General features: G+C 51.9%; 75 protein-coding genes (1 of these 75 only partly in view). 11 read left to right on the forward strand and 64 right to left on the reverse strand.

The features are described 5' to 3' along the window. Positions 1 to 159: 159 nt before the first annotated feature. The 13 genes from FE783_RS12425 to FE783_RS12485 all read right to left on the reverse strand — a co-directional run bounded on the left by FE783_RS12425 (position 160) and on the right by FE783_RS12485 (position 11,966). Positions 160 to 1,875 carry a stalk domain-containing protein gene (locus FE783_RS12425; protein WP_138879690.1) on the reverse strand — a complete coding sequence of 572 codons (1,716 nt, stop codon included), beginning with the start codon at positions 1,873 to 1,875 and terminating at the stop codon, positions 160 to 162. A gap of 150 nt (positions 1,876 to 2,025) precedes the next feature. Continuing rightward, the gene (gene gatB / locus FE783_RS12430) at positions 2,026 to 3,468 is read right to left on the reverse strand and encodes an Asp-tRNA(Asn)/Glu-tRNA(Gln) amidotransferase subunit GatB (protein ID WP_138879691.1); all 1,443 of its coding nucleotides are present in this window, start codon (positions 3,466 to 3,468) and stop codon (positions 2,026 to 2,028) included. A 19-nt stretch (positions 3,469 to 3,487) separates the two neighbouring features. Continuing rightward, positions 3,488 to 4,945, reverse strand: coding sequence for an Asp-tRNA(Asn)/Glu-tRNA(Gln) amidotransferase subunit GatA (gene gatA / locus FE783_RS12435; protein WP_138879692.1), 1,458 nt, complete (start codon positions 4,943 to 4,945; stop codon positions 3,488 to 3,490). 24 nt (positions 4,946 to 4,969) lie between these two features. Beyond that, positions 4,970 to 5,257: an Asp-tRNA(Asn)/Glu-tRNA(Gln) amidotransferase subunit GatC gene (gatC, locus tag FE783_RS12440; protein WP_138879693.1), complete on the reverse strand. Its 288-nt coding sequence runs from the start codon at positions 5,255 to 5,257 to the stop codon at positions 4,970 to 4,972. Positions 5,258 to 5,473: 216 nt separating this feature from the next. Then, on the reverse strand, positions 5,474 to 6,439 hold the full coding sequence (locus FE783_RS12445; RefSeq protein WP_138879694.1) for an aldolase catalytic domain-containing protein: 966 nt from the start codon (positions 6,437 to 6,439) through the stop codon (positions 5,474 to 5,476). A 213-nt stretch (positions 6,440 to 6,652) separates the two neighbouring features. Beyond that, positions 6,653 to 7,033, reverse strand: a complete 381-nt coding sequence (locus tag FE783_RS12450; RefSeq protein WP_138879695.1) for an ATPase — start codon at positions 7,031 to 7,033, stop codon at positions 6,653 to 6,655. A gap of 395 nt (positions 7,034 to 7,428) precedes the next feature. Then, positions 7,429 to 8,211 carry an ABC transporter permease gene (locus FE783_RS12455; protein WP_138879696.1) on the reverse strand — a complete coding sequence of 261 codons (783 nt, stop codon included), beginning with the start codon at positions 8,209 to 8,211 and terminating at the stop codon, positions 7,429 to 7,431. Beyond that, a complete protein-coding gene (locus tag FE783_RS12460) occupies positions 8,208 to 9,146 on the reverse strand; it encodes an ABC transporter ATP-binding protein (protein ID WP_138879697.1) in 939 nt (312 codons plus the stop codon). Before FE783_RS12460 ends, FE783_RS12455 begins: the two co-directional genes overlap by 4 nt. Continuing rightward, the gene (locus FE783_RS12465; RefSeq protein ID WP_138879698.1) at positions 9,143 to 9,358 is read right to left on the reverse strand and encodes a PLD nuclease N-terminal domain-containing protein; all 216 of its coding nucleotides are present in this window, start codon (positions 9,356 to 9,358) and stop codon (positions 9,143 to 9,145) included. The genes FE783_RS12460 and FE783_RS12465 overlap by 4 nt, the downstream gene beginning before the upstream one ends. Before the next feature lie 13 nt (positions 9,359 to 9,371). Continuing rightward, positions 9,372 to 9,584, reverse strand: coding sequence for a sigma-Y antisigma factor component (locus FE783_RS12470; RefSeq protein ID WP_138879699.1), 213 nt, complete (start codon positions 9,582 to 9,584; stop codon positions 9,372 to 9,374). Further along, the gene (locus FE783_RS12475) at positions 9,577 to 9,981 is read right to left on the reverse strand and encodes a YxlC family protein (RefSeq protein WP_138879700.1); all 405 of its coding nucleotides are present in this window, start codon (positions 9,979 to 9,981) and stop codon (positions 9,577 to 9,579) included. The genes FE783_RS12470 and FE783_RS12475 overlap by 8 nt, the downstream gene beginning before the upstream one ends. Beyond that, the gene (gene sigY, locus FE783_RS12480; protein ID WP_138879701.1) at positions 9,968 to 10,498 is read right to left on the reverse strand and encodes an RNA polymerase sigma factor SigY; all 531 of its coding nucleotides are present in this window, start codon (positions 10,496 to 10,498) and stop codon (positions 9,968 to 9,970) included. Before sigY ends, FE783_RS12475 begins: the two co-directional genes overlap by 14 nt. Before the next feature lie 271 nt (positions 10,499 to 10,769). Next, complete coding sequence (locus FE783_RS12485) at positions 10,770 to 11,966, reverse strand: M24 family metallopeptidase (RefSeq protein ID WP_138879702.1); 1,197 nt, start codon at positions 11,964 to 11,966, stop codon at positions 10,770 to 10,772. A 113-nt stretch (positions 11,967 to 12,079) separates the two neighbouring features. On the opposite strand from FE783_RS12485, the gene FE783_RS12490 reads away from it, so the two are divergent. Next, positions 12,080 to 12,922 (forward strand): SMP-30/gluconolactonase/LRE family protein, encoded by an 843-nt coding sequence (locus FE783_RS12490; RefSeq protein ID WP_138879703.1) that lies wholly within the window; start codon positions 12,080 to 12,082, stop codon positions 12,920 to 12,922. 245 nt (positions 12,923 to 13,167) lie between these two features. Here the strand turns inward: FE783_RS12490 and FE783_RS12495 are convergent, their stop codons facing one another. The 7 genes from FE783_RS12495 to FE783_RS12525 all read right to left on the reverse strand — a co-directional run bounded on the left by FE783_RS12495 (position 13,168) and on the right by FE783_RS12525 (position 15,959). Further along, a complete protein-coding gene (locus tag FE783_RS12495) occupies positions 13,168 to 13,650 on the reverse strand; it encodes a hypothetical protein (protein ID WP_138879704.1) in 483 nt (160 codons plus the stop codon). 18 nt (positions 13,651 to 13,668) lie between these two features. Then, positions 13,669 to 14,073 (reverse strand): hypothetical protein, encoded by a 405-nt coding sequence (locus FE783_RS12500; protein WP_238403026.1) that lies wholly within the window; start codon positions 14,071 to 14,073, stop codon positions 13,669 to 13,671. 59 nt (positions 14,074 to 14,132) lie between these two features. Continuing rightward, a complete protein-coding gene (locus tag FE783_RS38965; RefSeq protein ID WP_420799739.1) occupies positions 14,133 to 14,420 on the reverse strand; it encodes a DUF7667 family protein in 288 nt (95 codons plus the stop codon). After that, on the reverse strand, positions 14,399 to 14,674 hold the full coding sequence (locus FE783_RS12510) for a hypothetical protein (protein ID WP_138879705.1): 276 nt from the start codon (positions 14,672 to 14,674) through the stop codon (positions 14,399 to 14,401). Before FE783_RS12510 ends, FE783_RS38965 begins: the two co-directional genes overlap by 22 nt. Positions 14,675 to 14,751: 77 nt before the next feature. Further along, positions 14,752 to 14,955, reverse strand: a complete 204-nt coding sequence (locus FE783_RS12515; protein ID WP_138879706.1) for a helix-turn-helix transcriptional regulator — start codon at positions 14,953 to 14,955, stop codon at positions 14,752 to 14,754. A 340-nt stretch (positions 14,956 to 15,295) separates the two neighbouring features. Continuing rightward, entirely contained in the window at positions 15,296 to 15,460 is a 165-nt protein-coding gene (locus tag FE783_RS37500; RefSeq protein WP_158301763.1) for a hypothetical protein, read from the reverse strand. Positions 15,461 to 15,743: 283 nt separating this feature from the next. Continuing rightward, complete coding sequence (locus FE783_RS12525) at positions 15,744 to 15,959, reverse strand: helix-turn-helix domain-containing protein (protein WP_138879708.1); 216 nt, start codon at positions 15,957 to 15,959, stop codon at positions 15,744 to 15,746. 154 nt (positions 15,960 to 16,113) lie between these two features. Here FE783_RS12525 and FE783_RS12530 point away from each other — a divergent pair, with 154 nt between their 5' ends. Further along, complete coding sequence (locus FE783_RS12530) at positions 16,114 to 16,326, forward strand: hypothetical protein (RefSeq protein ID WP_138879709.1); 213 nt, start codon at positions 16,114 to 16,116, stop codon at positions 16,324 to 16,326. A 20-nt stretch (positions 16,327 to 16,346) separates the two neighbouring features. Here FE783_RS12530 and FE783_RS37505 read toward each other — a convergent pair whose 3' ends face one another. After that, positions 16,347 to 16,490: a hypothetical protein gene (locus tag FE783_RS37505; protein ID WP_158301764.1), complete on the reverse strand. Its 144-nt coding sequence runs from the start codon at positions 16,488 to 16,490 to the stop codon at positions 16,347 to 16,349. Between the two features lie 5 nt (positions 16,491 to 16,495). Beyond that, positions 16,496 to 16,711 (reverse strand): helix-turn-helix domain-containing protein, encoded by a 216-nt coding sequence (locus FE783_RS12535; protein WP_138879710.1) that lies wholly within the window; start codon positions 16,709 to 16,711, stop codon positions 16,496 to 16,498. A 138-nt stretch (positions 16,712 to 16,849) separates the two neighbouring features. On the opposite strand from FE783_RS12535, the gene FE783_RS37510 reads away from it, so the two are divergent. The 4 genes from FE783_RS37510 (at position 16,850) to FE783_RS37515 (ending at position 17,814) form a co-directional block, all read left to right on the forward strand. Then, entirely contained in the window at positions 16,850 to 16,990 is a 141-nt protein-coding gene (locus FE783_RS37510; protein ID WP_158301765.1) for a hypothetical protein, read from the forward strand. Positions 16,991 to 17,038: 48 nt separating this feature from the next. Next, positions 17,039 to 17,266, forward strand: a complete 228-nt coding sequence (locus tag FE783_RS12540) for a hypothetical protein (RefSeq protein WP_138879711.1) — start codon at positions 17,039 to 17,041, stop codon at positions 17,264 to 17,266. Between the two features lie 49 nt (positions 17,267 to 17,315). Beyond that, entirely contained in the window at positions 17,316 to 17,576 is a 261-nt protein-coding gene (locus FE783_RS12545) for a hypothetical protein (protein ID WP_138879712.1), read from the forward strand. Positions 17,577 to 17,649: 73 nt separating this feature from the next. Continuing rightward, positions 17,650 to 17,814 carry a hypothetical protein gene (locus FE783_RS37515; RefSeq protein WP_158301766.1) on the forward strand — a complete coding sequence of 55 codons (165 nt, stop codon included), beginning with the start codon at positions 17,650 to 17,652 and terminating at the stop codon, positions 17,812 to 17,814. Between the two features lie 503 nt (positions 17,815 to 18,317). Here FE783_RS37515 and FE783_RS12550 read toward each other — a convergent pair. Further along, positions 18,318 to 19,751, reverse strand: coding sequence for a Kelch repeat-containing protein (locus tag FE783_RS12550; RefSeq protein WP_138879713.1), 1,434 nt, complete (start codon positions 19,749 to 19,751; stop codon positions 18,318 to 18,320). Between the two features lie 191 nt (positions 19,752 to 19,942). On the opposite strand from FE783_RS12550, the gene FE783_RS12555 reads away from it, so the two are divergent. Then, entirely contained in the window at positions 19,943 to 20,803 is an 861-nt protein-coding gene (locus tag FE783_RS12555) for an ATP-dependent DNA ligase (protein ID WP_138879714.1), read from the forward strand. Positions 20,804 to 20,835: 32 nt separating this feature from the next. Here the strand turns inward: FE783_RS12555 and FE783_RS12560 are convergent, their stop codons facing one another. The 7 genes from FE783_RS12560 to FE783_RS12590 all read right to left on the reverse strand — a co-directional run bounded on the left by FE783_RS12560 (position 20,836) and on the right by FE783_RS12590 (position 26,069). Then, on the reverse strand, positions 20,836 to 21,111 hold the full coding sequence (locus FE783_RS12560) for a hypothetical protein (protein ID WP_138879715.1): 276 nt from the start codon (positions 21,109 to 21,111) through the stop codon (positions 20,836 to 20,838). A gap of 202 nt (positions 21,112 to 21,313) precedes the next feature. Then, positions 21,314 to 21,895, reverse strand: a complete 582-nt coding sequence (locus tag FE783_RS12565; protein WP_138879716.1) for a hypothetical protein — start codon at positions 21,893 to 21,895, stop codon at positions 21,314 to 21,316. Then, positions 21,892 to 22,587: a hypothetical protein gene (locus tag FE783_RS12570; protein ID WP_138879717.1), complete on the reverse strand. Its 696-nt coding sequence runs from the start codon at positions 22,585 to 22,587 to the stop codon at positions 21,892 to 21,894. Before FE783_RS12570 ends, FE783_RS12565 begins: the two co-directional genes overlap by 4 nt. Next, positions 22,547 to 23,674, reverse strand: coding sequence for a hypothetical protein (locus FE783_RS12575; protein ID WP_138879718.1), 1,128 nt, complete (start codon positions 23,672 to 23,674; stop codon positions 22,547 to 22,549). Before FE783_RS12575 ends, FE783_RS12570 begins: the two co-directional genes overlap by 41 nt. Before the next feature lie 287 nt (positions 23,675 to 23,961). Next, positions 23,962 to 24,651, reverse strand: coding sequence for a hypothetical protein (locus FE783_RS12580; RefSeq protein ID WP_138879719.1), 690 nt, complete (start codon positions 24,649 to 24,651; stop codon positions 23,962 to 23,964). 97 nt (positions 24,652 to 24,748) lie between these two features. Then, positions 24,749 to 25,600 (reverse strand): glycoside hydrolase family 25 protein, encoded by an 852-nt coding sequence (locus FE783_RS12585; RefSeq protein WP_138879720.1) that lies wholly within the window; start codon positions 25,598 to 25,600, stop codon positions 24,749 to 24,751. Further along, the gene (locus FE783_RS12590; protein WP_138879721.1) at positions 25,584 to 26,069 is read right to left on the reverse strand and encodes a phage holin family protein; all 486 of its coding nucleotides are present in this window, start codon (positions 26,067 to 26,069) and stop codon (positions 25,584 to 25,586) included. The genes FE783_RS12585 and FE783_RS12590 overlap by 17 nt, the downstream gene beginning before the upstream one ends. Positions 26,070 to 26,199: 130 nt before the next feature. Between FE783_RS12590 and FE783_RS12595 the strand changes: the two genes are divergently transcribed. Next, positions 26,200 to 26,613 (forward strand): hypothetical protein, encoded by a 414-nt coding sequence (locus FE783_RS12595; protein ID WP_138879722.1) that lies wholly within the window; start codon positions 26,200 to 26,202, stop codon positions 26,611 to 26,613. Between the two features lie 46 nt (positions 26,614 to 26,659). On the opposite strand, the gene FE783_RS12600 is transcribed toward FE783_RS12595, so the two are convergent. The 31 genes from FE783_RS12600 to FE783_RS12750 form a co-directional block, all read right to left on the reverse strand. Then, positions 26,660 to 26,845 (reverse strand): hypothetical protein, encoded by a 186-nt coding sequence (locus FE783_RS12600; protein ID WP_138879723.1) that lies wholly within the window; start codon positions 26,843 to 26,845, stop codon positions 26,660 to 26,662. A gap of 1 nt (position 26,846) precedes the next feature. Beyond that, a complete protein-coding gene (locus FE783_RS12605; RefSeq protein ID WP_138879724.1) occupies positions 26,847 to 27,032 on the reverse strand; it encodes a hypothetical protein in 186 nt (61 codons plus the stop codon). After that, positions 27,010 to 27,450, reverse strand: coding sequence for a hypothetical protein (locus FE783_RS12610; RefSeq protein ID WP_138879725.1), 441 nt, complete (start codon positions 27,448 to 27,450; stop codon positions 27,010 to 27,012). The genes FE783_RS12605 and FE783_RS12610 overlap by 23 nt, the downstream gene beginning before the upstream one ends. Before the next feature lie 12 nt (positions 27,451 to 27,462). Further along, a complete protein-coding gene (locus FE783_RS12615) occupies positions 27,463 to 29,772 on the reverse strand; it encodes a hypothetical protein (RefSeq protein WP_138879726.1) in 2,310 nt (769 codons plus the stop codon). Positions 29,773 to 29,787: 15 nt separating this feature from the next. Continuing rightward, positions 29,788 to 30,426 carry a hypothetical protein gene (locus FE783_RS12620; RefSeq protein WP_138879727.1) on the reverse strand — a complete coding sequence of 213 codons (639 nt, stop codon included), beginning with the start codon at positions 30,424 to 30,426 and terminating at the stop codon, positions 29,788 to 29,790. After that, complete coding sequence (locus FE783_RS12625) at positions 30,423 to 31,595, reverse strand: baseplate J/gp47 family protein (protein WP_138879728.1); 1,173 nt, start codon at positions 31,593 to 31,595, stop codon at positions 30,423 to 30,425. The genes FE783_RS12620 and FE783_RS12625 overlap by 4 nt, the downstream gene beginning before the upstream one ends. After that, positions 31,588 to 31,944: a DUF2634 domain-containing protein gene (locus FE783_RS12630; protein WP_138879729.1), complete on the reverse strand. Its 357-nt coding sequence runs from the start codon at positions 31,942 to 31,944 to the stop codon at positions 31,588 to 31,590. Before FE783_RS12630 ends, FE783_RS12625 begins: the two co-directional genes overlap by 8 nt. Then, a complete protein-coding gene (locus FE783_RS12635) occupies positions 31,941 to 32,267 on the reverse strand; it encodes a Gp138 family membrane-puncturing spike protein (protein WP_274381443.1) in 327 nt (108 codons plus the stop codon). The genes FE783_RS12630 and FE783_RS12635 overlap by 4 nt, the downstream gene beginning before the upstream one ends. Positions 32,268 to 32,316: 49 nt before the next feature. Then, complete coding sequence (locus tag FE783_RS12640) at positions 32,317 to 33,117, reverse strand: phage protein (protein WP_138879731.1); 801 nt, start codon at positions 33,115 to 33,117, stop codon at positions 32,317 to 32,319. Next, positions 33,118 to 33,420 carry a phage baseplate plug family protein gene (locus tag FE783_RS12645; protein ID WP_138879732.1) on the reverse strand — a complete coding sequence of 101 codons (303 nt, stop codon included), beginning with the start codon at positions 33,418 to 33,420 and terminating at the stop codon, positions 33,118 to 33,120. Next, positions 33,420 to 34,007: a LysM peptidoglycan-binding domain-containing protein gene (locus FE783_RS12650; RefSeq protein ID WP_138879733.1), complete on the reverse strand. Its 588-nt coding sequence runs from the start codon at positions 34,005 to 34,007 to the stop codon at positions 33,420 to 33,422. Before FE783_RS12650 ends, FE783_RS12645 begins: the two co-directional genes overlap by 1 nt. A 12-nt stretch (positions 34,008 to 34,019) precedes the next feature. Then, entirely contained in the window at positions 34,020 to 36,422 is a 2,403-nt protein-coding gene (locus FE783_RS12655; RefSeq protein WP_138879734.1) for a tape measure protein, read from the reverse strand. Positions 36,423 to 36,587: 165 nt separating this feature from the next. Then, complete coding sequence (locus FE783_RS12660) at positions 36,588 to 36,863, reverse strand: hypothetical protein (protein WP_138879735.1); 276 nt, start codon at positions 36,861 to 36,863, stop codon at positions 36,588 to 36,590. A gap of 55 nt (positions 36,864 to 36,918) precedes the next feature. Further along, positions 36,919 to 37,320, reverse strand: a complete 402-nt coding sequence (locus tag FE783_RS12665) for a phage structural protein (RefSeq protein ID WP_138879736.1) — start codon at positions 37,318 to 37,320, stop codon at positions 36,919 to 36,921. A 13-nt stretch (positions 37,321 to 37,333) separates the two neighbouring features. Continuing rightward, positions 37,334 to 38,344, reverse strand: a complete 1,011-nt coding sequence (locus FE783_RS12670; RefSeq protein ID WP_138879737.1) for a DUF3383 family protein — start codon at positions 38,342 to 38,344, stop codon at positions 37,334 to 37,336. Positions 38,345 to 38,349: 5 nt separating this feature from the next. Next, positions 38,350 to 38,853, reverse strand: a complete 504-nt coding sequence (locus FE783_RS12675) for a phage neck terminator protein (RefSeq protein ID WP_138879738.1) — start codon at positions 38,851 to 38,853, stop codon at positions 38,350 to 38,352. Next, positions 38,828 to 39,223 (reverse strand): hypothetical protein, encoded by a 396-nt coding sequence (locus FE783_RS12680; protein ID WP_138879739.1) that lies wholly within the window; start codon positions 39,221 to 39,223, stop codon positions 38,828 to 38,830. The genes FE783_RS12675 and FE783_RS12680 overlap by 26 nt, the downstream gene beginning before the upstream one ends. Then, complete coding sequence (locus FE783_RS12685; protein WP_138879740.1) at positions 39,223 to 39,858, reverse strand: hypothetical protein; 636 nt, start codon at positions 39,856 to 39,858, stop codon at positions 39,223 to 39,225. Before FE783_RS12685 ends, FE783_RS12680 begins: the two co-directional genes overlap by 1 nt. Then, a complete protein-coding gene (locus FE783_RS12690; RefSeq protein ID WP_138879741.1) occupies positions 39,858 to 40,181 on the reverse strand; it encodes a DUF4054 domain-containing protein in 324 nt (107 codons plus the stop codon). Before FE783_RS12690 ends, FE783_RS12685 begins: the two co-directional genes overlap by 1 nt. Further along, positions 40,174 to 41,010: a phage head morphogenesis protein gene (locus FE783_RS12695; RefSeq protein WP_138879742.1), complete on the reverse strand. Its 837-nt coding sequence runs from the start codon at positions 41,008 to 41,010 to the stop codon at positions 40,174 to 40,176. Before FE783_RS12695 ends, FE783_RS12690 begins: the two co-directional genes overlap by 8 nt. 45 nt (positions 41,011 to 41,055) lie before the next feature. After that, positions 41,056 to 41,472 carry a hypothetical protein gene (locus tag FE783_RS12700; RefSeq protein WP_138879743.1) on the reverse strand — a complete coding sequence of 139 codons (417 nt, stop codon included), beginning with the start codon at positions 41,470 to 41,472 and terminating at the stop codon, positions 41,056 to 41,058. A gap of 25 nt (positions 41,473 to 41,497) precedes the next feature. Continuing rightward, a complete protein-coding gene (locus tag FE783_RS12705; RefSeq protein WP_138879744.1) occupies positions 41,498 to 42,469 on the reverse strand; it encodes a major capsid protein in 972 nt (323 codons plus the stop codon). Between the two features lie 3 nt (positions 42,470 to 42,472). Next, a complete protein-coding gene (locus FE783_RS12710; RefSeq protein WP_138879745.1) occupies positions 42,473 to 42,952 on the reverse strand; it encodes a hypothetical protein in 480 nt (159 codons plus the stop codon). A gap of 3 nt (positions 42,953 to 42,955) precedes the next feature. Next, positions 42,956 to 44,476, reverse strand: coding sequence for a DUF2213 domain-containing protein (locus tag FE783_RS12715; protein WP_138879746.1), 1,521 nt, complete (start codon positions 44,474 to 44,476; stop codon positions 42,956 to 42,958). Next, complete coding sequence (locus FE783_RS12720) at positions 44,473 to 45,885, reverse strand: anti-CBASS protein Acb1 family protein (RefSeq protein ID WP_158301767.1); 1,413 nt, start codon at positions 45,883 to 45,885, stop codon at positions 44,473 to 44,475. Before FE783_RS12720 ends, FE783_RS12715 begins: the two co-directional genes overlap by 4 nt. 5 nt (positions 45,886 to 45,890) lie before the next feature. After that, positions 45,891 to 47,312 carry a DEAD/DEAH box helicase family protein gene (locus FE783_RS12725; RefSeq protein ID WP_138879748.1) on the reverse strand — a complete coding sequence of 474 codons (1,422 nt, stop codon included), beginning with the start codon at positions 47,310 to 47,312 and terminating at the stop codon, positions 45,891 to 45,893. Beyond that, on the reverse strand, positions 47,305 to 48,147 hold the full coding sequence (gene terS / locus FE783_RS12730; RefSeq protein WP_138879749.1) for a phage terminase small subunit: 843 nt from the start codon (positions 48,145 to 48,147) through the stop codon (positions 47,305 to 47,307). Before terS ends, FE783_RS12725 begins: the two co-directional genes overlap by 8 nt. Before the next feature lie 59 nt (positions 48,148 to 48,206). After that, complete coding sequence (locus tag FE783_RS12735; RefSeq protein WP_138879750.1) at positions 48,207 to 48,446, reverse strand: hypothetical protein; 240 nt, start codon at positions 48,444 to 48,446, stop codon at positions 48,207 to 48,209. Positions 48,447 to 48,574: 128 nt separating this feature from the next. Next, on the reverse strand, positions 48,575 to 49,606 hold the full coding sequence (locus FE783_RS12740; RefSeq protein WP_138880082.1) for a DNA cytosine methyltransferase: 1,032 nt from the start codon (positions 49,604 to 49,606) through the stop codon (positions 48,575 to 48,577). Further along, on the reverse strand, positions 49,606 to 50,145 hold the full coding sequence (locus FE783_RS12745) for a ParB N-terminal domain-containing protein (protein ID WP_138879751.1): 540 nt from the start codon (positions 50,143 to 50,145) through the stop codon (positions 49,606 to 49,608). Before FE783_RS12745 ends, FE783_RS12740 begins: the two co-directional genes overlap by 1 nt. A gap of 68 nt (positions 50,146 to 50,213) precedes the next feature. Next, positions 50,214 to 50,834, reverse strand: coding sequence for a hypothetical protein (locus FE783_RS12750; RefSeq protein ID WP_138879752.1), 621 nt, complete (start codon positions 50,832 to 50,834; stop codon positions 50,214 to 50,216). Positions 50,835 to 51,108: 274 nt separating this feature from the next. Between FE783_RS12750 and FE783_RS12755 the strand changes: the two genes are divergently transcribed. The 3 genes from FE783_RS12755 to FE783_RS12765 all read left to right on the forward strand — a co-directional run bounded on the left by FE783_RS12755 (position 51,109) and on the right by FE783_RS12765 (position 52,594). Further along, positions 51,109 to 51,303, forward strand: coding sequence for a hypothetical protein (locus FE783_RS12755; protein WP_138879753.1), 195 nt, complete (start codon positions 51,109 to 51,111; stop codon positions 51,301 to 51,303). Continuing rightward, positions 51,303 to 51,497 carry a hypothetical protein gene (locus FE783_RS12760; RefSeq protein WP_138879754.1) on the forward strand — a complete coding sequence of 65 codons (195 nt, stop codon included), beginning with the start codon at positions 51,303 to 51,305 and terminating at the stop codon, positions 51,495 to 51,497. The genes FE783_RS12755 and FE783_RS12760 overlap by 1 nt, the downstream gene beginning before the upstream one ends. A 695-nt stretch (positions 51,498 to 52,192) precedes the next feature. Further along, positions 52,193 to 52,594 carry a GIY-YIG nuclease family protein gene (locus tag FE783_RS12765; RefSeq protein WP_158301768.1) on the forward strand — a complete coding sequence of 134 codons (402 nt, stop codon included), beginning with the start codon at positions 52,193 to 52,195 and terminating at the stop codon, positions 52,592 to 52,594. A 69-nt stretch (positions 52,595 to 52,663) separates the two neighbouring features. Here the strand turns inward: FE783_RS12765 and FE783_RS12770 are convergent, their stop codons facing one another. The 3 genes in view from FE783_RS12770 to FE783_RS37965 are tightly spaced (at most 31 nt apart) and all read right to left on the reverse strand, a layout consistent with a single transcriptional unit that may run on beyond the window. Beyond that, positions 52,664 to 53,146, reverse strand: a complete 483-nt coding sequence (locus tag FE783_RS12770) for a sigma factor-like helix-turn-helix DNA-binding protein (protein ID WP_158301769.1) — start codon at positions 53,144 to 53,146, stop codon at positions 52,664 to 52,666. 22 nt (positions 53,147 to 53,168) lie between these two features. Next, complete coding sequence (locus FE783_RS37520) at positions 53,169 to 53,327, reverse strand: hypothetical protein (protein WP_158301770.1); 159 nt, start codon at positions 53,325 to 53,327, stop codon at positions 53,169 to 53,171. Between the two features lie 31 nt (positions 53,328 to 53,358). Continuing rightward, positions 53,359 to 53,529, reverse strand: the 3' portion of a protein-coding gene (locus FE783_RS37965; protein ID WP_202916178.1) for a hypothetical protein. 6 nt of this gene lie beyond the right edge of the window; 171 of the gene's 177 nt are visible here — the last part of the coding sequence; its start codon lies off the right edge, out of view; its stop codon occupies positions 53,359 to 53,361.

Below are 53,529 nucleotides of genomic sequence, written 5' to 3' on the forward strand. Positions count from 1 at the left end.
AGATCGCCAACCATCTGGCCAAGCTAGCCAGGTAGGGCGATCTTTTCTGTTTCTGGTTAGAGACGTCTCAGAGTTATACATTCTTGATCCAGACTAGCTCGAAAAACTAGGCTTTATAAACAGCCTGAGGACACCCGGGCGGGTGTCCTGCTGCTGGTTCTATCCATTGGACTTGATCCATTTGGCGATATCGGAAATGATGTACTCCGGGACGTTGGCCGGTATGGCGTATTCGGCACCGGTCGATTCCCCGTCGAATTCCACAAGCGTATGGTTTACTTTCGGATACAGCTTGTACTGGATGTCGGTGCGCGCGGAGAGCGACTTTTTCCAGCCGTCGAGGTTATCCGGAAATACTTGCGCATCGTTGCCGCCTTGCATAATCAGCATCGGCACCTTCTGGTTCGCCGCCGCGTCCCCTGCATATAAGTTGCGGATATCCAGCCACCAGGCCGGGTTCCCGAGAAGGAAGCCTTTAGGCGGATTATCCATCGAATATTGCGGGTCCTTCAACAGCTTCACCTGCTGCTCGTATACGGCGATCTGCTGCTCCGCCGCATTCGTCGGCTGTCCCGCTTTCTTGAGGAACTCCAGCTGATATTTCATTTGCTCTACGAGAAGATCCTCGAGCGGTCTCGAAGGTCCCGCCATCACAACCGCACCTGCGATCCCTTTATCTTTACCTGCATCCAAGATACGTGGCATGAGCATCCCGCTCTGGCTGTGCCCTGCTGCATATATTCGCGCCGGATCGATACCTTCGGTCGCTTTAAGCAAATCAATGGCTCTGACGGCGTCATCGACCGTTTCTTCCTGTGCCGTGAACGGGACGACAAGTCGCTGCGATTTGATCGGATGCTCGCGGGTTACTTTCTCATAGCGAAGCACCGCTATGCCTTGTGCCGCCAAGCCGACGGCCAGATCGCGGAACGTCTTCACCGCACCGACCGATTCGTCCCGATCGTTCGGACCGGAGCCGTGTACGAGTACGATCGCCGGAAAAGGACCTTTGCCGGCAGGCATCGTTAACGTGCCGGGAAGCGCAAGCGGACCGTCTCCGATCTTCACTTCCTTCTCGCTATATTTGACGGAATCGTCGTAAGCGGGCTTTGCGTATCCATTATTGGTCGTGCCCGGTGAAATAAACAGGTCGTCTATGCCGCCGTTCGGATCGAAACGGGCAGTCAGCTCGAACGGAGCACCCGCGGATGTCGCGTACGAAACCGTCGCGTTATGATGCACGGAGCTTGTGGATGTGCTCGCGGCCAGCTGCGGTCCAAGCTGACCGAACAGTTGGGCGATGCCCGACCAATACTGCGTAAGAAACGGCTCCGGCATGAGCGTCTGCAGCGAGCTGTTCAAATAGCCTCTCGCATCCGCGAATCGGCCGCCGTTCAATGCGGCGACAAAAGCGCTGGCGATCAGCGGGTAATCGTCCTTGGCCGCGACGATCGTATTCGTCTGCGCATTCCAGTCCGCTTTGATGCCAAGCGCTTCATTTAGCGCCTCGAGCGGAACGACCGTCTTCTCGTTTACCAGTTGAATGGGCTTGTCCAATGCGATCGTCTTCTCGTTCGCGGTAATCGCCGCTTCGCCGATTTTGGCTATTATCCGTACTTGCCCCCTTATCACGATGGCGGCTCTGTCGGCTTCCTTCCACTGCACAACCGCGCCTGCCGCTTCGCTGAAATCTCGCAATGGAACTACAGACGATGCCGGTGCAGTGGCGGAAGCAGCAGTTTGCACGCTATGGGCAGCCGGGTGACCGGACGGGGATGCTTCACTTTGGGCCGATGCGCTTACGGCCGGGACCGCCAATGCCAGCGCCAGGGAAGCCGCAGCAAGGCGGCTTGTCGTTTTCAATCTCTTCTTCATCGTATAATTCCTCCTTGTCGTTGTTGCCTTCATACCGATAGTACGAATGAAACGGCAAAACGTTCATTTTCCGAAAAAAACTTTTTTTCGCGGAAAACGAAAAGACGAGAGGAAAACTCCTCCCGCCTTTGCTATTCCGGCCTTTCCGCGTTATTCGCGCTTAAGCCGCTCCACGATCAATTGATTGACAAGCCCCGGGTTCGCTTTTCCTTTCGACTCCTTCATCACTTGGCCGACGAGGAAGCCGACCGCCTTCTCTTTGCCCGCCTTGTAGTCGGCGACCGATTGGGGGTTCCCCTCGACGACTTTATCCACGATCGCCTGAATGGCGCCTTCATCGCTTATTTGAACGAGTCCTTGCTCTTCGACGATTTGTCCCGGCTTCTTGCCGGATACGAGCATTTCTTTGAATACGGTTTTGGCGATTTTGCCGCTGATCGTGCCTTTCTCGATCAGACCGATCATCTCTCCGAGCCCTTGGCCGGTCACCTTGACGGATTCGATCTCCAACCCGTTCGCGTTCAAGTAGCCTAGCAGGTCGCCCATAATCCAGTTCGAAACGGCCTTGGCATCCTTCGTATACTCGAGACTTTCCTCGAACAAATCGGCCAGCTTCTTCGAAGACGTAATGACTTCGGCGTCATAGGCAGGCAGCCCGAGCTGCTCCGTGTATCTCGCTTTGCGGGCGTCGGGCAGCTCCGGAATCGAGTCGCGGATGCGCGCCTTCCACTCCTCGTCGATGTACAGACGTACGAGGTCCGGGTCCGGGAAATACCGGTAATCGTGCGCTTCCTCCTTGCCCCGCATCGACAGCGTCTTTCCTTGCGCTTCGTCCCAACGCCGGGTTTCCTGCACGACTTCTCCGCCGCTCGACAAAATTTCGGCCTGGCGCTTCTCTTCGTACTCCAGCCCGCGCTGAACGCCGCGGAACGAGTTCATGTTTTTGAGCTCCGCCCGCGTTCCGAATTTCTCCTGCCCGTAAGGCCGCAGGCTGATGTTGGCGTCGCAGCGCAGCGACCCTTCCTCCATCTTCACGTCGGATACGTCGCAATATTGGATAATCGCCTTCAGCTTCTCCAAATAGGCACGCGCTTCCTCCGGCGACCGGATGTCGGGCTCGGAGACGATCTCGAGCAGCGGCGTGCCGACACGGTTGAAATCGACGAGCGAAGCGAAGCCGCCGTCGACGTGGGTCAGCTTGCCCGCATCTTCCTCCAGATGAAGCCGGGTAATGCCGATCCGCTTCGTCTTCCCGTTCACTTCGATGTCAATCCAGCCGTTCTGGCCGATCGGTTGATCGTATTGGGAAATTTGGTACGCTTTGGGCGAATCGGGATAAAAGTAGTTTTTCCGGTCGAACTTGCTGTGCGTGGCGACTTCGCAGTTGATCGCCATTGCCGCTTTCATCGCATATTCGACCGCTCTCCGGTTCAGCACCGGCAGCACGCCGGGATGCCCGAGGCATACCGGACAAGTATGGGTATTCGGCGGCGCCCCGAATTCGGTGGAGCAGCCGCAAAAGATTTTCGTGTTCGTATGGAGCTCGACGTGAACCTCGAGCCCGACTACGGTTTCGAATCGTTGGTCCGTCACGGGATGTTCGCTCCTCCTTCTACAGCGCGGGGCGCAGCTTATGATGTGCCGTATGTTGCTCGAACGCGTGCGCTACGCGCAGCACCGTCGCTTCGTCGAGCGCTTTGCCGATTATTTGCAAGCCGACCGGCAAACCGTCGGCCAAGCCGCACGGAACGCTGATCGCCGGCACTCCGGCCAAATTGACCGGAATGGTCAATATATCGTTCAAATACATCGTCAGCGGATTGCCGATCTGTTCGCCGATTTTGAAGGCGGTCGTCGGCGCCGTCGGTCCGATGATGACGTCATAGTTTTGGAACACGTTGTCAAAGTCGCTCTTGATCAGCGTGCGCACTTTTTGCGCTTTCAAATAATACGCATCGTAATAGCCTGAGCTGAGGGCATACGTGCCCAGCATAATGCGCCGCTTGACCTCGGGACCGAAGCCTTGGCTGCGGGATTTTACGTACAGGTCGAGCAAATTGTCCGGGTCGGCCGCGCGAACGCCGTAACGAACGCCGTCGAACCGTGCCAAGTTGGAAGACGCTTCGGAGGAAGCGAGCAAGTAATAAGTCGCCACCGCGTATTCCGTATGCGGCATGGACACTTCTTCCCATACGGCGCCCAAGCCCTCCAACGTCTTGAGAGCGGCCATGACCGCCTCTCTCACCGCAGGATCGACGCCTTGACCGATATATTCTCTCGGCACCGCGATGCGCAGTCCCTTCACGTCGCCGCTGAGCGCCCCGATATAATCGGGAATCTCGACGTTCGCGGAAGTCGAATCTTGGGGATCGTGACCGGCAATCGCCTGAAGCACATAGGCGGCGTCCTCGACATTTTTCGTAAGCGGACCGATCTGATCGAGCGAGGAGGCGAATGCCACCAGGCCGAAACGCGAAACAAGGCCGTATGTCGGCTTCAAGCCGACGACGCCGCAATAGGCTGCCGGCTGACGGATCGAGCCGCCCGTGTCGGAGCCTAGAGAGAAGTACACTTCACCCGCCGCAACAGATGCGGCCGAACCCCCGCTGGAGCCGCCCGGAACGTGTTCTGCGTTCCATGGGTTCGTCGTAATCTGAAAAGCGGAGTTTTCATTCGAGCCGCCCATCGCGAACTCGTCCATATTCAGCTTGCCGATCGTAACGGACTGCGCCTGCTTCAGCTTCTTCACAACCGTAGCGTCATAGATCGGATCGTAGTTTTCGAGAAAACGGCTGGCGCAGGTCGTCGTCAGCCCTTCGGTCACGATATTATCCTTGATGCCCGCCGGCAGCCCGAACAGCAGTCCGCGGTCTCCGCCTTGCGCCAGCTGCTCGTCCAAAACGCGTGCCGACCGACGTGCGCCTTCTTCGTCCACGCGAAGAAACGCCTTCACCGTGGACTCGGCTTTGCGGATCGCCCCGAGCGACTGGTCGACCAGGTCGCCGACGGTCAGTTCCTTGCCGGCCAGCCGGCTATGTATTTCTTGCAGCTTCAGGTCGAACAAAGACAAAATAAAACCTCCTCAGAGCATTTTTTATTCCAAAACGGCCGGCACTTTGAACTGTCCGTCTTCTTCGTCCGGAGCGTTCTTCAGCACGCTTTCGATCGGCCAGGACGGACGCACCGCATCCTCCCGCATGACGTTCGACAGCGGCATCGGATGACTGGTCGGCTCGACTCCGTCCGTGTCGAGTTCGTTTAATTTTTCCGCATATTTCAATATGGCGTTCAACTGGTCGGTAAATTTCTCCATTTCGGCTTCGTTCAACTGAAGCCTTGCCAGCTTTGCCACATGTTCGACATTTTTCGTCGTGATGCTCATCGGTCGCACCTCCCGCCGTTTCGCTTGAATATAGGTTGTTTCAACTATCGTCGGAGCCGCAAATATGGCCCTTCTCATTCCTCCTATTATAGCTTACAAGGTTTTGGAACTCAATATGGCCGCTGTCGAGGCTCCCGGAACTAAGACGCAAAAAAGCTCCTATGGATATTCGTCCACAGGAGCTGGAGCCGTCATTACGAGCTCAGGGCCGGTCGCTCAGTCTCCGCTTTTGGCCGCGAGAGAGATTTCCGGCGATGTAAGCTGATCGTAAAACTCGGCGTATTTATCTTTGTCGTCGCTTGCGCGAAGCGCCATCGCCACGCGGGGATGCTCGTTTAACACGCCCGAAATCATGTAAGGAATGATGTATCCCCATTCGACTTTCTCGCGAAGCGGGATCATCCGGCGCTCGATCACTTCGAGGACCGGGCGCAGCTCGTATTTCGGATTTTTCAAATAGCTGACAAGCAGCTCGGTGTTGCAGTTGCCCGCCGCACGGCCCATGCCGAATACGGACGCGTCCAAATACTGTACGCCGCGCTCAGCCGCCATAATCGTATTCGAGAATGCCAGCTGCATATTGTTGTGAGCGTGAACGCCGAGCGTTTTGCCTGGCAAATGGCGCTGGAATTTCGCGACCAAATATTCGATATCGCGGTGATTCAAGCTGCCGAACGAATCGACCACGTATACGACGTCGACCGGGCTTTTGGCGATTTGCTGGAACGCTTCGATCAGATCGTGCTCCATAACGTTCGAGAGCGCCATAATATTGATGGTCGTCTCGTAGCCGTAGTTGTGGAACTTGTTCACCAAATCGATCGCCTTGTCCACATCTTTGACATAGCACGCTACGCGGATCATGTCCAGCATGCTTTCGCTGCGGGGCAAAATATCGTTCTCGTCTACGCGTCCGATATCAACGAGCGCGGAAAGCTTCGTGTCACCCTTCTCTGGAATGACTTCTCGCAAAAAGGCTTCATCCAGAAAACGCCAAGGACCTGCCTCCGCGCCCTTCAGCAGCTTCGGAGAATTTTTGTAGCCGATCTCCATATATTCTACGCCGGCCGCGTTCAACGAGTAATACAGATCGCGAACGAATTCGACGCTGAAGTCCCAGTTGTTGACAAGTCCGCCGTCACGGATCGTACAGTCGAGTATTTTGGCGTGTGTATCGTTCATTTCTTTACGTTCCTCCCGAAAACCGTTTAATGCTAATCATAGCCTATAAAAAGAGAACGTGTCAATATTTGACGAAGTGTGCCGCAGGACACGAATGGCAGCGGAGGAGCAGGTGCCGGACCTCCGTCGTCCCGCGTCCGGGGAGAACAAAAAGACGCCTTGGAAGCAAGGCGCCGTTGACGGTATGAGATAAGTTCGGATAACAAGTGCCGGTCAAATCCAAGCTTTCAAGTTAATTTGCCGGATAAAATCTTGCTGGGACTGCACTTCTTTATTGCTGTCCTGACTTTCTTCGCTTGCGCTTTCCCCGTTCATGACCCGCCGGAACAGTTCCTCGTTCTTCGTCGCGAGCGCGTAATCGATCAGAGCCTCACGCTCGATCCGGTCCGCCTCCTGCTGAAGCAGCGTTTCCTCCAGCTCGATATCGTCGGCCGGGACGAACACGTTCTTGTTCATTTTCGGGATACGCACGACGTAATCGAACGCGTTGTCCGCATTGCGGTCGTGAGCGATAATATATCCATAATCTCCGACCGGGAGATTTTGCTCGAAACTGTCGGATACTATAATGACTTTTTGCCCGAGACGCAGCATTGTCGGTTCCTCCCCCCGTTTTGCCGGTCTTGGCAAAACTTTTCTACGAAAACGTTCACAGCCATTCGACTTTTCATAGTTTCGTATGTTGGTATATATCGTATCAAATTCGAGCGGCAATGTGAAGTGGCGCATTCGGCGCCGACCGGGCGATACGGGCGGGATAGCGGGATTTTCGACAGTGGGGCGGGTCGGTCTTGCGAAATCGGATAGTATCGCGTACTAGGATCGGATTGCCGAGATTTCACGGACGAAGATGCCCCGAATACAAGCGCAACGAACGAGCCTCGTAAAGCACCGAATACAAATACGCTACTAGTATAATCCGCTGCCGGGTGATGTAGACCCCGGTCAAGTCATTTTCCCGAGCCCCGTAACGGAAAAAGCGCCCCCTCTCAAGAAGGAAGCAGCTCTTTGCGGCTGAATAGCCGCGCGGCGGCCCACAGCATAGCTGCGCATATTGCAGCCGTGACGATCAGTGCCAACGTCAGTTGAGGCCCCGCCGACCCTCCGGTTAGAACCGCCGCCGCATGCCCCGAAAGCGTACTCGGACTCCAGCGCATGGAATGATCGAATAGTCCCGTCAAAACGGAAAGCAGGGCGACCAGTCCTACGGATAGGAAGGCGATGGCTCCGCTACCGTTCAGCACGGCGCTGAGCGCAACGGTGACGGTCACGACGAACGCGAGCCATAACCCGTACAGCAGCATGCTTTGCAAAGCGAGGTCCGGGGCTACGGAACCGATCAGAAGCTCTGTATAATACCAGGAGGAGGCATACCCGGCTGCGAACGAGACGACGCTGATCGTGATCGAGGCCGCCCATTTGGCGCTAATATAGGAAGCGAACGGAACCGGCTTGACAAGGGTAAGTCCCGCCGCTCCGCTTGCGCGCTCGGCAGAGACGACGCCCATTACGGAAAGGATGAGAATGAGAACGCCGAGCGTACCGTACTGGGACAGCGTCTGGGCAAGCACGACGGCTCCAGTCGGCTTCGGGATTTCAATGACGGTACCTTCCGGCAAACTGCCCGCCGCCTGCAAAATATCCGGCAAATAATAAGTAGTGACAGGCTGGGACACGCCCAGCAGCACAAATACGAGCGGCACCCATATCCATTTGCGGCTGCGCCAAAGCTCCTTCATTTCTTTTGCGTATAATACGAACCACAAGGTCACTGCGCATTCACCGCCTTGATGAATAATTCTTCGAGCGTCGTACGTCCCGCTTCGAACCTGTTAACCGGTACGCCATGCTCCCCCAAATCGCGCCATAGGGAGGCTCTCGCTTGTTCCAAATCGGTAACGGACAGACGGGCCTCATAACGACCCGACTCGATTTCATTGACGCATGCAAATCTTCTCCACCGTTCCACCGATTCGTCCAGCGGCGCTTCGGCTTGCACCCGGATGACAGGCTCGCTGTACTGCCGTCTCACTTCCGCGATCGTTCCCGCCGCCGCGATTCGTCCTTTATTGACGATGAGAATGTCATCACACATTTCCTCCGCGTCATGCAGAACGTGAGTCGAGAACAGAACTGTAGTCTCCTTCCGGATGAGCCGGATCATGTCGAGCACTTCTCGCCGTCCGATCGGATCGAGCGCCGATACGGGCTCGTCCAGCAACAGCAGCTTCGGCCGGTGAATGAGCGCTTGGGCGATGCCGAGCCGCTGCTTCATGCCGCCGGAGTATCCGCCGATGCGCCGGTTGCCCGCTTCCGCTAGCCCGACCGTCGCAAGCATCTCCTCGGTGCGGCGCTTCGCTTCCAACTTGGACATCCCGGCAAGCCGTCCGGAGTAGATTAAATATTCGCGGCCGCTCATCCAATTGTAAAACGCCGGATATTGAGGCAAAAAACCGATCAGGCGCCTGATGTCCCCGGAAGGACGGCTGAAGCCGGAAGCCGCCGTTTCCGGGCCCGAGGCGAAGCGAACCTCCCCTTCGGTCGGCTCCAGCAGCCCGGCAAGCATTTTCAGCGTCGTCGTCTTTCCCGCTCCGTTCGGACCAAGCAGCGCTACGCAGCGGCCTTCCTTTATGTCGAACGTTAAGCCGTTCACCGCTGCGGCCGGGCCGAACCTTTTGACCAAACCTTGCACTTTAACGAGTGTCATGAGCTTCTCTCCTTTCCGAGGACGAAGTAGAGCACGGGTCCGATCATTTGACCAAACACAATGACTGAAATCCAGATCCATTTCGGACCCCTCGTCCGTTCGGCGCGAATGCAGTCGATCAGAGCGACGGCGAGTAATATGAACTGGATGACGAAGACGGGAAGCAGCAGCCTCCAATCTACGATTGCAAACAATTGCTCTATCAACGACATGAATGTGTCCCTCCTATTGTTTCTTTTTGCGGAACAAGGAAGTATGCACGACGATCCAGTACACGATGAGCGGAATCGGGCATTGGATCAACCCCCAGAGCCCCCACAGCCATGGATGGCTTCCCTGCTTGCGTGCGTCCAGAAACAAAAACGTGCTTTGCGTCAGCAGTACGAGAGCGACCAGCGGGAGCACCCAGAGCGGAAGCGAATGCGTTGCCTCAGTCACGTCCGCTCACCCGCTTTCTTTTGAATGCAGCCATCACGACGAACGGCACCGCAGCAACCGCGGCAAGCTGGATGACAAGGAACATGACCGGATAACCGAGCGTAACGGCGGCATAGATGGTCAAGATGCCAAGTGCCGATAACCAGAACAGCGTCAAATCGCGGGCAAGCTTCCGCCTGGACTCCCGTACGCCCTTCTCCACCATCCGCTCGAACCATTCGGCATCCGGCAGCTGCGGCTCGGACAGACGGTCCAGCTTATTCAATTCGCGAGCAAGCAAAAGGGACAACGGATCTTGCTCCGGGAGTTCGGGCTCGCCGGGGGCGGCCGCCTCGTTTGACGTGCCGTTGGGCCGGGCATCTTTTCTTTTTCCACGTTCGAGCTCATGTTCTTTCATGCGGATCCAACTCCTTTCGCAAGCTTTTGATCCCGTTATGAATGCGGGATTTGACCGTACCTTCGGCGATGTCGAGCATGTCGGCGATTTCCTCGTACGCGTAGCCGTAATAATGCTTCAAGACGATCGGGATACGGACTTGGTCCGGCAGACGTCCGAGCGCGTCCAGCACATCCGACCATTCCTCGCCCTTCTGCCCGGCGCTCCACTTGATTTGTCTAAGCGCCTGCTCCTGATCCTGCCATTCTTTCTCCCGCTTCTTCCTACGCGCATGATCGAAGTATAAGTTCGTGCCGATCGTGATGAGCCAGGACGAGAACTTGGAAGTAAAGTTGTACAGCCGTATTTTCTCGATGCACCGCATCATCGTTTCCTGAGTCAAATCTTCCGCAAGGGCAGGCTGGAACGTGATTTTGGTCATATATTTCAGCAGGAAAGCGTAGTGCTGTCTAAGCAGCTGCGCCAGAGCGTCCGAATCCCCTTTCTGCGCGCGTTCGATCCACAATCGGTCATCCATCTAAGGCCGGTCTCCTTGTTGGCAGTTGTTGCTTAGGAACTTTAACGGAATTACCGTCCTGACTGACGGCCGGGGCTTTGGACCGGCAAGTCCCGGTCGTCAGAGTGCAGGTACGTTAGTCCATTAAAGTTTCCTTAGTCCGTTTTTCTCAGTGTTCGTCAATAGTACGTTTGGGATGCGGAAATCGTTCACCGGGGATGAAAAGTTTTTTGCAAAACAAAGAACCCGCCGAACGACCCGGCAGGCTCAACTGTATGGGAAAGCCATTTTCTTAGCGGGGCACGACGGCGATGCCCTCCCTCGATACGGTCAGCTTCTCGAAGCCCGTATCCGTAATCGCATATGTATTCTCGATGCCGACGACACCGCGGCCGGGAAACGTAAATTTCGGCTCGATCGCAATGACCATCCCCGGTTCCAGCGCATAGCGGAACCCTCTCGCCAGCACCGGAAGCTCGTCGATCTCAAGACCGATGCCGTGACCCAAAAACTTGACCTGGTCGGCGCCGAAGCCCATAAAATGATCGCTTAATCCCGCCGCCTGGACTTGCTCCAGCGCTGAGGTATACAGCTCCTCGCATATCGTTCCCGGCTTGAGCCGCGCTTCGGTTGCTCGCAGAACGGCCTCGGACAGCTCGTACGCTTGCCGCAAATCGTCCGGCAGTTCTCCGATAACCGCCGTTCGCGTCTGGTCGATCACATAGCCGCCGATGCAGCAGCCGATATCGATCAGGATTGGCTCTTCTTCCCCGATGCCGCGCGTCCCCGAGCTTTGCGGGCTAGCTGCGCCGAGCCCTTCCCCGCCGGCAGGACCGTCGAAGTAAGTCGGCATCGCCGCAGCTGCTCCGGCGCCGATCATGCCGGTAATAATTTCTTGGTTGTACCCTCGCACCCGCATCAGTCCCATATGGCCGTTATTCCGGATAACGGACTCCACTATCGCCATAAGGCCGACTTCCGGCATGCCCGCCTTTAATGCTTGAATAGCCGCTTCGTACGCCATATCAATAACGCGGGCCGATTCGCGAATAGCGGCGATTTCCGAAGGCGACTTGATCATTCGGATTTCCCTTACAAGCATCGATCCGTCCACCCACTTCACACCCGGAAGAGCGCCCTCCAGCCGTTGAAACTGTTGGACGGGCAGTACATCGTATTCAGTCGCGAGCACCGGTTTCTCTCCGTCCGGCTTGCGAAGCTGCTCCGGAAACGCCTCGGCCAGCCGCGAGCCGAAGCCCCGCATCGAACCGAGCTCTTCAACGGCTACGTCCGCCTCTTCCCGTGCGCGAACGAAGCTTCGTCTGACGAAAAATACCGCTTCTCCTTCAACCGGGACAAACAAGTAACCGGTTTGCATCGAGCCGGTGAAATAATACAGATCTACATTTTGCGTAATGACGCAGACGTCGATACCCGTCTCCTTCATTTTGCTTTGCAGCCGTCTGCGGCGCAGCGCGCGTTCTTCCATGATTCCAACTCCTCCTCTTTGCTTACATTGTAAATGTTTCGCCCGTAAAGAGGAAGTTTGACCGGACAAGCGAATATTTTTAGGGAAGAAACCGATTAATAAGGAGGGGCGTTATGGAACAAGCATTATACATTAGCAGCGTTTTTACGGCCCCGGGCGGATTTACGTCCGGCATCGAAGGGCCCGCTTGCGACCCGGAAGGCAATGTCTACGCCGTCAATTACGAGAGAAAGCATACGATCGGCCGGGTGACGCCGGAGGGCGAGTGCAGCGTATTCATCGAGCTGCCGGGAGGCAGCGTCGGCAACGGCATCCGGTTCAGCCGGGCGGGCGACATGTTCATCGCCGACTACGTCAACCATAATATATGGAAAGTGGACATGAGCACGAGGGAGCTGACAGTCTTCGCCCACGAGCCGAAGATGAACCAGCCGAACGATATCGCCATTGCCGGCGACGATACGATATTCGCGAGCGACCCGAACTGGAAGCAATCGACCGGCAACATGTGGCGTATCGACACGAACGGTACCGTAACGCTGCTCGAGAGCGGAATGGGAACGACGAACGGCATCGAGGTCAGCCCTGACAACCGCACGCTGTATGTGAACGAAACCGTTCAGCGCCGCGTGTGGGCATATGACTTGTCCCCGGACGGTCAACTATCCGGCAAACGGCTGCTGATCGAATTCCCCGATTTCGGCATGGACGGCATGCGCTGCGACAAGGACGGCAATCTGTATATTACCCGCTTCGGCAAAGGCACGGTCGCCAAAGTATCGCCAAATGGCGAACTGCTGACGGAAATCCGGCTGCACGGCACCAACTGCACGAACTTGACCTTCGGCGGGCCCGACGGCAAAACGTGCTACGTCACGTTATCCGATACCGGCAACATGGAGTGTTTCCGGGTCGAGACGCCGGGACGGGAATGGGCGATGCTGCAATCCCGTTAAGCTACTAGGATAAAAAGCCGCTGGAATGCGAACACTCCGGCGGCTTTTTGTGCTTCGCACGGTCAATGGATCTGCTTGCGCAGCTGTTCGATCTTTTCCTCGGAGAAGCCGGTTGCTTCGCAATCGCGGAATCGCTCAGCCCCATGCCGAGCGCAAGCCAATGGAAAGCAAAAACCGATAGGAACTGTCATGAGGCTGTGGGAAATCGTTCATTATATACCTTCGCTTTCTATTTAAACTCGGCCTCAGTATACAAGCTCGGCCGTCCCTTTGATCTCCCAAGTTATCGGACCCAATACCGTATAAGTGCGGGGATAGACGAGACGGACGATCATAACGACACCCGGCTTATGAAGCGTCACCGAATATTGATAATCCGAGTTTAGATACGTGTATGGAAACGTGCGATCCTCGTTAATGACTTCAAGCTCGAGCACCTCCGCCCGGGTACGCCAAAATGTACCGGGCAGCGGTTCGTTCGCCGCATCTAACCGCAAGTTTCGCTGTAAATAAAGGCGGGCTGCGGCCGCGGCAGCGACCGGATCGATCGAAACGGTGCCTTCCTTCAGCTTCTGCTTGTCGATTTGCTGAGCGGCGGCATGCGCTGCCCGATTGATCGCATGCTTTCCTTGAAACAATGCCTGCAAAGCGACCTCTTCATCGGCTTGCAGCGCCTGCAGCAGCATGATGAAGCCGATCAGCAGCATAAAGGCGATCAGCTTATACATGCCCGACGCTCCTTCCCTTTATGGCACATATTCGCTCATTTTCATGCCGGAGGCGGCCATGCGAGCGCTGCCGGCAGGGGCCGCGATGCCGATCAGCCGGTCGATATTGAACATCCCGTCATACGGATAAGATATCGCCAACTCGATACCGTTGCCGCGAAGCACCGGAGACGACGGATTGGATGCGACCGCCCCGTTAGTCGCGGATACGGAATACCACAGCTTCTCCGTCTGAAAGCCGTGCTGCCGCAGCCGCTGCCTGGAAGCCTCCAGCGCCGCATCGTCCACATAGCCGTGGGAACCGTTCGCCCCGACCTCCAGCATATAGTCGACTTCCTTTTGCAGCATAGCCTGCCTGAACAAAATCACGTGCTTATAAGTCGGAGCAAACATCGCCCAGCATAAGATTGTATTACTCCCCAAAATTAAGAAAGGCCCCGGATCATCTTCCGGAGCTTTCCTTCATATATTAGAATGGTGTTTTACTTTCGGTCGGTCCCTCTACGGTCCGGCCTTTTTATTTTCGTCTGCCTTTCCTCCAGTGCGTCGATCTGTGCGCAAATCTCATGGAGCCATGCCATATCCCCGGCAGCATAGGCGGCATAAGAAAAGTTATGGAGCGTAACGAGGTCCCAACAGTATTTTGCATTGGCAGCCATGCAATGAGTAAGGTCGAGCACTTCAGCGTCCGTGAGCTGCCTTTGCTTTTGTAGCAAGAACAATTCTGCAAGGCGTACATGATACGGCATCACTCCCATAGCAGCCACCATCCCATGCAAGCCAGTACCCCAAGGATAACCACGCACCACGCCGCCAGATCGTTTTTCAGACGTTTCCGCCGCAACCGCAAAGCTTCGGTCGTTATTACCCGCATCTCGCTTTTTGCGGCCTCCAGCGCATCATGGTGCGGTAATCCTTTGTTGCTCCATTGCCGGTAAAGCTTAACGGTTTGCATTGCGGCCCATTCCGGGGTACACTTGCTCCCTGTTACGGCCTCCTGCAAAATCTCATCGTGTAGCTGCATCCATACCATCTCCTATTCGGTTTGATGGTATAGTGTATTTCCACCTACGCTAAATGTTGCCTGTCCAAGCTAAATATTTATTCTGTTTCGAAAACCCATATCTCCTCAATCCGCATGCCGAGCGCCTTGGCTATATCCGAGGCCGTCTCAAGCTTTGGGATCGTTCCGTTTACAATGTTGCTCATGGTCGAGTTGGCGACAGGGTATGTCATCAGTTTCAATAAATCCTGCTGCTGCATATTCCGCTCGGCCAGAATGACCTTAAGTTTGCTTTTGAGCATACAGAATCACCTCGCCAATGACTTCGACGTGATAGCTTGTCGAATCCTTTAGCGAGGTATAGGAGGTTTTGGCGATACTCGTCAGTTTCTTTAATCCATCCAGCCTTCAACACTATAGGCCAACTTCGGCGGATCTGGAGGTTTCTGCGGCAAAAGATCGGGTTCCTCCGGCACGAGGATGCGCATTTTCCCTTCGGCAATCTCCACGTATCCTTCATCTCGTAGCACCTTGATCGCCTCACGGACCCGCTCTTCGGACCGCAGAGATCGTCTACTTACCCAGGCAATATCGGGTCGTACCCAATTCTGTTGATACTGGTGGTATAGGATCCTGTGGATTTTACGCGGTGTGTCTTCGAGCACCAGACCCACTCCCTTCCGCTTCTGCGACCATCTGCAGCACGTCCTCCATCCCCTTCAAGTAAGAACGAATGTACTCGTCTTCGGTCGGATCGGTGTTGCGGATATGCTCCCGTGTGACCTTTATTAAGGTATCAATAGACACTTCGTTTCACCCCAATAAGAACATTTGTTCCTATTTTATGCGAACATACGGAAAAGCGCAACAAAAAAGAGCAGCGAGGGTTACTCCTCCTGCTCTTTTATAATCGTAGTAACCTTATTCACTTTTTTTGCAATACCCGAGTTTTGCTTCGTCTTGATATACTCGCGGAAGGCCTCCTGAAGGAGATCACCTTTATCCCTCTTGCTTGCAATTGACCATGCATTCAGCATTTCAATAAAATCGTTATCGAACTTAAAACTGGTCGTCGTCTTTGATTTAGTCATTATTCGGCGCTGTCCTCCACGTATTCGATCAATTCCCTTATATCTCTCAGCTCCAATGCGATCATAATCTTATTCAGATTCTCAGGCGACCATGCTTTTGACGTGTTCTTTTCCATGTCCAAAATTGTAGGGTAACGAATTCCCGTCATCTTGGACAATTGGTTCGCATTCACGCGTTTCTCATAAAGCAATTGATCAAGTTTGAGCCGTAGCATCTTAACCACCTCATCTATAATATATACGATTTTCGATATTAAATCAACGTTAATAGTTATTTTACTACGATATTCGTTGACAATATAACGATATTCGTATATAATAATGAATGTAGGGGAGAACGATAAGCCGCCGAGGAAGGGGTGAAAGGAAATGGACAAGCACCTGATTACAGCATTCGAAAAGCTACAAAAAAGAGAACACCTCTTGCGAGTAGCGCGCGACCAGATGGGGCTGGGGCGCATCAGCAGAGAGGTGTTCAGACAAAGAGAGGCCGAGATACTCACGAAGTACAGCCTCACTGAGTCAGAGCAACGGGCTTACGACATACACCTGACCATGATGAGCAGGAAGCGTCGGAAGTAAGGTTCAGGGAGGGGCCGCAGTCAGGCCCCTCTTTTCTTACGATTTACCCGTTTGATGTTTATCATAAATGAATCGTAATCCTCAATCAACAGGGACAGATCGACATAAACGAGCGGCGTCAAAACATTGCCCTCCACCTTGTATTCGATAACTCTCGGCTGCATGGTCCCTACTCCTCCCCTTGTTCCTGCTTATGCTCCAGTATATCCCCGATCCCGACACCCAGAAACGTACAGAGCTTATCCAGCGTTTCCATGTCGACGCGCTTGGACGTGTCATGATACAGGCCGGATACGGTATTTATAGCAAGTCCAGTACCCCGAACTACATCCCGCACATTGAGCCGCTTCCGGCCCATAATCTCGCTTAAGTGATTAACAATCATCGTTCTGACCTCCTGCCTCAAATATACACTAAATAAAATAATGTATCAACTAGCTAATATTTAGTATTGATTTATGTATCAGCATGTAGTATATTTGTATTAGAAAGTTGATATAAAACCTTATGAGAAGGTGACAAGATGAGCAAAGCACGCGAGCTGCTGGAAAAACAAAAAGTCGATGTCGAGACAGCACGAGCATTGTTGCGGCACGAGAAGGAGCTTGAGGAAGCGGCGGACGAGTGGGAACGAATCTTCGCAGAAGACGAACGGGAGTCATGAGGGCCGGAGCTTCGGCCCCTCTAAATAAACGATGGGAGCGGGGATGGAATGGAACTGAAAGTAGGAGACATCATGACGGAGGAACACGTCGATGACTGGGTAAACGTCTTGCCGCCAGCCACATATAGAGCCGATCTCGTCCAACTCGGCGAGCCCTACAGCCACCGGGAAGATGAGAACGGACGATGGCGGGCGACATACCCCACGGCCGCAAAAATTGCCGGGCAGTGGCGGTATATGGGGAACTGCTTCCGGGGATCAACCGAAGCGAAATAAACAACGCGGGGCCACAAAAGGCCCCCCTATATGAGGAGGTTGACGGGAGATGACATTCAAAGAAGCTATCACGGGAACGATTCCTACTTGCCACTATCCAGAAATTCGAAAGAAATTTGAAGTGGCGGTTGTGGATATGGATGCGGGGGAGAACAAGCTAGGAAGGTTGAATGAGCACGGCGAGTTCATTTGGTCGGGGTTACCGTGTACAAAATATGACAACAAGATTGTTTGGGATTGGACGCATACGGAGAGGACCATGTTAATTATTCTGCGAACACCTGCCCGCACTAATAACGCGGGAGCTTAACGACTCCCCTCTAAGGAGGCTGACGGAAATAAACGGAGACGTATCGTATTATACCAACCTACTCCGCGCCCGCATGGAGCCGATCGCAATGCGCAAGCTGTACGTCGAGCAGTCTGGGTTGATACTGGCCGACGATGGTCTGCCGGACTCGCAGCTGGTAGCAGAGATGCGGGCGCTGCATATGGCCTACGTAATCGTATATGATGACTGGTTTGCCGCGACGGACCGGCGAAAATAGAAGAACCCCCGCCAGCGCATAGCCAGCGGGGGTGTTTTAACTATATTCTTTTGTGACACTGATTATGTAGTAATTGATGAATCCACTAATGAACATAAGAACTGCTGCCAGCACAACAGATGCCCCTAAGTCATCGAATATTGTACCCGTCATCCAGCCAAGAATCCCCCAGTAAATAACAAAAAAGACGCACGCAAACATACAAGAGTATTTAAAGTAATAAGCCAATATTAATAGTAGGGCTGTGCCGCCTCCGACCCACCAGGAACCCATATAAGCTCCAGTCGAAATCGAACAGACAAGTATTTGAAACCAATAGAAAGTAATCTTTAAAGATTCTGCAGTAATTCTTCGATTTCGTTGAAAGTAGTCTTCACTCACAATTATCACTCCAAGTATGGGGACCCCCCCACTATTATCATATGCTCCAATATTTTACGAGAAAGTGTGGAAAAAGTTTCTAAAAAATGAAGCCCGCCAGCCAAAGCCAGCGGGACATTCCTTTAGTTACTGCTGTATTCGTTTACCTCAAACATTTCGATCTTATCGAATGCAATATAATCTTTCCGGGAAAGGAAACTGGCTTTATTGAAATTCTTGTTGATCGTATAAACTTCCAATCCTGTCCCGGCAGCTCGTCCGTTATACCAGGAGATGAATGCATTTACTTCCGTCATGGACAGGTCATATTCCTTTTCCAATCCACTGACGAGTGTTATCGTAAGGAGCGCGCGATTCGTAGCAGCAGGAGCTTGTGGAGTCGCTGAAGCTTCGTTCGAATTGCCACTTTCTCCTCCGGCATTGACGGCCGTTACAACGTAATAATATGTAGTTCCATTTGTGACCGATGTATCAGTGTATGTCGTTCCAGTAACGCTAGATGCTATTGTGGAGTAAGGGCCTCCTGCTGTTGTGAAGCGTTTTACATTGTAGCCGGTCGCTCCAGAGACTGCGGACCACGATAATGCTACCTGCGACGGTCCGGCTATTGCAACTAGATTTTGTGGTTGTGTTGGCTCATTTACCGATGAATATACTTCAACTTTATTTAGCTGGTTTAGACCACCTATTACATATATTTTCCCATACGCTGTTGCTGCACCTGGAGCGTTACGACTAGTGGGTATATTGATCTTACTAGCCCATGTATTCGTTTCTGGAGTATATTCTTGAGTAGCATTTTTATTTACATCAGGTGTACTTCCACTCATTACATATATTTTATTGTTAAGAACAGCGTAACCAGAACTACTTGTCCCAATGGGCATATTAGCCTTTGTAGCCCAAGTATTCGTAATGGGGTTGTATTCTTCCACAACATTGTACGTTATACTTCCTCCTATCGCATATATTTTGTTATTTAACGTAATAAACCCCAATTGTGATCTTCCAGTTGGCATATCTGCTTTTGTTGTCCAGGTGTTAGTAGCAGGATCGTATTCTTCTAATTTTTTTGAAGCTCCTGAGCCTGTGGCTCCACCTACAACATATATTTTTCCATTTACAGTAGCTGCAGCTGCATGGTATCTGCCGGTCGGCATATTTGCCTTAGCTGTCCATGCATTGCCTACCGGATCATATTCATAAGTGGTATTTTGTTGTAATTGTTGTCCTGCAAGTCCACCAAAAAGATAGATTTTCCCATTTGTAGTTGCTATAGCAAAGCTCTGATGTACTACTGGAATCGGCGCTTTTGTTGTCCATGTATCAGTTATTGGATCATATTCTTCAACTACAGTAGTACCCTGTCCATTATTATCATTACCTCCTACTGCATAGATTTTATTATTTACTTCAACCACTCCCAAGTGATACCTTCCTGTAGGCATATCTGCTTTCTGCTCCCACGATTCGGTCGCAAATGCTGATACCGCAAACATGGGTACTGCCAACACGATCATCATAACCATAAACATTAAATGTTTCAGTCTTTTCATAAATCCTCCTATTAATTTGTATTTAATATATTTTCATCCACATTCTATAGGTCGTACGAACTATCGTCCAAACATAAAATTGAAGATAATGTAATAATAGGTCGAATAATGAAAATAAATATCTGCGATACCAAGACTTACCGCTCAAACTAATCCGGATGGATTGCTACAATTGAACATAGGTGATTACTATGTTTATTCCTCCTATGCTTCTAGAAACAGCCAAATCAGCATTCAACAGCCCCGACCACATATTCGAGCCGAAGATCGACGGTCATCGGCTTCTTTTGTCGCGTCTTAGCAGCGGCCCCACACGGCTCTACTCGCGCCACAATAACGAATGCACGCGGCAATATCCGGAACTGTTCGATATTGCCCAGGACGACATCCAACTGGACGGCGAGGTCGCTTGTGTGGATCGGGACTCCGGCCTGATCGATTTTGAATCGGTCATGGAACGGTTCAGCGCTCGGAAGACCGACAAGATACTTCGTCTGAGCGCCACCCAGCCGGCGAATTACCTGGTGTTCGATATCCTCCGGTACCGGGGCGAAGACCTGCGGGGATGGCCGTTGATGAAGCGAAAGGAGCTGCTCGCCGGATTAGACTTTGGCAATCCACGGATCAGCGTCGTGCCGTATATCGAACGCGAAGGCGAACGGTTGTATCGGGAGATCGTAGCGCGGCAGATGGAGGGCATCGTTGCAAAAAGAAAGGAGTCGGTCTACGCGAGCGGACAGCGAAGCGCGAGCTGGCTGAAGGTGATCAACTGGACGTATGTCGATGTCGTGCTTACGGGTTGGCGGAAGGATGAATTCGGCTGGCTCGTAGGTGTGCAAGAGGGTGAGCGGATCAGGCCGGCGGGCGTGGTTGAGTTGGGCGTGACGGCACAGCAGCGCCGGGCGTTTTACGGGGCCGTGCGGCCGTATGTAACCGGAGAGGATAAGCACAATGTATATGTGCAGCCGTTGATTAGGGCACGCGTGAAGATCCGGAACTGGACGAAGAAAGGACTCCTAAGGAGTCCGGTGTTCGTGGAGTTTACAGTGTGAATTTCCATCACTAAATTTTTACAAGCGAGTTCTTAAGCATTTGTTTCTTCAACCTGGTGGTTTCTTCCGATATTTCGACCACCACCTCTTTGAGCTCCCCGCGGAGTTAATCCAGTGACCGATCTTGCTTGACTTCTATGCATTTGATCTAATACTAAACCACTTGGTAGATGTCTTACGTTATCCATATAATCTGTCAATGCAATATTCATCATTGCAGAAATCGAAACCCCCTTGTGTTCACTAATTTCCTTGAAATACGTGTGCAGCTTTTCGTTGATACGTATATTTACTCTTGTAGACTTCATACCGAATCCCTCCCAGATATTGTCTTAACGATAGGATAGCACAATCAAAAAGCGGCGTCAATCAGTGATTGTTTGTCGCCGCTTTTTGTATTCCTGTTCTGCAATTAGAAACTTAACGGAAAACAAAAAGGACTCCTACTGAGTCCTGTGTTTGTGGAGTTTATCGAATAGCCACTGTCAACTACAGACAGTAGTGTATTACCTAAATGTTGATTCTTTGTTCTAATTTTTGAATCTCAGCGTTTGTTTTTCCGAGCGTTTCCAGAAATTCGTCCTTAGTTTCTCTAAGAAATTCATCATTTACCTCATGTGACTGTAAATTTCGAAACCAACTGATTTTCCTGTATGCGACGTTAAGCCTAACTAACAATTCATCTGAAATAATTAGATGAGTCATCGTGCTCTTCCATATATCGTCAGTAAAATGATTTTTCATATGTACAAAATTACCAACTTCGTAAGGCAATGCAGTTTCTAACATTGTGATGTTATCTTTAAGTTCTTCTCTTATCAACTTCAACATTGTAAGTGATGTAGCAAGTTGCTTTTTATTCTCGTTATTGAATGTGCTGTTAATCTGATATGCTGCTACGATAATAGCAACAATTCCACCAAGAATCCCACCAATAATATTCCCTACAGATTGAATTAATGCACTAGCCCAATCTTTTCCTGTACTTGCGTAGGTATTTATTGCTTGTATAAACCCTGATAAAAAGAAAGATACAAGCACTATTGATAAAATTAAATATATGATTTGTTTAATGGAGAAAGGAATCTTCATATAGTATTCCTTATCCTCTCATTCATACTTAACCTCATTTTTTGTAGGAATGGAGGTAAGGAATTTTCTACATCAATGGATATAATATTTCCAGAATTATCAATATTAGCCACCACCACATCTACTACTTGAACGGCGAGTTTCTCCCTCCCCCCCTCACCGCCGTCCTTTGAATCAGTTAAAAATGAAGGGGGGGACTCCTGTAAACCGTTGGTCATATCTTTGAGTGCTCCGAAAGTTGAACTAGGATCAATTTTACTCTTGTTCGAAAATTCTAGACATTGCTCGGGTTTCAAAATAAAATACACTTGAATGAAAGGAAGAATATCATTAAATATATATTTCTTCCCACATTCTTCACAGTATATTTCATAAACAGTTTCTGTGCTTATTCTTTTGAATTGCTCCCTCGTATACTTAAACCTATGGTCACACGCGACATTAGAGCATTCAAAGAAATAAATAATATCGAATGGCCCATCGGCATTAGTGAAAAATAAAAAAAATTGAACTGCATCCCTAGCTGTCATCATGTTTTTGTGCGCGAATCGATATGGACTTAAATACGCCTTATTGTAATAAATTGTTTCACGAGCGAATCTATCCAAGTTTTCAAGAAGATAAGAGGGATAGAAGTTCTGCATGTTTGTTTCACGATAAATGCTCAGAAATTTTTCGTATAACAAACTCATCCTTCTCCTTCCTGTCTTTTCGCATTTGTACATAATAATCTAATATCATTGTAGCATTTCGAGAAATAATTTTCACATCGACAAATTCGTCAGTTTTCGTCATTTTCCAATGATAACCACCCTCACGCATTTCTTCCTTTATTAATTCTTTTAATTGCCAATAAGTTTTAGAACTGTAGATCGGTCCTCTGTCCTCATGTTTAGATGTTGCTCTTGTATGGTCACCTTCACTAAAGTGAAATCTGAATATCCACCCTTTTTTAAATAGTGATGGACTTATTGTATTAGCAACATCCTGATAAATTACTGCTTTTATTTGTTCAATATATTCATCTTCTATTTTTTTTAAACCCATATCTATTAGGAATTTCCTTATTTTCTCTTCTGTTTCAGGTTTTATTCGCTCTCTTAACATTTCTTCAGCTTCTTCACTTAACTCTTTGAAGAGATTGAATATTACTGTGCTGCCTGCATACTCGTCTAAAAAATTCACATTAAGCGAGAGTGGAGATAGGTCGTCGCCATTTGATGAGTTTCCACTCAACATCTCTTTCAACTCATTTATCAGGGCTAACTGCTCTTTTTTGGCTTCCTTACAAAATACTTCAAGCTGCGCTTGATTAAATCTAATAATTATTAGTCGATTAATAATATCAACCGTTATACATGCAAAAAAATTAGTAAAACCATACTGCTGTTCTACGTTTCCTAGACGAATAATCAAGTGGCATGCAACCAACTTACTTTGGTTAAATTCCACTCTAGTAGTACAAAGTTTATATTTTTTCCCAAAATCGATCTTTTCAGTTAACATCTTATTGAATTGAAGCGAGGTATTAGTCTTCAGATGTGCATGTACTTTGTTTACTGACATTTCGCTATCTGCAAAGAACTCATTAAACCTTAATACATATTCATAATTGGTATTGTCATACATAAGGATATTAAATACAAAATCATCAAATTGTTCGCTTGTAAAACTTCCTTCCGGGTTCTGGATTTCTTCATTAATAATATTAAGAATATTTTGGTATTTTTCTGGTGTGGAGTCGGCCTTTATTCTAGTTGTTCTACCTTTAGTATTCATTAAGGTAAAAAAATCCTCAAATTCACCTATGTGTATGTTTTTTAATGTTCGCAGCGACAACAAAAAAAATCATCCCCCAATAACTATTCGACACTATTCGCTGCTTTCATAATGTATTATTCGGGGTGATTTTTCAACAAGAACATGGGTTCTATTCCATCTATTGGTGATTGAATCTTTTTACCAAAGATAGTTCGATCGGTAATACTGCATTCAAAGTCGTTCTATTGTTTTCTTGATTTTCTATAAGATAAAATCCCCGCCAGCCGAAGCCAGCGGGGATTTTATTAATTACTGTTCTCGTTTCTACTAATCTCGTTCACTTCAAATACTTCAATCTTATCGAATGTGATGTAGTCCTTGCGACTAGTATATCTGCTCGAAGCTAGGTGCTTATTTAATGCATAAACTTCCGGTCCAATACCTGATGCTCGGTTATTGTACCACAAAATAAAAGAACCAAGCTCGGGAACAGTTAGAGAATAGGGCTTTTTACTCCCGTTGTTTAAAGTAATAATTAACATCGCACGATTTGGCGATGCAGGAGTTTGTGGCGATCCGTTTGAAATCCTCCCCTCATCTTCTAATTTTTCGGGTTCACTTTCAGGAGAAGGAGACCTAAATCCACTTAATTTTTGCAGTCTCCTCCACATTAACCAATGACAAACAATGTGGGTTAGTATAACAATGATTCCTGATACACCCAAGGCGGCCAGTATTCTTATTAACGAGTCACTGTTACTATTATAGTCGATATTACCAATTGCCATTAAATACCCTACCACCAGTATAAGTGTTCCGATACGAAACATATATGTTTCATACAATAATTGGTTTAATTTAGGATTTACACCACCTGTGCTGTTAAGTATGGTTCCAGTCAACTCGTGAACATCATTGTCTTTCCATGTTTTTCTCATAAAAACAGTAACAGCAAAAATAATACCAGCTGCTAATTGTATTGCTGATGCCAACAAGACTTTTTCCTCCTAATATAGTATTAAATGCTATTCCATAGCATTCTACAGGAGGTAACAAAACCCTTCTGAAATTTATAAATGATTGCTCAGGTACTTATACTTGTATGCCCTGCTGCCGAGCATAAACTATCGTATTCAGCCATACCAACTCCGTTTGCGTCATCTCGCCCTTGTACGCCTTCTCGGCCCATGTGTAGTCGCCGATCAGCCCTTTATGGTACAGCCCGTCCAGCGAGTCGCCGAGCATTTTCCATTGCCATTGTTCAAGCAACATAGCGCCTACCGCCTCCGTTTTTTGTTCAACAACCGGCGCGCCGGTCAGTTCCTCCCAATAGACCAAATCCATTTCGTTCAGATCGACGCGCCCATCGATCCCGTCCACGCGCCCGGTCTCGCTGTATTGGTGCATCGCCCATCGATCCCACGTTCCGTTGCTCATCGGCGTATCGACCCCATAATGCGCGACCCACAGCGGCCAGCGTGCAAGCTTGCTGCCCAAGTATGACCGGGCAAAGAATCCGCCGCTGTAGACCATACAACGATGTCCGGTACGCTGCTCCACGATGGACAGCCACTCATAGCACCAATCCGTCAACCGGGACGCCCCCAGGTCGGCCGCCTCGCCTTCAACGTCCAGGACGTAAGGCAACGTCACGGGAAGCCCGGCCACCGTCTCGAGGAAGTGCTCTGCCTCCATCGCAGCCGTGTTCCCCGTCTCCGGCCGGCAGTAATGGTAAAAGCCCACAGCCAAGCCCGCCGCAGGAGCGCCGACAGCGTTACGACGAAAAAGAGGATCGACATAGCCGATCCCCTCGGATGATTTAACATAGGCGCCCCGGATCGGCCGGTCGTCGATCGTGCTGGACGCGACGCGAAGCCAATCTATATTCCCCTGCCACTTGGAAACGTCGATGATTGGGATGTTTTGCTCATTTCTGGCTTGCATCGGTCCCAGCCCCCCTTTCCGTTCTACGCTGCAGCGCGCGGTTGACCTTGGCTTCCATTTCGCTGCCTACCCAATCAATCACCTTTTCCAAAATCGAGATCGGCAGCCATTCAGCCCATCCCGCCCGGATCGCATTGGCCGTCATACTCCGCAACGTGTGATATATCAGACCTAGGGCAAATATGCCAAACAGGATACCGGGCAATCCGACAGCCTTGTCCAACAGATGCCCGCCGGCTGGCAGCAGCGCCATAAAGAAGGTCCGAAACACGCCGTCAATGCCGTATTTGGATGAATAGGTATCATCCTTCCGCGCCGCTCGGCTGCCGCTGATCCAATCGAGCAGAATGAAAAACGCCAGTGCTCCCATGATGGAAACTACCGCCGTCCCTTCCCCGTACAAAAACTCGAAAACAGGAAGCAAGATGCCTCCCAAAATTGCCGCGAACACTTTACCTGTTTGCTCCATCTCGTCCACCTCTCCGCCCGTCCATGCGGGTATAAAAATAGCCCCGATCGGCTCGAGGTTCTAAATTATTTGATCTCGGATGTTATGCGATTTTCTACATGTTATAATAGACAAAAAAAGTGGTGATAAAATGAAAAAATGGTATATTATCTTATTCATCCTTGTTTCCTTCTTCTATATTTCAGGTTGCGAAAGTAAACCGACAGAAAAACCAGTACCAACAGGCAGCGTTGAAAATTTCAATGAAGATTCAAAAGAAATTGTAAAAATCTACCTGAGTAAGTCAGATAGTTTGGTACCACTGACGGATGCTGAGAAGGAAAAAATCAAAGAATACCACAATAAATATTTAAACAATCCACGCCTTACCGAAGAGCAAAAATCACTGCAAAATCGTGTGGCGATTCTAGAAACAAGCTACTTTCTATACAACACTAAAAAAGACCGCACAAAATCTAAGGACATAGAAGATGCAAATGAAGCAATTAAGATGTTTTTTACGTACATAAAGTATTTCGACAAAGATGGAAATCTGATTAAATAGTATCTGCGTCATAGATTTTCCAGCCCCGATTGCTCGGGGAGCGGTGTTACGCTTGCGGTGTCGCAGTCTCAATATCCGGCCGTTTCGCATAAATTTCCGCAAGAACCAAATTACGATCATCGGTCGCCATATTATAGCTGTTTACAATATCAGTAATTTCCCGCTCGCCCATGTCGTAGCGCGTGATGCAGGCATTTGCGATGATGCGGATTTTGTACATTGGCATTGCCATCTTATACACCTCCTCCCGTTATTAGATCAGCAAAGGCGAGCTCCATGTCGGAGACTCGCCCTTTTAGATCGGCGTTTTCTGTTTCGAGACCGGCAATCTTCTGTTTCTGGAATTCGATGATCTCTTCCGGCGACCGTTTGCGTGTTACCGAAATCACGCTGCCATTAGGCTGGGTTTGCAGGCTCACTGACCGTCACCTCCACGCTTGCCGATCCGTGATGTGCGCTGCTGGCCGTGATCCGATAAACGCCTGGCGTATCGAACGCGAACTGCTGCGATGCGGTTCCGTCCGCGACCGTTATGGTTACCGGATCACCCGACTCCGAACCATATGAAACAGAAAAGGACACCTCGTTGTCGGGCGTCCCGTTGGGTAGCGTTGCGGTTGCTGTGATCGTGGCGTTTACTTCCGCCGTCGTCGGCGCGGCAAGTGTAAGCGGATCGTAGACGGTCCATGTGCCGGATTGGGCGTTGTAAAAGGACCGCGCTTGATTATTCCAAACCTCTTCCGTGCCTTCGGCGTTGTACTCGTCCGGGTAGATTAGGGCTGTTCCTCGTGCGATCTTACCAGTCTGGTCAACTTCAAACATATATTTCCGCTTCATGGGCCATCCCCCTTATTTTATTATTAATTCGACAGACGCCACAGAGATAGTCCCAGAGGACGATCTAATTTGAAAGTAATAAAAAAACGTATCGGACAATGCAGTGATAGCGCTACTGGTGGCGAGACCATTAGTGCCGGATATCTCGGCTACAACGTCACCAGCTACATTGCGCAAGTGAACATACCCTGTGTCGCCCACACCTTGGAAGCACGCTCGGAGATACACGGACCTTCCGGCTGTGTAGGCGCTGTCCCATCTTATACCGCCCGTTTGTTCTAAATCGACTGTGGCTGACGTGCCTTTCAGAGTAGGGGAAGATGTGTAGGACGTACTGGATGTTTGGAGCGCTTGTCCTCTCCATAAAGTGAAGATTCGAGGACTACTAACTGGTTTCCACGCTCCCCCCGTATACATTTCCAATACGCCGCCGTTATTGCGTAGTTGTCCGGTATGCCATGCCTCATTCCCTCTAATGTAGAGTTTACCATCATCACCTACTTTTACTTGTGGGCTACCGCCGTCGGATGGAGTGAAAAAATGGATGTCTCCTGCCGTGGATGTATATATTCCACCCCAAAACGCTCCGGCTTTTGAAAACTCGATCCCACCTGTTCCATTTGTAGATTGGAGCGTAAGTCTCGGATCGGTCGAAGAATTTAGAAGTAGTGGGCCGTTGTTGAAACCCGGACCCGCGCCGCTTATAATTGTTCTCCCGTTTATCGTCTGCCCACCTGCGGATGTGACGATGTCAGCTCCGTTAACTTTTGCGGCGCCGAAACTCTGAATGTTTGTCACATGGTTACCGTCGCCAAGGTATACCACATTGTCAGACGACAAAACTGCTAATTGACGAAATGTGCCGGTTGTGTTTTTGGCGAGTAATTGGACGCCGTTGTTTAGTACGGGAGCGCCGGAAAAACCGCCACCTGCGGAGGTAATGACATTGTTTCCGTTATACGTGAAGGCGCTAGGCGATGCACGCAAGATATATCCGCTGTTATCCTCTTTGATTACATCAAATTGGTTTCCGTTGGCTTTGATGTACAATGAATTGGGACCGTCGTCGCCAATTTTAGTCCCACCACTCAACCCAAGTTCTCCCTGCACTCCTAATGATCCGTTTATCGTCTGCCCGCCGCCGTCATGAATGAGTGCATACGATGTGGAAGCTGTTCCGTACCGTGGCGCTTGATTTGAATATATGGTGAATGGCGTGGAGGCATCCCCGGCATATATGCCGTTGTCGGCTGCTATAGTAATAAGTAACTTAGCTACTCCGTCCGTCCTTTTGCCCATTAACCATTTGCTGTTTCCCAATATAACTGTACCGTTTATATCCCCACCTGCAGAGGTGATAACGTTGTTACCGAGAACCTTTAACCCCCCGCCGTTTGGTACTGTAACCCTCGGGGTTGCACCGTCACCTTGGGTATAAATTTCCAAATCTCCATTTCCTTTTGAATATAACCCACCCCAAAACGCTCCATTGTTGGCAAACTCAAAACCACCAACATTTGTTCCTGTCGCAACGGTCGTCGTTGTATTCAAAGTGATCCTTGCTTCACTTGGTGCTGTTAATCGCACTACTCCGTTGTTGATAGATCCGGGTAATGAAGATGCAAATACCGTCTGTCCATTTATCGTCTGCCCGCCTGCGGAAGTAATGACAGTACTTCCGTTGACATAAACCGGAACGCTCACTCCATTAAATCCCGTAATGTTGATCGGCTTGCCGACACCGTTCCGCGTACCATTCACACTTTGAATGTATATCCCATTTGGATCGTTAACGAAGCGAAATCCTCCGTTTGTCCCACCGGTAATATAATTCTCGGCCGCGTCCAAAAAAATAGTTCCGGTTGCCGTCCCACCCGCCTTTGGCAACGCTGCATTTGCTGTCGATTGTGCAGTACCGACCTCCGTATTCAACTGCTCAATAGACTTTACCGGAGCATCCCACCAATTGGTTTTTCCCGTGATACGCTTAATCATGTTCGCCAACTTGCTCCACAGCCGCGTCGGCGTGTCAGCTCCGCTTGCGGCTGTCACGGTATCGTCTATGGTCCGGTTGCCGATCTTGGCGTCTGTGACACTGCCATCCGGATGATCGAGGGTGGAGGCTATTTTGTGCGCATCAAAATCGGTCTTTTCAGCAGCTTTCTGCTGAAGCTCCTCTACAGCCTCGTATGTTTTGTTCATTTGCCAGTTCCAGTAATCGGCGGGTGGTTTCTCCCCCGGCTGCCATCCGTCATTCCGCTTCGATGCTGGCGGTTCAACACCTGGCGCTTTCCATTCGGGCGGTTGCTTATTAAATGCCATTCGTTTATTCCCTCCCTATATCGGCAGTTCCGGAGACGATCCCGGCGAGTAAGCTGCCCCAAGAGTCCCGCCGAAGGTTTGTCCCAGATCAGCAAAACCTGCATTGTTATCCGGCGGATCTCCTATGTTGCCGAATTCAAACGTTCCGGTCAGCTCGATCACTCCGACCCTCACGCCGCCGGCCACTGTCCGCTTTATGATCTGCGCAAACTGCTGCGGAGACATTCCGGCCGCGTTCAATGTCGCCAGCGGCAATTCTATCAGCTTAATGCCGGCCGGCTCTGGCGCTATGGGGTCAGCGTACATTTCCTCGATCTTTATTTCTGAGTATTCGCAGCCCAAAGCCAGCGACAGCACGCGGATAATGGTATTGATGTCGGCAGTGCTCAGATTTCGCGCGACCTTTGATTTGATCATAATCCGGTAAACCTCGTCGGTCGCAGCTCCACGAGCTTGTCCGACGTTATCGCCCGTCAAATCCAAGGTCGTCCCTTCGGCCTGATCGACGTCACGCCATAGGCGGATGCGCTCATTCGTCGTTTGGAGTTTGGCAATCTGGCCGGACATGATCTGGCAGAGCTTGCCGACATTGCTCTCCGGGTTCTTTGTAAAAACGTCCGTGAGTTTGGATATAATGTCCGCTGCGGTAATCATGGCATCACCGTGATCAAGGTATGGGCCGTCTGCGCGACCTCCTGCGGATCGACTGCAACGTTTGCTTGCGTCCAAGTCGTCCCATTCGTCGATACCTCTATCAACACGTCCTCGACGCCTGGGACGCTATATGCTGCGGCGATCAGCCGGGAATAGATAACGTCATCCCCCATGTTGAGCCCTACATACAGTTGTCCCGTCGTCGCCTCACCACCGATGTACCGAACAATCGCATTGGTCATCTGCGTATTCCCATCTGTCGGGTAGGAGGCGTTTTTGGTCACTGTGACCCGGACATGTATGAGGATCTCGGCCGCATAAGTAAATTTCATCGTGTGTGGGTTGCCAGCAAGATCATTAACGACCACGCTTTCGGAGCCGTAGGGTTCGATGCCCCCCGCCTTGCTGCCCAGTATGGCTTGCCCGATGTCGGCTGCAACGCCGCCTAATACGTATGCTTCGATCGACTTCGGGGGGCGACCATCGCTGTCGGGCGTATTCTTATCGTTCTCGATCACCGTCGCAGCTCGCACGCCCGTCACACGTAGCAGCGCCGCACGCACCGCATCGATAGTCGCAGCGCCACCGCCTGCAAGCGAGTCGGTCCATTTATCGCGAAGTTCCAAGTCGGTTTCTTTGTCCTGCCCCCCGCTCGACTCGGCAGGGTTGTTCACACTCGTGACGTTCGCGTCGGGCTTGATAATGACCGTGATCGTGTTCGCTGCAACATTTCCACCCGTGCCGGCATCGAGCGCTTGGATGGTGCCGGAGCCACTCCCGGACCCGTTCAGTATGATCGGCGCAAGAGTTTCGAAGATCGTTCCGGCCTCGGTGGCCACCCGAAAACCGGCGGGCACCGTATACCCCGCAACGCCGGAAACCTGCAGCGTCCCTTGCGCCCAGGTCGAGAGGTTACGCGTGATCCCGACTTGCGGCGCCAAACGGTCAAGCTGCACGCCGTCGGACGTATTTTTATAGGCCGAATAGTAGGAGGCTTCGGTATCCTGCCATGCTTTGGAAAGAAACCAAGCAAAAAGGCGCAGAATCCGGCCCAAGAGTGAGCGGTCAGAAGTATTGACTGTCTCCCCGTATTTCGCCTTTGCTTCAATCTCCATTTCAGCGTACAATTCCGAGTGCGTCGGCCTTTTAAAGCCATCTGCGTCAAGCATCGATATTCACCGCCTCCTGGATCGTAGTGCCGTCGGTTGCCGTGGCTTTGAATGTAACCGACAGCTTCCGTGCCTTCGAATCCTGCTCGAACTGGACCTCGTCGACGGTTCGTATGCGGTCGTCCTGCGTTGCTCCCCGTACTATCTCAGCCCGCATGGCCTCCTCGTTTGGCTTTTTACCGCCAAAAGTCGAATGCTGCATGCCGACATCTGGATTCAAAAACCATTCTCCTTGATTCGTCTGCATGCCGATGTACACGGTCTGACGGAGCTCGTCCGGTCCCTCGACCATTACAAAATCGCCATTCTCCATGGCGATGTCGTCACCCAGAAGCTTGAAATCCTTCATAATGCCATCACCCCAACAATTACGGCGTCGTTTAGCGAATGATGCCGGTCGCTATCCGGCGGCACGACTTGCCCCGGGGCTGCCAGTGCAGCGTCCAAAGCACGCTCCGAGAATGCCACAAATACGACGTCCCCCGGCTGATAGACCGGTACATACTCGTAGGTGTCCGGCGATCCATCCACCCGATAACGCTGCGAGAGGACCGGAACGTTCTGGACAAGCGGCAGGGGTGCCGGCGGCTTCCCTCGCTCCTTGGTCATAAACAGCGGTTGTACCACGGCCCGCCGTCGCTCCTCGTCGTAGCTGACAACCCGGCAAGGCATGGCGGTATGGAGGTTGAGCAGCTTTTCTCTAATAAACCCGTGAAGGAATTTATCGTCCTCCGACACTCTCGACCACCTCCATCTCGGTTATAAATTCCGACTCGTTGCAGATATGGCGGCCGCGACGCGCACGGAATCGCCCTTTGACGTACCGGGAATCAAGGTCGATGATCGATGCCGTCGTAATCCGGTGCTGCAGCAGGCAGCGAATATTGTAGCCTTTCGCATCGTCGTCAAAAAAGCCTTCCGGACTGTCCAGCAGCCCCGTATCCACTTTAAGTACAAATTGGGCGTCGTCGCCGTCAGATAGCGCTCGGATATAGAGATTGCCGCGGTTGATGTAAAAGGAAGCGCCGCAGTCCCGGGCGATCTGCGAGAGATTGTCCACGATTTGGCCGCTGATCGAATAGCCTTCGTCGTAAACCTTATCCTTAGGCAGTCGGAATGCCGCGACGGGAAGCTTCAGCAGAGGTACGAGATCGTTCAGGAGGTGGCTTCCTCGCGTCCCTTTGGTGTATGCCTTCCGCTCAATCTTGATCCCGGTCAGGTCCGTTCCGTCGATGACATACACAGTCGTGACCTTATCCGGCCCCTGCTTGCGCGTCGTGACATAGGAAACTCGCCCCTGGAGTAGCACGCCAATGTCGCCCTGGTATCCGGTATTGAGCGTTACCGACTGATTATGCTCGATCCGATTAATCGAATCGTCGGTTAGGTTGTAAATCCGAATATTGCTTTCGTTCGGGGTCGTGTTGTCATCGAAGGGCACATCAAACTCAATGTGCAAATCTTCCGACCGAAACGTCCGGTCTCCGATCGTCACTGCTGTCGATCGCATGTATTGTTGCATCTATCCCACCACCTGCAAAAAGACCGTTTGCCCCATGTTTTCATAACCGACTCTCGTTTCGGCCCCGGCCTTGTCTTGCGGAACGATCTGGAGGACCGGATATCGCTGATCGAGAACGTCCACAAAGAGCGGCACGCCGTATACGATCTTCTCGCCGTACACGAGCACTTGACCGCCCTTGTAGCAATCCAGCGTAAAAAAATCAAAGTCCGCATTATAGCGGACCTCAAAGGTGAAAAGTTCGGCGCCGAGAGTGATTTCGAATCGATACGGCACTTGATTTTTATTAATTGGCATGTACATTAGGCGATTCTCACCTGCTCCCCAATCTGCAGCTTCGTCGGATCCACGCCAGGATTAAGCGTGAGCAACCGTTGCCAGGTCGTGCCGTATTTCGGCGCGATCGAGTACAGCGTTTCACCACGGCGCATTTCATGCTGCTGCTCCGTCCCCTGCGGCGGCTGATCGGCGAGCTGCTGGCGGCCGGCATTGGTCGTGTCCTTCGCTTCGGCCAGAAGGATCGGGTCATTCATTAGTGGAGCATAACTCGGCTGCGCGATCCTCACCTGCTGCAGCGTGGCTGAAAATCGGTAGCCGTTAGACGTTTCGTAATCGTGAGTCGTGTTAAAGCGCGCCAGCAGCGCCGAGCGAAAAGCGTTCCGGCCGATATAATCGAGCCGTGTTCCCGACATCATGACTTCGACCAGTTGGTCCCGGATATCGGAGGCGTCCGGCCCCAGAATCTTACCCGTGATCTCCATCGTTGTCGGCTTTCGCTCGACGTGATCGGTCAAGTCGATATCCGATTCCACCGGGTGCTGCGTAATATTAACCGAATATGTCGGGTCTTCGGTTAATACGTGTATTTCATGACCCCCAAGAGTCGCCAAGGTCGCACCTCCTTAAAACTCAGTGGCGAATGGATTGCGGCGCCCAAGCGATCGCCACATTTCTTCCCATGCATCAACCGTGCCGTTACGCGCTTCCTTCTCGACTCGGCCGGGCTCGCCGCCGTTGACCACAAAGTTTTGGTGTATTGTCGGGCTGAACGCCCCCATGCCGGCATTGGACGATCCGCCCGGGCTCGCTGATTGACGACGGTCCTCGCCGGCCATAACCCGTTCGGTTCGGTTTAGCGCCTCGATTTGCTCATCGCTGACGCCGAGGGTGTGGCGTTTGTTTTCGCTGTCGGGCCAGCTCGGTTCTTCAAAAGTTGTGAATATGCCTTTCGAAAAACGCTTATTTTCCTCTGCCGTCAGGACGCGCTCGCCTCGGTGGAGTTCAGAAATATAACCGTCAAAAGGGACGAATGAAAGTCCGTTTTTGTTAGAACCGTCGACGACTCCCCCAAGATAATTTTGAAGTCCCTTTATCTGATCGTCGCTTATTTGCTGCTTCATTCCCCCGCTAGACTGAAATCCTGACTTGATTGTTTCTACCGAGTCGCCAGGTGCTGCTACGCCATTCCACCGGGGATCGTTCCGATAATACTTGGCACTCGCGGGATTCAACTGGTCAACATCTGTAATCCAATCCGGAGCCTTTGCTCCATTAATAGCTTCGAACTTTTGCTTGGCCACATCTGCACTCTGGAAACCGCCACTGCTGATAAATTCACGTGCCTTCTCGTCCCCCTTAACAATCAGTGCTGTTCCGCCAGCTACAGAGCCACCGATTAGCTTGGCAGGTATACCACCAGGTGTTGCAATAAATCCTAGAAGAGCGGCTAATGCTGGATTATCCCTTGCGGCATCCGTTACTCCTGAGATCATTCCTTGAGCAATTGAAGAACCTATCTTTACACCCATAGAAGTTATCCCTGGAAGGTTGCTTTCTATAGTTCCAATTGTGAAATCAACAAACTTTTGTGCCCCTGATTCGATCATAGTCCGGCCATCAGCTTCGTACCATTTATCAAATTGACTCTTGATGTCTCCTAGAACGAAACTTATTTTTTCATTGAAAGGAAGCTTCTGAAATTTCTCGTTGTCGAGGTAGTTGGTCCGGATATGCTCAAACGCTGCTGATCCACGAACCTTGATTTCCTTATACAAACTTTCGAACACTGAGCCAATGCTAGCTCCGAACCCCCGAAGGCGAGCTTCAAACTTTTTGAACTCGTCCGAGGTGAAGTCGGTCGTACCGACGAGATCGGTCAAAATTCGCTTAACCGGAACGGCCATGCCGTCGCCGATCGCCGTAACGGATAACTGCCATGTGTCCTTCAACTGCGAGGTCATACCAAGCATAGTTTTCGAAAGCTTCTCCATACCGCCGCCGAAGTTCTTCTCTAGCGCCCGAAGAATCGCGTTCATCGCCTTTTCAGCGTCTATATTCAGGTCGCCAATACTTGCCATCTCTTCTTTGGTAAGCCCGAGTTCCTTCCGAATGAGTTCCATCGGAATAAGAAGGTTTTCCGTTACTTGCCGCAGCTCCTCAAGCTGAAGTTTGCCGACCGTGCCGATCTGCCGGAACCCGAGGAGAGCCCTATCAGCGCCGCCCTCACCCGCACCCGTCAAGCCGGCAGCATCACCGAATCCCCGAAGCGCCCTCATGGAGCTCCCTATCATCTTGTCAGCATCGAAGGCATCGCCTTGCATCCCTTTATACATACCCATCAGGCCTGTAGCCTGCTCACGGGTAAAATTGAGCCCATACGGCGTAGTCGCTGCAAAGTTAACAAGTTGATCATAGATCGATTGCCCGCGCTCCTCGCTGCTGCCGAAGAAGGACATGGCGAGCATGGCGTTTTCTTTTTCTCCGGCCAAGGTAAGCGCCTTTTTTGTACCGGAAACAGCACCATACCCTAGTGATCCGCCCGCAACGACGGCCGGGAGAGTGAACGGCATTTTAAGTGCCGTGCTGCCGAGCGAAAGGAATCCCCTACGTATCGAATCAATGGCGGAGGTCGATTCATTTCGAAGGCGTTCGAATCCGTTGGTATATGAGTGAAGACGGCTAAATGCTGAACCAATGCTGTTTCCGACACTTCTGGCGGCCGAGCCAAGGCGTTGCATTCGTGAAGCAGTCTTCTCGGCTTCGTTACCCAACTCCCGCGCATCTTCTGATGCTTGGTCCGCTGCGCTCCCCATCTCCTTTGTTTCCTTGGCCGCTTTGCCGGATTTTGAAGCCATTTCTTTGGCGGATTCCCCGGTCTCGCGTAAATCTTTCTCATACCGCTCGGCAGCGCCTCCGAGCATATGTTGCTTAAGCTGGTCTAACATACGTTCAAGCTTACGTAAAGGCAGATCGTCAATCATAAAGCCAATATCAGCGTGAAGGCTCCTTACCGCTTCGCCAGCCATGGACAGGTACCTCCTCCCTTCCCAAACATATCAAGTGCAGCGTTTGCCTCCAGCAGGTCGTCCCAGCTCAACAGATCGACCTCAGACGGAGGGATGCCACCCTCAAATACAAGCCGCCAATAAATGGACATTCGCTGTGCCTGCCGCTCATAGTGATTGGGCGGCTTATTCGACGCCGTTAAGAAATCGAAAGGCTGTGCCGAATGTTTCCTCCATGTGGTCCATATGGTCATCCCAATAATCCCAATTCGTTTTGGGCAGGACAATGACGTGCTCCATCAACTGCTCATAGAGTGCTTCCGATCTCATATTCCCAAATCGGTCCTTGCTTGCATCCGAAATCTGAACCGCCTTACGGACACCCGGAAACTGGAACGTATATTCTACCCCGCCAATCGTCTTGACCAACTGTTTCGGTTTCTTCTCTCCGTTCGCACTCATGAATAATCCCTCCGGAATAATCTTATTGGCAAAAACAAAGGGAGCCGCAGCCCCCTTATTCTTGTGTATAGTCGAATACTTGGATTTGGAATGCCCGGGACTCGATCGCATTGCTGAACGAGCTCGGCGCGCCTTTCATGACCCGCGCCTGCGTACCGCCGATCTTTTCCTTGACTTCGTTCTGGGAGATCACCCACACGGGAACAATCCGCTTGCTTGCCGCGAGTCGATTAAGGTAGGCGAGCGAGGGCGACGTCTGCTGCACCGTCAAATTAATGGTGCCGAGAGGGTTGTTCACCTCGCTTATTCCGACGTCCCCTTGGGCGCCGACGCTCGTTTGAAACGTATCCTCGGCTTTCTCACATTCAACGAAAGTCGACTCGGCGAATCCGGTAATAAAGACGCTGTCGACGGTAACCGAAACGTTTTTTGCATCATAGCTTGCAATTTGTGGCATGGTTCACCCTCCTTTACACCGTGATCGTGCCGTTAATGGTCGACTCATGGACCGCCCCGGCCAACTCGAATGTGAACGTCGCCCCGGTATATTTGCGGGCTGCCCGGTCCGCCGCATTCGATTGCTCGCGGCTCGGGAAATTGGTCGAGTACAACGGTATACCGTCGTCATCCTCAGCGATGATGCCTTGGTTGTAGCCGGCCTTTAAGACGTTGATGGTCGCGCCCTCCATTTGACCGATGCCCGCGTTTGTGTACGGGATTTTCGGGCTATTGTTAAGCAACGTTTGAATGGAGTTCTCGATGTTCAGCTGCACCCAATCCTTCGACATGATGACGTCGATAAACTCGCCCGATACCGTCTTACCTTCGCCAGTCCGGGGCTGTCCACCGCGCATGACATAAACATTCCCGCCGCCTGTATCCACGCTTTCAACGGTAGAAGTGCCGATCGTATCGGCCGTAATCCCGATGAGCTGCGCGAATTTCCAAGTCACCGAACCGACAGGTACGGAGCCGCGGGCTCCGACCCATGCAGCGTCCGGATACTTCGCCACTTCAGTCGCGCTGCTATGGTAGATGACGAACGTCCGATCGTAATCCTGCGCCTTGAGCGTCGCCAAATCCGTCGTATCATCAACACGAGTGGCAAACATTTTGAAGCCCTTGCCCTCTACGGCGTCCGCGATCAGCTTTACGTCTGCGACGTCCGACTCCGTGGCAAGGAGAAAGTACCAATCGCGGTCCCAGTTAGCCTGCAGCGTCGTCACAGCGTCGCCGCTCATTCCATCATAGGCCACGACAGCGAACGACGCCGGCGAGTTTTGGCCCTGTCCCAAAAGTGCAGCAGCCATCTTGTACACGTCAGTCGACGATGCGAAGTCTGGAGCCAGTCCGGCCAGATCGGAGTATTCTTTGTAGGTCGCGCCGCCTGTTTTGGTGCCAAGAATCAGCGGCTTGCCGAACCCGGTGATCCCGGCCGGTTGCAGCAAATTAATCGTGACTGTTACGTCGCGAATGGGCATAACGGTCAACCTCCTTCATTTGTAATCTCAGCAGTTTCAATATAGCCGCCTGTCGCATCAATGATCTCGCTCCTATCAATGACACGGAAACGCACGTCGACGCCCCATCGGCGCTCGTAATGCTCCACAAGCAGCACGCTCCGATTTTGTACGCCTGACACGCCTACAACAACAATGCCAGTTTCCCGAAGGTCGTCACGGGCTTCGCGGGAAAAGTGCTCTATTATCCGCAAGCAGAGCGCTTGTGCGGCGTCCTCGTCCTCGGCATAACAGGAGAAGGATAACGCGCATTCGATATGCTTGATCAACTCCACGCCAATGCCGCCCGGGACGTTGAACCACCGCTCCGCATCATGGCCGTACGAATCGATATACGGGGACGTGATCGAATAGGCCACATACGGATAGTCGGGGACATCGCCATCGCCGTCTGCGCGAATGACAGGGCGCGCCAGCTTCGTATACAGTCCGGCAATGATCGTATTACGGATTGTCGCCAGTTCCAGCAAGCGGATCACGTCCTTTCGTGTTCACTCGTTTGGCGAGGTAGGCATAAAAGTTAGCATATTCGGTGTAATCGGCTTGCTCGAGGACGCGGTATTCGTGTCCGTCGTATATGATTCGGTCGTCGATATCGAGCGAAACTGGCTTCCGAACAAAGACGACCCGGTCGTCCTGCGTATACGTCCCTCCAGAGCCAAACTGCAATTCGGCATAGGAAAACGGCACGACGATTCCTTGCATGTCAATGGGATCGCCGTAGCCGGGCACCCATTTTCCACCATGTGCATAATCGTAGTGCCCGCCGCCTTTCTGGAGCCGTTGAAAATCGGTTTCCCAGTCGGCGAACAGATCAGAAAAGTCGAATAGTTGGAACATTACCGGGTCACCACCCTGTACGTCACCGATTGCCGCATGCGACCAGAGTCGATCAGCGGGTTACTGCTTTTCTTCCTGGAGCTTGTGATCGGCGCATTCGGCGGATCGTTGATTTCTCGGATTGTCCGCTGGATGTCGGACACGATGAGCAGGCCGAGCCGTTCGAAAAGGGTGTCGATCGAGATTTGCCCATGAAAGACCTGCCCGAGCAATCGCCCGATGGCATTCGCCCATGTTCGCTCCTGCTCGTCGAATGTCGATCGGACAAACGAACGTTCCGGGATCTTGACCGATCGGACCAGTATGAAATAAATGTCCGTCCTCGCCCCGGTCCGCCCCGGCCCCCTGCCCTTCGTCTCCCGGATCAAGAGCCCGGATTTCCCATCGCGTGTCGGGACAAAGACCAGATCGGGGAAATCACGCGGTCGCTTGTCCCTCGCCTTTTCCGTCGGGATGGCAAGAAATTTCCCGCGCTTCGGCCGAATAATCATTCCGAATTCGTGGACCGTGGCGATCATGGAGATGAACGAATCCTTCTCGCCGAATACGCCGATTTCGATACGCTTGCGGTTGAACTGTTCGACGATCTTGATCAGGTCCGGAATGCGGTTGACATCTTTAATCTTTACGCCCATCACATCACCCGCAGCGTGCCGCATGCCTGCCGAAGTAGCCGTTTGTATTCCTGTCCATACTCAGTCGCTTCGAGCCCCTTTCCGTTTGCACGGTTATAGGAGAGCGACAAGTCTTTTACTTTCTGATCGGTCGGCCGGGGATTCTGGAGAGTTCCAAGGTGCGCGGCCAGATAGCGCTGCAACTTCTCTTCACGATCACCCGGCACTCTGTATCGTGTAACTTCTTCTTTCGCATCCTCGATATAGATTTCGATCGTTGAGTCCGGCAGTTTGCGCAGATGCCCGGCAATCGCCCTGACGCGCTCGATAGTCGTGTCAGCCATCGTCCTCCTCCTCTCCCAGCAAGTCCTCGAGCACGACTTCCGCCGTACAACGACATTGATAATCCGTTCCCGGCCAGATGCGCTCGCCGCGATCGTTTCGAGCGCCTTCCGCCCACGTATACACTTTACCGTCCAGGTGCCGATGCGAGTCCCGAACGCGGGCATCATGGGACGTGCTCCAGCGGAATCGGGGAAGGCCGGCGTTTTCCTGCCTGCGCTTCGTCAACTCGCCGTGGATTGTCCCGATTTGATCGCGGGCGATAAACCGCCCTCGCCGCTCCGATACATCCCCGAGCTCCGCGATTCTCTGCCCGATCTCAGCCGTTGAGTCGCCGCGGCGGACGCCCTGCAATACGGCAGTGTCAATCTTATCGTGGTAATCCCTTGGAATCGATTTGATCAGTTTCACGTTCTCCTGGACAAATGTCTCCAATAGGGAGCCGAGCCACGGCTCGCTCAATGTCGGGTCAACGCCCAATACCCGGACGACCTGCTGCCGGAAGTTCGCGCGCGAATAAGCGTTGACCTGGTCGACGAATTCCCGGGCAACCAACTCGATAACAGTCGTCACGAACTCTTGCATTTCTGTCAATTCCCGTAGACGCTCGAGGATCAGGCGGATTTCGTCCAACTCATCATTAATCCGCAGCCGCCGGCTATTCGTCGCAGGGCCGGAGCGCGCGCGCCGGTACCGGAGAATGCGGGGGATGATCTCCTCATGGAAAGCCTGCTGGACTCTGGCCGTGTCAGCATCAATTCGGCGCTTAATTTCACGAAAATACTGACGCGCATATTGGTTTGGCATGCGCGTCCGGGCAATTCGGGGCATGGCGGCCACCTCCAATACAAAAAAGAGGCAACCGCAAAAATGCGATTACCCCTTCTTTGCTTTAATTTCCGCGGCCAATTCGTCCGCATCTTTTACGCCTACATCTTCGATGCCAAGCTCCGCAGCCTCTTTACTAAGCCGGTCCAATTCTTCCTCTTTCCGCAGCGCTTCGGAAAACTCCGCTTCCTTCTCGGTAATCTCCTTCAAAAGCCGATCCTTTCCCATGTTGCCGGTGCTCTTCACTCCGAGGGCCTTCGCCTTTTCTCGGAGCTTGTCCAACTCATCGTCAGTCTTGTCAGCAGTGGCCACCGTCGGGGGAAGAATGATTGCCGGCTCCATCAGGTCGCCAAACGCAGCTATTTCCGCTTGGGTTGGCTCGAACAGATTCCCGCGTTCGATCAAGACCTTAACCCCGTCCGCATAATGGGTATGCGGGCTCTTGCCTTTCCAACGGTACTTCATCAGTTCTCAGCCTCCTGCAGCGCAATCATGCGCCGGTATAGTGAACGATCCCGCAACGGCCGTCGTAGTCCGATTTCAGGCGCGGAGCCATGGCCGCCATGACCTTGAAATTCGTAACCATGCCGCCCTCGGTCTGCCATTCGACCGTCGCGATGTCCTGTGCAATCGCAAGGTCAACAACGCTTTTCGTCATTTGTACCAACACGAGATTGCCGTCCGGGAGTTCGTCGGCCGCCTTCACGTCGCGAAGGTTCGGTATGCGTTTTACACGATCGAGCGCGGTCTGCCCACTGCCGTCATCATGGACCGCGAGCAAATCCGGCCACACGTCCCCAGCAACATACAGCATGTATGGCCCGTACATGTGGTCTGCATGTGCCTTCTTCACCATGTCCAGCACCGTCGGATAAATGTTGGCGATTGTCGACCACACCCCAACCGCAGTTCCGGTATTGCGATCCGGATGCGAGGTATATCCATAGATCGTATTGCCCTGAACAGTGACACCGGCGCCGCGGAACAACATGCCCTCCAAGCCGTCGGACACCCGCCGCGAAGCTGTGCCCGCTTGCGTCGTATCGATCGAGTCACCCAAACGACGCGAAGCTTCCAGCCGTCGAATGTTAATCCGGAAATCTTTATGCACGATGGGAATCGGGACGGACCGAAGATCAAACTCTTGGTCGTCTTCTTCGCCACGGGCCACGCCAGACATATCGATGTTCGCAGGCGTCATGTCCGATTCAGCTTCGTATTGGCTGATCAATGTTCCCAATCCACCGAGCGGTTGGGTCAGCCCCAAGGCTTGCAGGTCCGCAATCCCGATCAGGCGCGCACGAGCGATACTAACGACCTCGCGGTCCAATTCGACCCATTCTTCCTTGCGAAGCAGCCCGTTCGTCCGCAGGGCGTTCACATTCATGCCGGCCTTGAGCAGCTTTTGCGCTGCATTTGCGGCGAATTGTTGCGGTGTAGAGAATTTAGCTGTTTCGGTCATGGTTTACAGCACCTCCGCTTTGATGCGTACGGGATCGGACCCGCCGCTGTTGTTTACGGCCTCCAAGGCCCGGGCAACAATGGCCCGCGTATTGACGGTCACCGTCGCGCTACCACCCTCATTGATAGAAGGCGCCGTGTGAACACGCAGCGTTCCATCCCCCGACGATTCCAGGTAAGCGCCGTTAGCCGCATTCTGGCCGGCATCGAGGAACGTATACACCTCATCACCAGGGCGGAAGTAGTTGACCTGAACTCGGTCGCCGCTTGCATATGCCGTGTTAATGTCGGAACCGAGGAAATCCTGCTCGGCTGCAAAGGTCGGTGCTGCGTTTCCGCCAGCAGTACCGTGGACGACATACGCGCCGGCGCTGTTCCGGGTAACCAGATGCCCCGGGATGATGCCGGCAGCTCCAGCGGCTCCTTCCTTTCGAAGCGGATCGCCTTTTAATACTGTCTTTTTGGGAGTTGTCGAGCTGGACATGGATTAATTCGCCTCCTTATCGTTTTTCGCAAGCAAGACCGCAGGCGGCGCCGGAATCTCGTCGTCGTTACCGCCGTAGTAGCTGTTGATGTTCGGCGCGCCTCTGCCGCTGTAATCGTCAACGGCCAAAGATCGCTCCAGCTTTTCGAGCGCGTTCGTGCTCATCTGCTCAAGCTCCGATTTGTCGAAAGCGCACCGGCTATTCGCCGAAAGATCGGAAACGAGCTTTTCCCGGCGAGACTTCTGGTTCCGCTGGCTGTTCGTGATGAAATCCCGAAGGTCGCCGTCAGGGATCGCGGCGATAAACTGCTCCATCGTTTGGTTGCTTGCTGGCGGCATATCGGTTGCCGCCCCCGCGTTGGCCGCTGGCGCTGTGCTGCCACAACCGCATGGTTTACTATTTGCCGAAGGCGTCGGCGCTGGCGGTTTCTGCTCCTCTTGGGAGTTAGCCGCAGGGGACAGCCTGCTCAATTGATCTTCCGTCAGAGTTTCCAGCCATACGCGGTCAATATCCGCAAACTGAGTACGGCCATTCGCGATAAGTCCGTTAATAATCTCCTTCTTACTCACGCCATCATCTCCTTGATTATGATTGGTTTGCGGCTGTTCTGTGGTCGAAGCATTCGAGGTTACCGGTTCGTATGTCTCAACGTGCCGTACTTCGGTTTGATCACCGAGAGTGATCTTCCCCTCTACGTCCACCGTGTAGTTACGGCGCCACAGCCTCCCGTCAAAACCGTTTGCTGTACTTTCCTGATAGATGAAATAGTCAGAATATACCCGACGGATCAGGAATCTCATTGCGTCGCCGGTGGCTGCCGTCATGGCAGTTTCGAGTCCGTTTTGAATCGTTCGAAAATCCGCCTCGTTCCCGGTCAATTCCGATCCCTCAACACGGAACAGGTTAGTTGCAAATTCCTTCATTTTGGCAAACAGGCTCATCGTCTTTTTCTCACCTCCTTCCCGTGAGTTGATCCGGGGTGCTCCACAGCCGTCCCTCCACGAACAAGCCCCGATCTCATCAGGAAGAAGCGCCAGATGGTCGGGGCGAAGATTTCGCTGTATGCCATTGTAGGACACGCCGTTGAAACTGCCATCGCCAGGCTCCGTATCGTTGAAATATGCCGTCGATACCTCAAGAGGCTCGCCTCGCTCTAATCGTTCGAGTGCAGTCAATGCTCGCCCGCCGAGCTCCCGGCACTTGTTGATGTCAACCCATATTTCGCCGCGAAGCGCATTTCCGTCGAAGGAAGCCCGAAAGAAACGGCCGACGCTATCGGAAGCGATAAGCTCCGGGGTGTTGGCGCTGATCGGCATTCCCCGGTCCATCGGATGGCCGATCGGAAGCGGAATACCGTTCCATGCATCGACATAAGCACCGATTTCTTCCGCCAGCAGAAGCTCGCCGTTTAGAACGCCTTCCCGGACGGCAACAACCGGAGCTACGAGGTATTCGATACCGTCCAGAGACTCACGACGTATCGTGGAGTCCGTATTGGCACGAAGAACCGATAAATGCTTCACACGTCTTCCTCCCCTTCCGGATCAAGACTCCTTCGCCTGCTGCGCTCAACAAATTCCACATCGGCATCATCGCCGTTGTCCAGTTCATCGTCGCCATCCAACTTCTCCAATTCCGGGTGATCCGGTTCCAATCCGAGAACCTTCTCCCGAAACTCAGAAACCGGGACAACCCGATTTGTTTCGCCGAATGGGGCATATGCCTTGATCGCCTGCGCCTTCTTCAATCCTATGTCGGCCCGATCCTTGTCATCCAACTCGAACAGATCGGGCCAATCCACCTTGTAAGGATCGCCCGGAGACGGTAATGCTCCGATCGCGATCAACTTGTCCACGAGCGGCCGCAGGATCAAAGGTTCCGCGTATCGTTCTTGGCGCTCCTTGATAAAAGCAACCCAGTTTGTCTCGTCCTGGGAGCTGGCAAGCTCGCCGCGCTCCGAACCGATGAGGATACGCTTCGGGATGTTTGTTGACCCGGATATCAAGGACATCAGAATCTCGAAATGGCCGGTAGGATCAGCGATTTCACTATCCAAGGATTTCAAGTCCATTCCAGACGTCCGGATGTACCTGCGCAGACCGTGAATGTATTCGTCGATTTCCTCTGAAATCTTTTGACCTTCTCCTGGCTCGAGAGTGTGGTCGTCACGCAAATCCGCATGCAAGCCTTTATATGCGCCCTGCCAAAACATTTCCGCCGAACCGCCCGCAACCTTTTCAAGATTATCGAGCAGATTCAGCACACGCTTGAGCCGCGGGCGACCGAACACTTCATCTTCAAGCAATCCCTCAGACGGCACATGAATCACCCGGGAATGGTGCACGAGTTGCTGCTGTGCTGAAAAAGCCGTGCCGTTGATCCCGCTGCCATCGATCGCAAAATCGATCCGGTATTCTTCTGGCCGTCCAAAACGAGCACTATTCGGATTGGTGTCCCATTTATTGATGGTTGCTCGTTTCTCGCCATAGGGAGTCAAGTAAAGGACATCCCCTGGCCCCCGAAGGCTACCGGGATTCAGGGGGCGGTTCAAGGCCCCGGAACCACGGACCCCAATAAGCAAAACGGCATAGTGCCCGATGCCCGCCAATTTATCGATGCGCTCCATGTACTGATTGACGCCGAGCTGCTTCGTCAGCGTATTCCATGCGGCCTCAAACGCAGTCTCGTTGTTCTCGTCGTCATCTTCTTTGAGCTTCGGCGCGTGTCTCCACGTAGCGGAGGCCGGCTTGTCGATGACGTTCCCGGCTATGTCCTGCCGCTCATACCGTGCGTAGTAATCGTCGTAACGAGGGTTCTTGTTGTACCCCAGCACGTCATACATATTACGGCGGCCTCCGAACTGTTTGCCGAGAAGCCCGGCCAGTCCGCTACGCTGCATCAGCAGGGATAAGGCCGAAAATCCTCTTTTCAAAGTCATCACCTCCCCCATGCGCCGGCCTTTTTCCGATCATCCTTCGCGAACGACAGCACGACGGCATCCGCCCGGTCCGGCGAATCAAGACCGCGCTTTTTCATGTCTTCCTTACGTTCCAAAGCGATCTTTCCTTTGCTCGTCATACGATATTTCCGTTGAGTCAGCTGCGTAATGAGCCTATCGTCGTCCGGCAACTCCAACCCGACCGGCTCCCCTTGCAAATGCTTAGAGAAACACTCCTGCAGCAGGTTACGCAAGTCCGCCCACGTCTCCGTGCCGCGATTCTCGTAATGCTCCTCCTCGGAGGACATGGGTCTTGATCCGTTATTCACGGGAATCACGTGCCAATTCTTCAAGCCCTGCTCGCGGATGACCTCATTGAGCCGGTCCGTCACGCCGCCGCCGACGCCACTGTCGTCCACCTTAATCTCGACGCGCTGAAGCTGCGGAAACTGACGAAGCGTCTCTTTACCGGTATTGATTACCCATCCAGCCGTGACCATTGTGTCTTGCTTGTTGTAACATTTGAGCTTGAATACCTTCATGCCGATCCGTGGTGCGATGACCGTTTCGTCGTCCCCGAAGCGTGCAACGTCGACGCCCAGATGCAATGTATCGCCGACCGGGGCGATAGATGACCCCGCAGCCAACTCGACGAGCTCGAGTGCGATAAAGGCGTCAGCTTCCGCCTTCGGAAACTCCCCATATACCCGGACGCGTACGACATCGCTTTCGGCACCGTACTTGTCGATCAGCATCTGGATGTTCTCTCGGCTCGTCCGTTTGCTGTCCCGGCTGTCGACCTTGTGCGCCCGGAAGCGTGTTCGATCCCGATTATGGGAATCGTAAAAAACCCCGCTCGTCCGAGTGGGGTTGCCGCACATCAGCAATTTGTTTTCGGCGCCGGACAGCGTACCGAGGATCGCCTCCATAATGGGATCGGCGACGCCGGATGCCTCGTCTACAATGAAAAGCATGTAGTCTTCGTGAAATCCCTGCATGTTCTCCGGTTTCGTCGCCGTGCGGGCCGTCGCGAACCAGCGCTCTTCATGGCCGATCATATAAATCTTGGTTTTCGTCCATTTAAGCAGGTTCTTCACCTTGGACCGCTCGAGCCATTTGGCAACTTCGGCCCAAAGGACATCATGAAGCTGCTGCTTCGTCGGAGCTGTACAGACGACCTTCGGGTTCGGTCTACAGCAGAGAAACCAAATGACCAGCGCTGCTTCGAAAGCCGTCTTCCCCACGCCCTGACCGGATCGGACACTGGTGCGAGGATACTGTGCAACGTCCATCATTGCGGCTTTTTGCCAGTCATCCGGATCAAAGTCGAGCATGTCTTCAGAAAAAGCGACCGGATCATCCCAATACAGGTCAATCAAGTCGACAAGCGTCGCGACCACGTTATACGGTTTACTACTCATCGGCGTTCACCTTTGCCTTACGGCGGGCGACAACCTCATCCATAGCGGCCACCCAACTCTGCGCTTCATTTCCGCCTCCACCCCCGGAATCCTTAAGCCGCTGTTTCAGCTCGATCGCTTTCAGTTTCTTGTCCTGCACCCGGGTCAGCGCTTCTTCCAGTTTCAAGATGTCTTCGATCGGCCGGAATTCGGTCTCCTCGATCTCGACGATGACCAATTCATCCCGGGGAATGGCGACGGTCTTCGTCTGGCCGCTTTTCTCGTCATGCACTGACATGACGTCCTTGACCGTCCTTCGCTCCTGCAGCACACGCCGTTGCTTCTCCGTCAGCCCGTTCGTCAGCTTCTGGATTCGCTGCATCATCCGACGCTCGCGGATCGTCAGCAGGGTTATCTCATCGTCAGCCTGCTTCGTCGGATCAGTATCGACTTTCTGAACGAGCTGCCGTTCGTCCTCCTCGAGCGTATCCAGCCAGATCGTTTCATACTCTCCGGTGGTAACGGCTTTCTTATTCCCCGGCGGACCGCCATCGCCGCCACGGTTTCCGAGAGCGTTTTTGCTACCCTTCGGCGGGCCGCCATTGTTGCCGACAGCGAACTTATTACCCGGCGGCGCGCCGGGCTTTCGTTTGGTAACGTTACTTTTCGGCGTTCTCGCATCATTGGTAACGTTACCTTTCAGCTTCTCGTCCCATTTGTCGATGCTTTTCCACTTTCGAATCTGCGTATCTCCAAGGCCGAGGGTGGCGGCGATGTCTTTCAATTTCATCTCGCCGCCGCTGTCCAGATACATTTTCTCGGCCTTCTCCCGGTCGGGGCTTCGTTCCCTCGCCACTACATGCCACCCCACCTCCGAAGTGTTAAGTCGGTTTTATCCGGGGTGCTTCCCCGCTATTAAAGGTCATCTTTTTGCAGCTCAAGGTCGATCTCGATCAATTTCTTCAAGTCATCGACCGTCTTGATCTCGATCCTGCCGTCTTGAAAGTCACGGACCCAACGAGCAATGCCCGCCTGTATGATCTTCCGGTACTTTTCTTTCGAATCGATAATGCCCCCCAACACCTGAAGCTCGTGCTGGAGTAGGGCATCACGATCAGAATCCTGCAAATAGGAACATTCGTTCTCATTTTTCATTGTCAGCCACCCGGCCTTGTTGTAAAATGTTGGTGAGATAGTGGCTTTTCGCTTCCGTGGCCACGGGTTTCCACTATCTCGGCCGGGGGCTTCCCTGGGTGGATGGAGAGCGTTCTCAGCGCTCTCCTTTATTTTTCAGCAAACCATTGCTTATAGATTTCCGATGCAATGCCCTTCATCATCAGCGGCGGCACGCTCATTCCACATACGTACTGTACGTTCGCATCCGCAAAGTCATAGTCACGCGGGAATGTTTGCATACGGATGATATCGTCATCACTGATATGCCGCGGCTCATCGGACCTAAGAAAAACGGACGAGCTGGCAAGCGTATTCGGTACTTTTTGCCGTTTGACCAAGATCGTGTTGAAGTTGTTGACCTTCCCCTCTTCACGACCAGTGACATCACCGATACTCAGGTCTTTGGGCCGGCGCTTTAACCAGCGTCGAAACGTCTTGCTCTCCCGATTTATCAGCGGCCCTTCCCCAGACTGAATGTCTCGATACAGGATAGGCGCTTCATTGAATTCAAGCAGCAGTTTCGGGTAGAACAAATCGTCGCGCACAGCAATAAAGAAAAGGCGCTCCCTCTTTTGAGGAACACCCATAGTCGCCGAGTTAAGCAAAAAAAGCTGCGGTCGATATCCGATCTCTCGCAAACGGGAGAGCACCATACAAACGAAGCCGCGGGCCTTCCCGATCAGCATGCCCTTCACGTTCTCAGCGACAATCACTTTAGGCCGTAATCTCTCAGCGACATCCAGAAAATCAAAAAATAGATCGTCCAGACGTTGCACGGCTTGCCCTTCACGGAAAGCGAATTCGCCGCCCCATTTTTCCTCACGGCTTCCAGCCGTCGAGAAGACGCTGCACGGGGGCGATCCGTCCAGGATATCCAAGTCAAAGAGTTCAGCCGGCAGATCTGTATCCGGCAGATTCTTGAATTGCTGAATCGGCATCATATAGAAATGCTTCGGCTTGTGGTTCTGGCGGTAAATCCGCATCATCTGCGGGTCGATCTCGACATTACCAAGAACCGTATACCCTGCCAGTTTGTACCCCATTGTCGAACCGCCGCCGCAGCTGAAACAAGAGAAGACCGTCCGCCCGTGTTTCGTTACACGATCGATGTCTTTCAGGCTCCAATCCCACACCGGCATCACGACGCTCCTCCAGCCTTATCGAAAACAAAACCGCAACGCGGACACTCGCAATCGAACTGGGATTTGTCAAAATCGTCCGCATTCAATTCTCGGTTTATGAAGTCCCCGGCAATATCGTCAGGGGGCTCGGCAAACTCTTCAATGAGCCGATCCACTTCACCAGGATCAAACCCGGACAGGAGGAGGTCCACGCCGCTTGTGCGCAGCTCGTCGAGCAGATCGGACAGCGCCTCGTCGTCCCACCGGCCCGACACTTTGTTCAGCGCAAGGTTCAGCAGCTTTTCGCGCTCCAGATCCAAATCTACAACAGATACCGCGATCTCGGTCATCCCCAGCTCATCAACCATGATTTTGAACCGCTGATGCCCGCCGACCATGTTCCCGGTCCGCTCATTCCAGACGATCGGGTCTATATATCCGAACTCCATGATTGACCTTTTCAGCTTCTCATACTCCTGGTCGCCGGGACGAAGGTCCACTCTCGGGTTATAAGTTGCCGGATTGATCCGGTCAATGGCTATGGTTTCGATTCGCAAAAATTTCGCCTCCTTTGAGCTGAGTCGGTTTTTGGACAAAAGAAAAAGCACCGGTCAGGGTGCCCTGATTAAAGTTTATTATTTTCGTAAAGCGGAACTAATCTATCGTGAAGTTCCTTTACTTTACCATTCAGTAGTCTAAGGCGCTTTAGGTACAAGACCTCATTAATATCACTCTTCCTTTCTCCATTGTCATAGTAAGTTAATTGAAAAATCTTCAAATGCGTTATTATTATATTTAACTCTGATGGCAACATATCATCGTTGGTATTGCGTATCAATGAATCAAACGGTACAGGAAAATCAGTCGGGAAACAACCAATTAAATCGTTGTCGCTTGTGTTCTGGATAACGCCCTCTAATAATTTGTTCAATTGATTCAGATGATTCAACAATACTAACTGATAAGTCTTTAACACATTTCGATTAAGCTCCTTATTTTCAATTCTTTTTTGTTTCATGAAGGCTCTTGTAGCATGAGTCAACGTCCATCTAACGCCAATCAGCGTAAGTGACCCACCAATAATTGATCCAACCGCCCCAATAATTCCTGAGTTTATACCTTCTGGAAAGCCGAACTTTTCAAAGAAAACCTGACCAACCAAAATCAATAATAAAATGCTTGTACTAGACAACGCAAATATTATGCCTACCTGCATCCATTTAATTATTTTATCCTGAATATCCATATCAGTCACTCCTCCAACGATCATCATTCGACAAAAAGGAGGTAAATCCTCCCATACGTCGAATAGTTCTTCCGGAGGTGAATGGAATATGGCCCGTAAAAGAAGAACATCCCGAAAGCAGGAACCAATGCCGTGGCCCTACGCTATTGCCGGATTCATCCTTTTCCTAATTCTAATGGCGCTCTTTATATTTTGGTTTGCTCCCATGGCTTGGGAAAACACTATGGAGCGAGCCAGAAACTTTAAAATGCCATAATAATAGGGGGTTCCATTCATGATCGAAAAGTACCCGCTTGCCAACGAACCCGGAAAAACCATGTTTGTCTTCCGCTCCCCGATTGGTAGCAAAATATACGGCCACATTATCAAAGACCGGACGGACAAGGCGCCGGCAAAACTCCTCTTTGAAACGAGCAAATATGACTCCGTTGACGCGCTCAAGGCCGATTACCCGGAGGCGAAGGAATAATGCTCGCTTCCGGTTTCGTATTACGTTCCGACCATCATTTCCGAGTCGCCATGCATAACAACCTGCCGGTCGAGGTGTGGCTTTCTGGTAAACTCCACGACTATGGTGGGCCCATTGAAGTGAACACCGACGATATGGTCAAGATTAATGGGCTCCGCTTCGCGAAGGTCATGTTCGAGTTTCGGATCAGATGATACTTGTTGATCAGGTAAGCCAGTACACCAACCATCCAAGAACGATCCAAATCGCCGTCGACAGAAGGAAGCCATTGATAAATCCTCGTGCTGCCTGCAAATCATCGACCACGGCCGTGCCTCCGTTCATTGCGGTTTCTCGGATCGGGTGCAGAATATGAAGCGAGTTTTTTAATAAGCATTTGAAACCACTTCATAGGACCACCCCAGTTCATTTCATTCCGGCACTTGCTGCGGCGGCCGGCAAGCCGTGGCGATCCGTCCCTTTGTCGCCTGCCATCGACGTTCGCCCCCGGAGGTGTGGGGTTGTCCAATCTGCAAAAGTTTGACGATTAAGCAGACCAGGAACGGAGTATTCGAATTTGAGGGTCTTGCAAGATAAGAGCGCGGGTATATCGCCCCCGCGCGGGGCTGTATGCCGCGCTTTGTCGAGAGCCCACGGCCCTGCGGCGATTCAGATTCAGACGAACGCGTATCGTGCTGACCGTTGATAGGCTGATCCGGTTAATCCGGGGCTGTATCGTTCGTTTGTCAGACGCGCCCTTCATAAATAGGTGGCGTTTGGTGGACAAAACTTGTTCACTTCCAAGCAACGATCTGTGCTGTTCATCCACAATTCCAGATATAGCCAAATTAGGTCCTTTGTATTATAATATTCATTAACCCATTAGGTACAAAGGATGGTGAACGAAAGTATGAGTTTGTTTGGAAAGCTTTTTGGCAATGTCGTGAAAGCGGTAGAGAATCAAGCACAAGAGCAGATAAACAAACAATTCTCTGCATTACCGCCTGGTCGGATGAGAGAAGCAACGATAGTAAAAGGAGATTTTTGCGATATCCCTGAGTCCCCAGGAATATATCGTCACAGAAATAAATCTGACAGTAGAATAGTATATGTAGGTCAGACGGATAACTTAAGAAGAAGGCAACAACAACATGTAAGCTCAGGCAAGTTAATTCTCGATACAATGTATATTCAATACGCCGTGATTAAACCGGAGGCCACAAAAGATGACATGCTCAATACTGAAAAGGATCACATAAAAAGACATAGTCCAGAAGGGAACAAAACTAAGGGGGGTAACGGTAGGCGGTAACCTGAACTTTTTTGCGCTTCGAACTGGAGTTAGTGGAGAGTCCTAATTTATGTGTCCAAATAAAAAGAGCTATTCCAGAGGGAATAGCTCCATTTGTACGGGCTTCGATATAAACTTTTTGATCTTTTTTTGCGCACGGTCCAAGTATTCGTGAACAGAATCGCGGCTGATGCCCAGCCGGTCGGCAATCTCATACTCCGACCATAATCCGGCATAATGCATTTCATAACAGGCCCGTTCACGTCCGGACAGGATATTCAGCACTTGTATAATCCGGTTATAGTCGTTCACGACCAGCCGCCGCGGCGGAGGGGGGACCGGCTGTCGATCCAGCACCTCGAATGAACACAAGACCTCGCGCTGATAAGCTGCGTAGCGTTCGATACCCCGTCGGTTGCCCGGACGTCTCCCCGTCTGGAGCCACTCGATTGCATAGTCACAATCGCCGATCATGCTACTGAGCAAGCCCCGATCCGAGGCGTCCGTATTAAGAGTGCGGAGCGCTCGCAGCATCTTCTTTGTCTGTTGGTACCCTTCAAGTAAGTCCTGCATGTATCGCTCCGCCCCTCGTTGATTAATCTTGTGCAGCAATGGCGTCGAATTGACCGGCCTCCACATCTTGCTTCAGGTTTTGCAGCACTTTCCTGACGTTCTCGTCCTTTATCAACTGAGCGCAGAGATCCAAATGCTCGAGCAGCTGCGCCTTATCAACTTGCGTGTTCGTTTCCGGCATGCCCACACCTCTATAGAATATTTTTGGAATATTATCCGTCGTATTTACCAAGTAGATTGACCGCTTCGCCTTGCGGCTTATTGACGATTGTCAGAGGCGCGAACAACAGTTTGACCGTCGTTTCGAGTATTTGATGCTGCTCCGCTGTAAGAGCTACGGGGTACAAAATTCCGTCCTTGCAGTAAAACAATACAGGTTGATC

It is taken from the genome of Paenibacillus mesophilus (assembly GCF_005938385.1).
Lineage (GTDB): Bacteria > Bacillota > Bacilli > Paenibacillales > NBRC-103111 > Paenibacillus_AB > Paenibacillus_AB mesophilus.

Bases quoted from the DNA above. Each gene is read 5' to 3' on its own strand.
- FE783_RS12630 (WP_138879729.1), bottom strand. From the start codon at position 31,944: ATGAAGGATTTCAAGCTTCTGGGTGACGACATCGCCATGGAGAATGGC.
- FE783_RS12640 (WP_138879731.1), bottom strand. From the start codon at position 33,117: ATGCAACAATACATGCGATCGACAGCAGTGACGATCGGAGACCGGACG.
- FE783_RS12725 (WP_138879748.1), bottom strand. From the start codon at position 47,312: ATGAGTAGTAAACCGTATAACGTGGTCGCGACGCTTGTCGACTTGATT.
- FE783_RS12460 (WP_138879697.1), bottom strand. From the start codon at position 9,146: ATGACACTCGTTAAAGTGCAAGGTTTGGTCAAAAGGTTCGGCCCGGCC.
- FE783_RS12445 (WP_138879694.1), bottom strand. From the start codon at position 6,439: ATGAACGATACACACGCCAAAATACTCGACTGTACGATCCGTGACGGC.
- FE783_RS12560 (WP_138879715.1), bottom strand. From the start codon at position 21,111: ATGAAGTCTACAAGAGTAAATATACGTATCAACGAAAAGCTGCACACG.
- FE783_RS12485 (WP_138879702.1), bottom strand. From the start codon at position 11,966: ATGGAAGAACGCGCGCTGCGCCGCAGACGGCTGCAAAGCAAAATGAAG.
- FE783_RS12615 (WP_138879726.1), bottom strand. From the start codon at position 29,772: ATGGCATTTAATAAGCAACCGCCCGAATGGAAAGCGCCAGGTGTTGAA.
- sigY (WP_138879701.1), bottom strand. From the start codon at position 10,498: ATGGATGACCGATTGTGGATCGAACGCGCGCAGAAAGGGGATTCGGAC.
- FE783_RS12750 (WP_138879752.1), bottom strand. From the start codon at position 50,834: ATGGATATTCAGGATAAAATAATTAAATGGATGCAGGTAGGCATAATA.
- FE783_RS12475 (WP_138879700.1), bottom strand. From the start codon at position 9,981: ATGAAAGAACATGAGCTCGAACGTGGAAAAAGAAAAGATGCCCGGCCC.
- FE783_RS12690 (WP_138879741.1), bottom strand. From the start codon at position 40,181: ATGGCTGACACGACTATCGAGCGCGTCAGGGCGATTGCCGGGCATCTG.
- FE783_RS37510 (WP_158301765.1), top strand. From the start codon at position 16,850: ATGAGCAAAGCACGCGAGCTGCTGGAAAAACAAAAAGTCGATGTCGAG.
- FE783_RS12535 (WP_138879710.1), bottom strand. From the start codon at position 16,711: ATGATTGTTAATCACTTAAGCGAGATTATGGGCCGGAAGCGGCTCAAT.
- FE783_RS12540 (WP_138879711.1), top strand. From the start codon at position 17,039: ATGGAACTGAAAGTAGGAGACATCATGACGGAGGAACACGTCGATGAC.
- FE783_RS12705 (WP_138879744.1), bottom strand. From the start codon at position 42,469: ATGACCGAAACAGCTAAATTCTCTACACCGCAACAATTCGCCGCAAAT.
- FE783_RS12525 (WP_138879708.1), bottom strand. From the start codon at position 15,959: ATGCTACGGCTCAAACTTGATCAATTGCTTTATGAGAAACGCGTGAAT.
- FE783_RS12590 (WP_138879721.1), bottom strand. From the start codon at position 26,069: ATGGAGCAAACAGGTAAAGTGTTCGCGGCAATTTTGGGAGGCATCTTG.
- FE783_RS12670 (WP_138879737.1), bottom strand. From the start codon at position 38,344: ATGCCCATTCGCGACGTAACAGTCACGATTAATTTGCTGCAACCGGCC.
- FE783_RS12770 (WP_158301769.1), bottom strand. From the start codon at position 53,146: ATGCAGGACTTACTTGAAGGGTACCAACAGACAAAGAAGATGCTGCGA.
- FE783_RS12610 (WP_138879725.1), bottom strand. From the start codon at position 27,450: ATGAAGCGGAAATATATGTTTGAAGTTGACCAGACTGGTAAGATCGCA.
- FE783_RS12530 (WP_138879709.1), top strand. From the start codon at position 16,114: ATGGACAAGCACCTGATTACAGCATTCGAAAAGCTACAAAAAAGAGAA.
- FE783_RS12680 (WP_138879739.1), bottom strand. From the start codon at position 39,223: ATGTTCCAACTATTCGACTTTTCTGATCTGTTCGCCGACTGGGAAACC.
- FE783_RS12735 (WP_138879750.1), bottom strand. From the start codon at position 48,446: ATGAAAAATGAGAACGAATGTTCCTATTTGCAGGATTCTGATCGTGAT.
- FE783_RS12695 (WP_138879742.1), bottom strand. From the start codon at position 41,010: ATGCCCCGAATTGCCCGGACGCGCATGCCAAACCAATATGCGCGTCAG.
- FE783_RS12495 (WP_138879704.1), bottom strand. From the start codon at position 13,650: ATGTATAAGCTGATCGCCTTTATGCTGCTGATCGGCTTCATCATGCTG.
- FE783_RS37505 (WP_158301764.1), bottom strand. From the start codon at position 16,490: ATGCAGCCGAGAGTTATCGAATACAAGGTGGAGGGCAATGTTTTGACG.
- FE783_RS12425 (WP_138879690.1), bottom strand. From the start codon at position 1,875: ATGAAGAAGAGATTGAAAACGACAAGCCGCCTTGCTGCGGCTTCCCTG.
- FE783_RS12760 (WP_138879754.1), top strand. From the start codon at position 51,303: ATGCTCGCTTCCGGTTTCGTATTACGTTCCGACCATCATTTCCGAGTC.
- FE783_RS12710 (WP_138879745.1), bottom strand. From the start codon at position 42,952: ATGTCCAGCTCGACAACTCCCAAAAAGACAGTATTAAAAGGCGATCCG.
- FE783_RS12740 (WP_138880082.1), bottom strand. From the start codon at position 49,606: ATGCCGGTGTGGGATTGGAGCCTGAAAGACATCGATCGTGTAACGAAA.
- FE783_RS12510 (WP_138879705.1), bottom strand. From the start codon at position 14,674: ATGCAGCTACACGATGAGATTTTGCAGGAGGCCGTAACAGGGAGCAAG.
- FE783_RS12515 (WP_138879706.1), bottom strand. From the start codon at position 14,955: ATGCTCAAAAGCAAACTTAAGGTCATTCTGGCCGAGCGGAATATGCAG.
- FE783_RS37520 (WP_158301770.1), bottom strand. From the start codon at position 53,327: ATGCCGGAAACGAACACGCAAGTTGATAAGGCGCAGCTGCTCGAGCAT.
- FE783_RS12685 (WP_138879740.1), bottom strand. From the start codon at position 39,858: ATGGGCGTAAAGATTAAAGATGTCAACCGCATTCCGGACCTGATCAAG.
- FE783_RS12765 (WP_158301768.1), top strand. From the start codon at position 52,193: ATGAGTTTGTTTGGAAAGCTTTTTGGCAATGTCGTGAAAGCGGTAGAG.
- FE783_RS12645 (WP_138879732.1), bottom strand. From the start codon at position 33,420: ATGTACATGCCAATTAATAAAAATCAAGTGCCGTATCGATTCGAAATC.
- FE783_RS12465 (WP_138879698.1), bottom strand. From the start codon at position 9,358: ATGTCGTTGATAGAGCAATTGTTTGCAATCGTAGATTGGAGGCTGCTG.
- FE783_RS12575 (WP_138879718.1), bottom strand. From the start codon at position 23,674: ATGAATACTAAAGGTAGAACAACTAGAATAAAGGCCGACTCCACACCA.
- FE783_RS12450 (WP_138879695.1), bottom strand. From the start codon at position 7,033: ATGCTGCGTCTCGGGCAAAAAGTCATTATAGTATCCGACAGTTTCGAG.
- FE783_RS12660 (WP_138879735.1), bottom strand. From the start codon at position 36,863: ATGAGTGCGAACGGAGAGAAGAAACCGAAACAGTTGGTCAAGACGATT.
- FE783_RS12585 (WP_138879720.1), bottom strand. From the start codon at position 25,600: ATGCAAGCCAGAAATGAGCAAAACATCCCAATCATCGACGTTTCCAAG.
- FE783_RS12625 (WP_138879728.1), bottom strand. From the start codon at position 31,595: ATGCTTGACGCAGATGGCTTTAAAAGGCCGACGCACTCGGAATTGTAC.
- FE783_RS12620 (WP_138879727.1), bottom strand. From the start codon at position 30,426: ATGATTACCGCAGCGGACATTATATCCAAACTCACGGACGTTTTTACA.
- FE783_RS12570 (WP_138879717.1), bottom strand. From the start codon at position 22,587: ATGAGTTTGTTATACGAAAAATTTCTGAGCATTTATCGTGAAACAAAC.
- FE783_RS12755 (WP_138879753.1), top strand. From the start codon at position 51,109: ATGATCGAAAAGTACCCGCTTGCCAACGAACCCGGAAAAACCATGTTT.
- FE783_RS12665 (WP_138879736.1), bottom strand. From the start codon at position 37,320: ATGCCACAAATTGCAAGCTATGATGCAAAAAACGTTTCGGTTACCGTC.
- FE783_RS12595 (WP_138879722.1), top strand. From the start codon at position 26,200: ATGAAAAAATGGTATATTATCTTATTCATCCTTGTTTCCTTCTTCTAT.
- FE783_RS38965 (WP_420799739.1), bottom strand. From the start codon at position 14,420: ATGGTGGCTGCTATGGGAGTGATGCCGTATCATGTACGCCTTGCAGAA.
- FE783_RS12550 (WP_138879713.1), bottom strand. From the start codon at position 19,751: ATGAAAAGACTGAAACATTTAATGTTTATGGTTATGATGATCGTGTTG.
- FE783_RS37515 (WP_158301766.1), top strand. From the start codon at position 17,650: ATGGAGCCGATCGCAATGCGCAAGCTGTACGTCGAGCAGTCTGGGTTG.
- FE783_RS12655 (WP_138879734.1), bottom strand. From the start codon at position 36,422: ATGGCTGGCGAAGCGGTAAGGAGCCTTCACGCTGATATTGGCTTTATG.
- FE783_RS12700 (WP_138879743.1), bottom strand. From the start codon at position 41,472: ATGAAGTACCGTTGGAAAGGCAAGAGCCCGCATACCCATTATGCGGAC.
- FE783_RS12555 (WP_138879714.1), top strand. From the start codon at position 19,943: ATGTTTATTCCTCCTATGCTTCTAGAAACAGCCAAATCAGCATTCAAC.
- FE783_RS12545 (WP_138879712.1), top strand. From the start codon at position 17,316: ATGACATTCAAAGAAGCTATCACGGGAACGATTCCTACTTGCCACTAT.
- FE783_RS12565 (WP_138879716.1), bottom strand. From the start codon at position 21,895: ATGAAGATTCCTTTCTCCATTAAACAAATCATATATTTAATTTTATCA.
- FE783_RS12490 (WP_138879703.1), top strand. From the start codon at position 12,080: ATGGAACAAGCATTATACATTAGCAGCGTTTTTACGGCCCCGGGCGGA.
- gatC (WP_138879693.1), bottom strand. From the start codon at position 5,257: ATGAGCATCACGACGAAAAATGTCGAACATGTGGCAAAGCTGGCAAGG.
- FE783_RS12635 (WP_274381443.1), bottom strand. From the start codon at position 32,267: ATGCCTTGCCGGGTTGTCAGCTACGACGAGGAGCGACGGCGGGCCGTG.
- FE783_RS12600 (WP_138879723.1), bottom strand. From the start codon at position 26,845: ATGGCAATGCCAATGTACAAAATCCGCATCATCGCAAATGCCTGCATC.